General features: G+C 61.5%; 50 protein-coding genes and 2 pseudogenes (2 of these 52 only partly in view). 22 read left to right on the forward strand and 30 right to left on the reverse strand.

What is annotated here, in order from left to right:
- The 5 genes from CH295_RS25915 to CH295_RS25935 all read right to left on the reverse strand — a co-directional run.
- On the reverse strand, positions 1-160 hold the start of the coding sequence (locus CH295_RS25915; RefSeq protein ID WP_094742326.1) for a hydantoinase B/oxoprolinase family protein. It extends 2,234 nt beyond the left edge of the window; 160 of the gene's 2,394 nt are visible here — the first part of the coding sequence; it begins with the start codon at positions 158-160; its stop codon lies off the left edge, out of view.
- A gap of 110 nt (positions 161-270) precedes the next feature.
- Positions 271-1,110 carry an SDR family NAD(P)-dependent oxidoreductase gene (locus CH295_RS25920; RefSeq protein ID WP_094742327.1) on the reverse strand — a complete coding sequence of 280 codons (840 nt, stop codon included), beginning with the start codon at positions 1,108-1,110 and terminating at the stop codon, positions 271-273.
- Entirely contained in the window at positions 1,107-1,805 is a 699-nt protein-coding gene (locus CH295_RS25925) for a cyclase family protein (protein WP_094742328.1), read from the reverse strand. Before CH295_RS25925 ends, CH295_RS25920 begins: the two co-directional genes overlap by 4 nt.
- On the reverse strand, positions 1,802-2,596 hold the full coding sequence (locus CH295_RS25930) for an SDR family NAD(P)-dependent oxidoreductase (RefSeq protein WP_094742329.1): 795 nt from the start codon (positions 2,594-2,596) through the stop codon (positions 1,802-1,804). The genes CH295_RS25925 and CH295_RS25930 overlap by 4 nt, the downstream gene beginning before the upstream one ends.
- A complete protein-coding gene (locus CH295_RS25935; RefSeq protein WP_094742330.1) occupies positions 2,593-3,795 on the reverse strand; it encodes a serine hydrolase domain-containing protein in 1,203 nt (400 codons plus the stop codon). Before CH295_RS25935 ends, CH295_RS25930 begins: the two co-directional genes overlap by 4 nt.
- Positions 3,796-3,940: 145 nt before the next feature.
- Here CH295_RS25935 and CH295_RS25940 point away from each other — a divergent pair, with 145 nt between their 5' ends.
- Positions 3,941-4,630: a GntR family transcriptional regulator gene (locus tag CH295_RS25940; RefSeq protein ID WP_141217089.1), complete on the forward strand. Its 690-nt coding sequence runs from the start codon at positions 3,941-3,943 to the stop codon at positions 4,628-4,630.
- A 56-nt stretch (positions 4,631-4,686) separates the two neighbouring features.
- On the opposite strand, the gene CH295_RS25945 is transcribed toward CH295_RS25940, so the two are convergent.
- The gene (locus CH295_RS25945) at positions 4,687-6,198 is read right to left on the reverse strand and encodes an ABC transporter substrate-binding protein (RefSeq protein ID WP_170946085.1); all 1,512 of its coding nucleotides are present in this window, start codon (positions 6,196-6,198) and stop codon (positions 4,687-4,689) included.
- 128 nt (positions 6,199-6,326) lie between these two features.
- Here CH295_RS25945 and CH295_RS25950 point away from each other — a divergent pair, with 128 nt between their 5' ends.
- Both CH295_RS25950 and CH295_RS25955 read left to right on the forward strand, forming a co-directional pair.
- Positions 6,327-7,532, forward strand: coding sequence for a CaiB/BaiF CoA transferase family protein (locus tag CH295_RS25950; protein ID WP_094742333.1), 1,206 nt, complete (start codon positions 6,327-6,329; stop codon positions 7,530-7,532).
- Positions 7,525-8,394: an amidohydrolase family protein gene (locus tag CH295_RS25955; protein ID WP_094742334.1), complete on the forward strand. Its 870-nt coding sequence runs from the start codon at positions 7,525-7,527 to the stop codon at positions 8,392-8,394. The genes CH295_RS25950 and CH295_RS25955 overlap by 8 nt, the downstream gene beginning before the upstream one ends.
- Positions 8,395-8,454: 60 nt before the next feature.
- Here CH295_RS25955 and CH295_RS25960 read toward each other — a convergent pair whose 3' ends face one another.
- Complete coding sequence (locus tag CH295_RS25960) at positions 8,455-9,744, reverse strand: aminomethyltransferase family protein (RefSeq protein WP_212556218.1); 1,290 nt, start codon at positions 9,742-9,744, stop codon at positions 8,455-8,457.
- A gap of 199 nt (positions 9,745-9,943) precedes the next feature.
- Here CH295_RS25960 and CH295_RS25965 point away from each other — a divergent pair, with 199 nt between their 5' ends.
- From CH295_RS25965 to CH295_RS28540, 4 genes are read left to right on the forward strand one after another with little or no spacing between them, the layout of a single operon-like run.
- Complete coding sequence (locus CH295_RS25965) at positions 9,944-10,885, forward strand: ABC transporter permease (RefSeq protein ID WP_094742335.1); 942 nt, start codon at positions 9,944-9,946, stop codon at positions 10,883-10,885.
- Positions 10,885-12,627 (forward strand): dipeptide/oligopeptide/nickel ABC transporter permease/ATP-binding protein, encoded by a 1,743-nt coding sequence (locus tag CH295_RS25970; protein WP_094742336.1) that lies wholly within the window; start codon positions 10,885-10,887, stop codon positions 12,625-12,627. Before CH295_RS25965 ends, CH295_RS25970 begins: the two co-directional genes overlap by 1 nt.
- Positions 12,624-13,463 carry an ABC transporter ATP-binding protein gene (locus CH295_RS25975; protein WP_094742337.1) on the forward strand — a complete coding sequence of 280 codons (840 nt, stop codon included), beginning with the start codon at positions 12,624-12,626 and terminating at the stop codon, positions 13,461-13,463. The genes CH295_RS25970 and CH295_RS25975 overlap by 4 nt, the downstream gene beginning before the upstream one ends.
- Positions 13,463-13,789: a YciI family protein gene (locus CH295_RS28540; protein WP_094742338.1), complete on the forward strand. Its 327-nt coding sequence runs from the start codon at positions 13,463-13,465 to the stop codon at positions 13,787-13,789. The genes CH295_RS25975 and CH295_RS28540 overlap by 1 nt, the downstream gene beginning before the upstream one ends.
- Positions 13,790-13,833: 44 nt before the next feature.
- Here CH295_RS28540 and purU read toward each other — a convergent pair whose 3' ends face one another.
- From purU to CH295_RS26000, 4 genes are read right to left on the reverse strand one after another with little or no spacing between them, the layout of a single operon-like run.
- A complete protein-coding gene (gene purU / locus CH295_RS25985) occupies positions 13,834-14,733 on the reverse strand; it encodes a formyltetrahydrofolate deformylase (RefSeq protein WP_094742339.1) in 900 nt (299 codons plus the stop codon).
- A 25-nt stretch (positions 14,734-14,758) separates the two neighbouring features.
- A complete protein-coding gene (locus CH295_RS25990; RefSeq protein WP_252342193.1) occupies positions 14,759-15,679 on the reverse strand; it encodes a PDR/VanB family oxidoreductase in 921 nt (306 codons plus the stop codon).
- 53 nt (positions 15,680-15,732) lie between these two features.
- Positions 15,733-16,569, reverse strand: coding sequence for an SDR family NAD(P)-dependent oxidoreductase (locus tag CH295_RS25995; protein ID WP_094742341.1), 837 nt, complete (start codon positions 16,567-16,569; stop codon positions 15,733-15,735).
- 44 nt (positions 16,570-16,613) lie between these two features.
- Positions 16,614-17,801: a cytochrome P450 gene (locus tag CH295_RS26000; RefSeq protein ID WP_170946086.1), complete on the reverse strand. Its 1,188-nt coding sequence runs from the start codon at positions 17,799-17,801 to the stop codon at positions 16,614-16,616.
- Between the two features lie 577 nt (positions 17,802-18,378).
- Between CH295_RS26000 and CH295_RS28545 the strand changes: the two genes are divergently transcribed.
- Entirely contained in the window at positions 18,379-18,762 is a 384-nt protein-coding gene (locus CH295_RS28545; protein WP_353955499.1) for an alpha-L-rhamnosidase-related protein, read from the forward strand.
- A 36-nt stretch (positions 18,763-18,798) separates the two neighbouring features.
- Here the strand turns inward: CH295_RS28545 and CH295_RS26010 are convergent.
- From CH295_RS26010 to CH295_RS26035, 6 genes and pseudogenes are all read right to left on the reverse strand, one after another.
- A pseudogene (locus tag CH295_RS26010) lies at positions 18,799-19,236 on the reverse strand (NAD(P)-binding protein); the annotation flags it as partial.
- Positions 19,233-19,580, reverse strand: a pseudogene (locus tag CH295_RS26015) (ferritin-like domain-containing protein); the annotation flags it as partial. The pseudogenes CH295_RS26010 and CH295_RS26015, both read right to left, overlap by 4 nt.
- Positions 19,581-19,981: 401 nt before the next feature.
- Positions 19,982-20,464 carry a response regulator transcription factor gene (locus CH295_RS26020; protein WP_170946087.1) on the reverse strand — a complete coding sequence of 161 codons (483 nt, stop codon included), beginning with the start codon at positions 20,462-20,464 and terminating at the stop codon, positions 19,982-19,984.
- A 284-nt stretch (positions 20,465-20,748) separates the two neighbouring features.
- Positions 20,749-22,167 carry an amidase gene (locus tag CH295_RS26025; protein WP_094742346.1) on the reverse strand — a complete coding sequence of 473 codons (1,419 nt, stop codon included), beginning with the start codon at positions 22,165-22,167 and terminating at the stop codon, positions 20,749-20,751.
- Between the two features lie 117 nt (positions 22,168-22,284).
- Positions 22,285-23,037 (reverse strand): IclR family transcriptional regulator, encoded by a 753-nt coding sequence (locus tag CH295_RS26030; protein ID WP_094742347.1) that lies wholly within the window; start codon positions 23,035-23,037, stop codon positions 22,285-22,287.
- Positions 23,034-24,491: an APC family permease gene (locus CH295_RS26035; protein WP_252342195.1), complete on the reverse strand. Its 1,458-nt coding sequence runs from the start codon at positions 24,489-24,491 to the stop codon at positions 23,034-23,036. Before CH295_RS26035 ends, CH295_RS26030 begins: the two co-directional genes overlap by 4 nt.
- Before the next feature lie 374 nt (positions 24,492-24,865).
- Between CH295_RS26035 and CH295_RS26040 the strand changes: the two genes are divergently transcribed.
- The 4 genes from CH295_RS26040 to CH295_RS26055 all read left to right on the forward strand — a co-directional run bounded on the left by CH295_RS26040 (position 24,866) and on the right by CH295_RS26055 (position 30,353).
- The gene (locus tag CH295_RS26040; RefSeq protein WP_094742349.1) at positions 24,866-26,371 is read left to right on the forward strand and encodes an aldehyde dehydrogenase family protein; all 1,506 of its coding nucleotides are present in this window, start codon (positions 24,866-24,868) and stop codon (positions 26,369-26,371) included.
- 169 nt (positions 26,372-26,540) lie between these two features.
- Positions 26,541-28,001, forward strand: a complete 1,461-nt coding sequence (locus CH295_RS26045) for an APC family permease (protein ID WP_094742350.1) — start codon at positions 26,541-26,543, stop codon at positions 27,999-28,001.
- Positions 27,998-29,935, forward strand: a complete 1,938-nt coding sequence (locus CH295_RS26050) for a primary-amine oxidase (protein ID WP_094742351.1) — start codon at positions 27,998-28,000, stop codon at positions 29,933-29,935. Before CH295_RS26045 ends, CH295_RS26050 begins: the two co-directional genes overlap by 4 nt.
- 1 nt (position 29,936) lies before the next feature.
- Positions 29,937-30,353: a hypothetical protein gene (locus tag CH295_RS26055; protein WP_094742352.1), complete on the forward strand. Its 417-nt coding sequence runs from the start codon at positions 29,937-29,939 to the stop codon at positions 30,351-30,353.
- A 182-nt stretch (positions 30,354-30,535) separates the two neighbouring features.
- Here the strand turns inward: CH295_RS26055 and CH295_RS26060 are convergent, their stop codons facing one another.
- Genes CH295_RS26060 through CH295_RS26070 form a run of 3 tightly spaced genes read right to left on the reverse strand, consistent with a single transcriptional unit; the run spans position 30,536 to position 34,506 of the window.
- Entirely contained in the window at positions 30,536-30,979 is a 444-nt protein-coding gene (locus CH295_RS26060; protein ID WP_141217090.1) for a transposase, read from the reverse strand.
- A gap of 42 nt (positions 30,980-31,021) precedes the next feature.
- The gene (locus tag CH295_RS26065; protein WP_094742353.1) at positions 31,022-32,755 is read right to left on the reverse strand and encodes an ABC transporter ATP-binding protein; all 1,734 of its coding nucleotides are present in this window, start codon (positions 32,753-32,755) and stop codon (positions 31,022-31,024) included.
- Positions 32,752-34,506, reverse strand: a complete 1,755-nt coding sequence (locus CH295_RS26070) for an ABC transporter ATP-binding protein (RefSeq protein ID WP_252342196.1) — start codon at positions 34,504-34,506, stop codon at positions 32,752-32,754. The genes CH295_RS26065 and CH295_RS26070 overlap by 4 nt, the downstream gene beginning before the upstream one ends.
- Positions 34,507-34,622: 116 nt before the next feature.
- Here CH295_RS26070 and CH295_RS26075 point away from each other — a divergent pair, with 116 nt between their 5' ends.
- Together CH295_RS26075 and CH295_RS26080 are read left to right on the forward strand one after the other, a co-directional pair.
- The gene (locus CH295_RS26075) at positions 34,623-35,237 is read left to right on the forward strand and encodes a TetR/AcrR family transcriptional regulator (protein ID WP_094742354.1); all 615 of its coding nucleotides are present in this window, start codon (positions 34,623-34,625) and stop codon (positions 35,235-35,237) included.
- A 72-nt stretch (positions 35,238-35,309) separates the two neighbouring features.
- Positions 35,310-36,281: an ABC transporter substrate-binding protein gene (locus CH295_RS26080; RefSeq protein WP_094742355.1), complete on the forward strand. Its 972-nt coding sequence runs from the start codon at positions 35,310-35,312 to the stop codon at positions 36,279-36,281.
- Positions 36,282-36,791: 510 nt separating this feature from the next.
- On the opposite strand, the gene CH295_RS26085 is transcribed toward CH295_RS26080, so the two are convergent.
- Entirely contained in the window at positions 36,792-37,448 is a 657-nt protein-coding gene (locus tag CH295_RS26085; RefSeq protein ID WP_094742356.1) for an O-methyltransferase, read from the reverse strand.
- 366 nt (positions 37,449-37,814) lie between these two features.
- Between CH295_RS26085 and CH295_RS26090 the strand changes: the two genes are divergently transcribed.
- The 3 genes from CH295_RS26090 to CH295_RS26100 all read left to right on the forward strand — a co-directional run bounded on the left by CH295_RS26090 (position 37,815) and on the right by CH295_RS26100 (position 41,934).
- On the forward strand, positions 37,815-38,924 hold the full coding sequence (locus CH295_RS26090; RefSeq protein ID WP_252342197.1) for a CdaR family transcriptional regulator: 1,110 nt from the start codon (positions 37,815-37,817) through the stop codon (positions 38,922-38,924).
- Positions 38,925-39,019: 95 nt separating this feature from the next.
- Entirely contained in the window at positions 39,020-40,204 is a 1,185-nt protein-coding gene (locus tag CH295_RS26095; RefSeq protein WP_094742357.1) for a glycerate kinase, read from the forward strand.
- Positions 40,205-40,230: 26 nt separating this feature from the next.
- Positions 40,231-41,934: an L-lactate permease gene (locus tag CH295_RS26100; protein ID WP_094742358.1), complete on the forward strand. Its 1,704-nt coding sequence runs from the start codon at positions 40,231-40,233 to the stop codon at positions 41,932-41,934.
- A 127-nt stretch (positions 41,935-42,061) separates the two neighbouring features.
- Here the strand turns inward: CH295_RS26100 and CH295_RS26105 are convergent, their stop codons facing one another.
- From CH295_RS26105 to CH295_RS26125, 5 genes are read right to left on the reverse strand one after another with little or no spacing between them, the layout of a single operon-like run.
- The gene (locus CH295_RS26105; RefSeq protein WP_094742359.1) at positions 42,062-42,814 is read right to left on the reverse strand and encodes a MerR family transcriptional regulator; all 753 of its coding nucleotides are present in this window, start codon (positions 42,812-42,814) and stop codon (positions 42,062-42,064) included.
- Positions 42,815-42,860: 46 nt separating this feature from the next.
- On the reverse strand, positions 42,861-44,369 hold the full coding sequence (locus CH295_RS26110) for a flavin-containing monooxygenase (protein WP_094742360.1): 1,509 nt from the start codon (positions 44,367-44,369) through the stop codon (positions 42,861-42,863).
- Complete coding sequence (locus CH295_RS26115; RefSeq protein ID WP_094742361.1) at positions 44,366-45,292, reverse strand: reductase; 927 nt, start codon at positions 45,290-45,292, stop codon at positions 44,366-44,368. The genes CH295_RS26110 and CH295_RS26115 overlap by 4 nt, the downstream gene beginning before the upstream one ends.
- A gap of 2 nt (positions 45,293-45,294) precedes the next feature.
- The gene (locus CH295_RS26120; RefSeq protein ID WP_094742362.1) at positions 45,295-46,167 is read right to left on the reverse strand and encodes an SDR family NAD(P)-dependent oxidoreductase; all 873 of its coding nucleotides are present in this window, start codon (positions 46,165-46,167) and stop codon (positions 45,295-45,297) included.
- Complete coding sequence (locus tag CH295_RS26125; protein ID WP_252342198.1) at positions 46,155-46,919, reverse strand: alpha/beta hydrolase; 765 nt, start codon at positions 46,917-46,919, stop codon at positions 46,155-46,157. The genes CH295_RS26120 and CH295_RS26125 overlap by 13 nt, the downstream gene beginning before the upstream one ends.
- 377 nt (positions 46,920-47,296) lie before the next feature.
- Here CH295_RS26125 and CH295_RS26130 point away from each other — a divergent pair, with 377 nt between their 5' ends.
- From CH295_RS26130 to CH295_RS26140, 3 genes are all read left to right on the forward strand, one after another.
- Entirely contained in the window at positions 47,297-48,361 is a 1,065-nt protein-coding gene (locus tag CH295_RS26130) for a ferredoxin--NADP reductase (protein WP_094742364.1), read from the forward strand.
- Positions 48,362-48,439: 78 nt separating this feature from the next.
- Positions 48,440-49,906, forward strand: coding sequence for a glycosyltransferase (locus CH295_RS26135; RefSeq protein ID WP_141217091.1), 1,467 nt, complete (start codon positions 48,440-48,442; stop codon positions 49,904-49,906).
- On the forward strand, positions 49,903-50,565 hold the full coding sequence (locus CH295_RS26140; RefSeq protein ID WP_094742366.1) for a TetR/AcrR family transcriptional regulator: 663 nt from the start codon (positions 49,903-49,905) through the stop codon (positions 50,563-50,565). The genes CH295_RS26135 and CH295_RS26140 overlap by 4 nt, the downstream gene beginning before the upstream one ends.
- 291 nt (positions 50,566-50,856) lie before the next feature.
- On the opposite strand, the gene CH295_RS26145 is transcribed toward CH295_RS26140, so the two are convergent.
- From CH295_RS26145 to CH295_RS26155, 4 genes are read right to left on the reverse strand one after another with little or no spacing between them, the layout of a single operon-like run.
- Entirely contained in the window at positions 50,857-52,173 is a 1,317-nt protein-coding gene (locus tag CH295_RS26145) for a hypothetical protein (RefSeq protein WP_094742367.1), read from the reverse strand.
- Positions 52,170-52,589 (reverse strand): hypothetical protein, encoded by a 420-nt coding sequence (locus tag CH295_RS26150; protein ID WP_094742368.1) that lies wholly within the window; start codon positions 52,587-52,589, stop codon positions 52,170-52,172. Before CH295_RS26150 ends, CH295_RS26145 begins: the two co-directional genes overlap by 4 nt.
- Position 52,590: 1 nt before the next feature.
- The gene (locus tag CH295_RS28000) at positions 52,591-52,755 is read right to left on the reverse strand and encodes a hypothetical protein (protein ID WP_170946088.1); all 165 of its coding nucleotides are present in this window, start codon (positions 52,753-52,755) and stop codon (positions 52,591-52,593) included.
- Entirely contained in the window at positions 52,752-54,635 is a 1,884-nt protein-coding gene (locus tag CH295_RS26155) for a hypothetical protein (RefSeq protein ID WP_094742369.1), read from the reverse strand. The genes CH295_RS28000 and CH295_RS26155 overlap by 4 nt, the downstream gene beginning before the upstream one ends.
- 633 nt (positions 54,636-55,268) lie before the next feature.
- Here CH295_RS26155 and CH295_RS26160 point away from each other — a divergent pair.
- Positions 55,269-55,823, forward strand: a complete 555-nt coding sequence (locus CH295_RS26160) for a ferritin (protein WP_032381166.1) — start codon at positions 55,269-55,271, stop codon at positions 55,821-55,823.
- Positions 55,824-56,527: 704 nt separating this feature from the next.
- Positions 56,528-57,671, forward strand: the 5' portion of a protein-coding gene (locus CH295_RS26165) for a DDE-type integrase/transposase/recombinase (RefSeq protein WP_252342199.1). 56 nt of this gene lie beyond the right edge of the window; only the first 1,144 of its 1,200 coding nucleotides appear in the window; the start codon lies at positions 56,528-56,530; the stop codon falls past the right edge of the window.

The following is a 57,671-nucleotide window of genomic DNA, read 5'->3' on the forward strand; positions in this document are numbered from 1 at the left end:
CGGCCTCATCGTGAAGGTTCAGGCTCGCCGAGATCGCCAGTTCTGGACGCGGAATGTAAGAGGCGTGGATACCGTCCAATCGAACCCCGTCATATGCAACGAAGTCGATTTGAGGATTGCGGACGACTCCGTCGTCGGTTGCGTAGTGGAAAGATGTCATCGGGTGACCACCATTTCTTCGCTGTTCTCGGCGCAGGTGTTGGGGAGGAACCGAGACCGGAGGACAGTCTCGACGGAACGAAAGTTGGCGCAGTCGCGGTTGTTCGGTGTTCAGAACGTGCGAACTGGAGGTGGCGTGTTTTCGACCATCCACGCGCGGCGCTGTTCGAGGTGGTGTAGAGCCTGTTCGGGATGGGTGAGCACGTAGAATTGGTTATCTTTGACTGCGCTCAATACTTGCTCGGCGACCTCCGACGGCTCCAAGCCCAGCTCGTTGACCTTCTGCGCCGTGCCGGCGAGCAGCGATGTGCGAAAGTCGAGGCTGCCGCTCGGCGGGACATCCGAGGGGCGGTTACGGTCCGATTCCGCCATGCGGGTTCGGATCGGGCCTGGAACGAGGAGAGACACCCCAATGTGTTCGGAGTGTGAGCGCAATTCGATCTCCAGGCACTCCGAGAGAGCGAGTACCGCGAACTTTGAGACGCAATAGGGCGTCATCGTCGGTGCACCGGTACCGAAGGCCGACAACGACGCGGTATTGACGATGTGTCCCTCCTCCTGCTCACGAAGGAGGGGCAGAAAGACTCGACAACCGTTCAACACACCAGCGAAGTTCACCCCCATCACCCAATCCCACACTTTCGGATCGATGTCGCTGAACCATCCACCGCCTTCGACCCCGGCGTTGTTGCATACCAAATGCACTCCGCCGAATTTGTCGACCGCTGCGGCGGCGAGTGCTTCGACCGAAGAAAGGTCGGACACGTCGGTCCGAACACCCAAGACCTCACCGACGGCGTCCAATTGCGCAATGGCCGAGTCGATGGCGGACTGTTCGATGTCGGCAATCACCACTTTCATACCGGCACGCAGGAAGCGCTCCGCGAGTGCGTAGCCGATACCACTGGCCCCGCCGGTAACGACTGCCACACGATCCGTGAACGACTTCATTGTCGAGCTCCTTGTGTTTGTGCACTGGTGATGCTCCGCACCAACGGAACAACCGGCGACCCGTCGCCCCCTCGGATGGGGAGCGGCGTCATTATGATTTCCACGCGCTGCCTGGCGAACGAGCCCAGCTGTGGTCCGAGGTTCTCTACGATCAACACGTCGTTGCCGAGCAGCTCCACATGAACGGGAAAACCGAACCCGTCCGGTCGAAGCGCCACCGGCATGTCTGGTGTGACGACATCGAACCCGACCAACGAAGCACCGCGCTCGACGAAGTAACGAGCGGCTTCCAGCGAAAGGTAGGGATGAAGCCCGTACTCGGGTGTCCCGAACTTCTCGGCGTAGCCGAAACTGATCAACGCCATCTCTCCTGGTCGGAGGCCAGGGTCGGCAGCGCGCACCGCCTCGACACCGATCTCGACCGGTCCGTCGGCAAGCAGCGAAAACACGACCGCGGTGCCGAGAAAGCGCTCTGGTGGATAGTCGTCGAGCGTTTGTGCATTGGGAAACAGGTGAATGGGAACATCCAGGTGGGTGCCGATGTGGCTTGTCATGGCAATCTCCGTGATGCGCCCCACCACCCCGTCTGTTACTGGAGTGTCGTGAGGGGTGAAGCTGCACGGCCAGCTTGCGCGGGCGCGGGGTAACCCATCTTCGAGGGGATGAGCCAGCGATACCCAGCGTGTTTCGGTCATGGTCGCCCTCCGCGTCGGTTGAAGTATGTCTCGATGTCGTACCAGGCCAACAGCGAACCACCATCGACGTCGAGAGCCTCCCCGGTGATCATCACCGATCCCGGTGAGCTCAGGAACAAGACCGCCTCAGCGATGTCTGACGGTAGGGCGAGGCGACCTAGCGGCACCGAGGCTTTTCGCGCTGCGACCACTTCCGGGTCGAGATCGGCCATTAGTGGCGTCTCGGTGGGACCCGGACACACCGCATTGACCCTGACTTGATCGACGGCTGCCTCGAATGCCAGGTGCCGTGTCAGGCCGAGGACTCCCGCTTTCGCGGCGGTGTATGCAACTCCCCCGTTGTAACTGATTCGTTTGGCTGCTATCGAAGCGATCGTGACGACCGCGCCGCCGCCCACCTGGCGCATGACAGGCAGCACGGCGCGGCTGGCCAGGAATGTTCCGGTGAGGTTCGTGGCGAGTACGCGGTTCCAAGTGTCCAAAGACAGCCGTTCCGCGATGTCGGAGTCGGCGATGCCTGCTGCATTGACCAGGGTGTCGATGCGGCCCCATCGGCTCGTGATGTCGGCGATCCCTGAGAGTACGGAGCGTTCGTCTGTTACATCGAAATGCACTGCTGTTGCGCGAGAGCCTGTCGGATCGAGGGTACGGGCCACCGCGGCAGCGGACTCGATGTCGATGTCGGCGATCGCCACTCGATCACCGCGAGCTGAAAGGGCGTGGGCGACGGCTGCCCCGATGCCACTTCCGCCGCCGGTGACCACCGCCACCGCGGCGTCAGTGGTGTTCATGCGAGATCCCGTCGAAGTGCCGCTACCAGCGATCCGGCCCGGGGCCCGTTCTCAGGGCGGGTGTGGACGCGATTCATTGCGTAGCCGAAACCGATTTCTCCTTCGGTGTCTCCGAAGCCAAGCGAGCCACCGATACCGTGGTGACCGAAGGCCGTCGCGCTGCCCCCGTATGTCACGGTGGGGAGGGAATCGAGAAGAAAGCCGAGGGCCTGGTGGTAGCGACGGCCCAGTACTTCCTCGACGAGGTTGTGCTGTTCGGTGATGGCTCGATCGCGGGTGGCGGCGGTGGTGAGTCGGGCCGAGGCAAATGCGGAGTAGATTGCCGCGGTTCCGAGTGCTGTGCCGTGGCCGTTCCCCGATGGGCATTCACCGGTGCGCCAGCCGACGGTGTTCTGGAAAGCGGTGTCGTCGGTGCTCCCGCTCCAGGAATCGGCGAAGAAGCCGGGCGGGATATCGCTGACGCGAGGGAAAACGCCGTCTGGCAACAGCCATTGTGCTGTCCGTCGCGCTTCGCTCAGTGGGATACCGAGATGGAAGTCGGCGCCCAGGGGGCCCGCGATCTCTTCTTCGAGGAAGCGACCCATCGTGCGGCCGTCAGTTCGGCGAACTAGTTCGTTGAGCAGGTAGCCCTGTGTCAGCACGTGGTAACCGGCTCGGGTTCCCGGTGGCCACGACGTTGGAATGGCGGCAAGTACCGCCACCATTCGTTCGTGAGAATATATGTCGCCGGGACTTGCTCCGACGGCACCGGGAAGGCCGGCTGTCATGTCCAGGACATGCCGTACGAGTACATCGTGCTTGCCTTCGGCAGCGAACTCAGGCCAGTAGGCGGCTACAGGTTGATCAAGATCGAGCAAACCGCGATCGACGAGTACATGGATGCAGATCGCGGCGATGCCCTTCGTGACCGACATTTGGTTGACAGCCGTTGCGAACTCCCACTGGCGAGTGCGTCCAGGATCCTGCCAACCGCCGACCAGTTCGACGACTGTCCGCCCGCCGATGACAACGCCCACCGTCGAACCGACTTCAGGCTCCTCGGCCCCGTTGTCGTAGAGCGCGAGAAACGCGTCACGGGTCTGTTTGAAAGCTGGGTCGTACCAACCCCGCACGGGTGCCCCGTCGATGTGTGTTGAGATCCATTCGAGGTCACCGCCGGTCGCGGCGGGCAGTTTGACGGACAGTTGTTCGAGTTCCATGCTTCTCCTTTCGGTGCTGTTGCCCGTGTGCTCGGACACAACACCGGTTCTCGTTCACTTTGCACGCTAACATAGCTAGAAGCTAGGTCCTAGCTTTTGGCAAAAGAGGTGCTAGCTTTGATCAATCGACTCTATTGGAGGAACCGTGTCCAACCCGATGCAAGCGGTCGAAGACGAATCAAGCCTCACGGTGTCTCGGCACCGGCCGATCAGAGATCAGGTGGCCGACAATCTGCGGTCCGCGATTGTCAATATGCGTTTCACGCCGGGGCAGAGACTTGTGGAGCAGGAGCTGTGCGAGCTGACCGGAGCTTCCCGCGCATCGTTGCGGCAGGCACTTCGCGTACTGGAGGCCGAGGGCTTGATCGAAACCAAAAACGGGCTTGGCACCACCGTCGCCGTTCCTACCCGGGACCAAATCAAGGAGCTGTACGTGGTGCGCAGCCACCTCGAAGGGCTCGCGGTGCGATTGGCCACCGAACAGGCCGGAACCGAGACCGATCGCCGACTCACCGCCTGTCTAGCAGCAATGGAGGGTGCCCTACGCGCCGATGAACTCAACACAACTCTCCTCAAGGCGAAAGACGACTTTTACCGAATAGTGTTCGAGACCATTCGCAACACCACCCTCGAGCAGTACCTCGGCATGATCCACCGCCGCATTCCGCAGATGCGCGCAACGTCGATTCGTCGAGAAGGGCGCGGTGCGCAGGCGTACGCCGAGATGTGCGAGGTGGTCGACTCGATGCTTGCCCGTGATTCCGCTCGCGCTGAGCACTTCATCACGCTGCACGTCGACAACGCTGGCCGTGCAGCTCTGGGCGATGTTCCCTGAACGCGCCTCGATGATCGAGGGCGGCGAAGAAAGGATCGACATCGCCGAGCTTGCCGTCATCCTGCTGGCTGCATCAGTCGCAAGCTTGGCATGATGTATCCGGGCGGCGCGTAGATTCCCGCGATCGCGGGAGAGGAGAAGTAGTAGAACGTCTCCTCCTCGACAGGCACGAACCAAGCCTGCTCCTGCACGATTCGTGTGATGTTCTGAAACGATTGCTGCCGCTGGACTGCCTCCTGCGCGACGGCTTGTTCCCAGAGTTCCACGACGCGGTCGATTGAGTTCGCAAATGGATTTCGTCCTCCGTCGGGAAACGTCGTCGCTTGTATATCGACGGCTGCAGACTGCGATGTCGCGCGTCCTAGAATCATCGGCAAGTTTCCAGCCACCAGAGCATTGACGTACTCCTGAAGCGGGAGGGTCTCGATTCCCAGTTCGATTCCCACCTCCGCAAAGTATGCGGCGACCGCGCTTGCCACGTCGGCAAGGTCGGGAGTTGCAGTCAATGTGAGAGCAAGGCCGTCGGCGTATCCCGCAGCGGCGAGCAACGAGCGAGCCTTGTCCGGATCGAAACCGTAGACTCCCTCGAGGCGCGAATCGTATGCTTCGGTCTGCGAGCTGTACGGGACGCTCGTCGGGCGACCGGGTAGGACCGACGAGGCGATCGCCTCACGATCGATCGCAAAGTTCATGGCCTGACGCACCCGAAGGTCACCCAATGCGGGATTCGTCGTACCCGCAGAGTCCAGAACGGCCAGAAGCAAAGGGACGCCGGGTAGTTCATTGACCGTGAGGTCTGACGCTATTGCAGTTTCTACGTTTTCTGCTACCCCCCACACGAGGTCGAGCTGACCCGCTTGAAGTGCATTGAACGAAGCTTGACGGTCCGCCTGAATGTCGATGACGAGTGACTCGAAACCGACGGTATCGGCATTCCAGTAGTCGGGGTTTTTCTGGAAGGCGTAACGGACGTCGGTCGTGGATTGAGACGCGTCCAGCGTGTAGGGGCCAATGCCCGCCGGCGCTCCGACGAGAATCGAGGGATCGGCGATGGCTGCTGGACTGACCATCAAACCCGGTGCCTGACTGAGCAGACGCTCCAAGTCCGGCTGTGGCGTATCCAGAGTGAAGCTCACGCCGAGGTCGCCATCGGTTTCGATCCCGGTGATCGACGCCAACCTAGGTGCAAACCTATTGGAGGAGCTCTGGAAGCGCTCGATGTTTGCTTTGACGACATCGGCGTCGAGTTCCGCCCCGTCGGCAAATTTCACATTCGGCCGCACCGAGAGATTGAACTTCAAAGGGCCCTCCCATCCCCAACTTTCCGCTAGGCCCGGTACGTAACCCTCGGTACCTGATTGAAGGAGGCTGTCGTACGCGGCCTCCTCCAGCACGGTGTAACCGTCCCACGTCCATCCCACCGGATCCCACCCGCCCAATGGGCCGACGGTGATTGCAACGCGAAGTTCACCGTCGGCCGATCGACCGGACGCGCCCCCACACGCGGTGAGACCCGCGAGCATCACGATCGCAGCTGTACCCGCGATTGCTCTGACCAAATTTGTCATCGATTCCATCCCAACGTAGCGCGGAACCAGAACGCTAGCACCTAGCACCTAGGTGCTGCTACAGTAATTTCACGGGCCGGGACGTCGGACGTCTTCGCCTCGCTGGCGAGAGCCCGGAGGGGAGAAAAATGGACTCACTGTTGCGCGGTTTGAAGGTTCTGGATCTGACCCAATACTTGTCGGGACCGTTCGGGACACAGATCCTCGGTGACCTCGGCGCGGAAGTGTTCAAGGTGGAACCGCCCGTGGGAGATCTGTCACGGACAGTTCCTCCATACGAGGTGGCCGGCGTGAGCACTTACTACCTGGCTGTGAATCGAAACAAACTGGGTATGGTTCTCGATCTGAAGACCGAAGCAGGACGCGAAGCCATCCACAGCCTCGTCCCGCACGTCGACGTCGTGGTCGAGAATTTTCGGCCGGGGATTGCTGACCGGCTCGGCGTAGGTTGGGACGAGCTGCGCGCGCTCAATCCGCAGCTTGTGATGTGCTCGGTGAGTGGTTTTGGGCAAACCGGTCCGCTTCGCGATCTGCCAGCTTTCGACATGGTCGTACAGGGACTGGCCGGCGTCATGAGCCTCACAGGACACCCCGGCGAGCGGCCCGCTCGCACCGGAGTACCGATCGGCGACCTCGCAGCCGGCATGTACGGCGCGATCGGCCTGCTCGCCGGGGTTGTCAACGCGCGCACCACCGGTGTCGGCTCCCATGTCGATGTTGCAATGCTCGATTCCCAGATAGCAATGCTGTCCTACCTCGCCAGCGGCTACCTCGCGTCCGGCGAGATACCCGGGCGGCAGGGATCGGCGCATCAGAGCGTTCCCACGTACCGCACCTTTACCTGCGCCGACGGTGTAGATGTTGTGGTAACAGCGAACACCGATGGCATGTGGGTCAGTCTGTGCCTCGCCCTCGACCTAGGTGACATGGCAGCCGACCCACGGTTCGACACCCACGCGCAGCGGCTCGCGAATCGATCGACGCTTGAGCCGTTACTGGAGAAAGCCTTCGCGGGTATTCCCTCGAAAACGATCGTCGAGCGTCTTCTGGGCCGCGTCCCCGTCGCTCCGATAAACGACGTTGCGCATGCATTGGAAGATCCGCAGGCCGTTCATCGCGGCATGGTCGTAGACCTCGTCAGTGATGACGGCACCGTGGCCCGAAGCGTGGGCAACCCAGTCAAGGTCGGGGGGATCACCGATCCGGTTGCTTACCCTCCGGGACTCGGCGAACATACCGAGGACATCTTGCATCGCATCGCCGGGCTGGGCGCTGAGCGCATCCGCGAGCTCGCACAGGCGGGAGCTTTCGGGAAGGTGACGACAGATGTCTGAAATCGACTTGAACGCTATTGAAGCCATCGATGTGCACGTGCACGTACTGGCAGGCAGAGACGGCATTCCTCCTGTGTCTCGATTGAACAAGGATCAGAACCGTCGTTGGGAGTCATCGACCCGGATGACGGTCGATGCACTTGCCGCGCAATACCGCATGTGGAACATGGCTGCGGTCGTGTTTTCGGTCGATACTGAGGCACTGACGGGCGAGACACCTCTGGACAATCTCGAGATCATCGAGGACGCGCAGCGCCACGCGGATGTCCTGATTCCTTTCGCCAGCATCGATCCAGCACGCGGCCAGGCGGCTGTACGGTCCGCACGCTCGGCGATCGCGGCTGGGGCGAAAGGGTTCAAGTTTCATCCGAGCCTTCAATGCTTCTACCCGAACGACCGCGCCGCGTACCCGTTGTACGATGCGATCGCCGAGGCAGGACTGCCGAGCGTATTCCATTCCGGTCAAACCGGAGCCGGACGCACTCTGCCAGGTGGGGGTGGTGTGCGATTGAAGTACTCGCAGCCGTTGCATCTGGACGATGTGGCGGCAGACTTTCCGGATATGCCGATCATCATCGCGCATCCGTCGTTTCCCTGGCAGCAGGAGGCGCTTGCAGTGGCGCATCACAAGGAAAAGGTCTTCATCGACCTTTCTGGTTGGTCGCCGAAGTATTTCCCCGAGCAGCTCGTTCACTATGCGAACTCGCTGCTGAAGGACAAGGTACTTTTCGGCTCCGACTTCCCAGTGCTCACCCCACACCGCTGGATCTCGGATTACGACCAACGCGGCTTCAAACCCGAACTACGGCAGCGACATCTCAAGGACAATGCGGCTCGGTTACTGGGTATCGGGTCACCGTAGTTCTGGCACGGATGAGGGGTTCTGCGGTGGCGAAGAACCCCTCATCCGTGCTAGGTAAGGTCAGATCGCTTGGTGCAGATCCAGGTGGTTGCTGTTGTTTTTGTAGGGTGCCGGAGCCACTGTGGCGCGGATACGCTTTTCGGGATCACCGGGGTTTCCCCACGCCACTGTTACTTCCGTACCAATCTCGGACTGCGCCAGATCGATTGGACACAGAGACATCATACGGCGGTACCAGTACGAATATCCGCGAGAAGTGCTGACACCCACCGTGCGGCCGTCGATCTCGACCCTGTCTGCCCACATGAAGCCCTTCTGGTCACGTGGCATATCCATGAAGGTGTAGTTGTCCTCTCCCGGACGCAGAAGCGACGCGTAGACGTCGGCTACGTCTTCTCCATTCCACACAAGCGTGCGCAGTACACGTCGCGGCGTGGACTTCTCGGTGTACACCGCTTTCTCTCCAAGGAATCCGGAGCCGAGAACGACCTTTCCCCAACCGAGTTCGACTGGGCTGCGGTAGTACTCACTGATCTCTTCACCACGGAAGCTTCCCGCCACATAGGATGGGAGTGTGTTCGGGGGCATCGATGAGAGAAAGAAATCGAGGTATTCCTCGGTCTCGGGCTCGAAGATTGCAGGGATGTAGTCGGTAGCGATGGTCGGGTACGAGGCCTCGAGGTGGTTGATCAGTGCGACCCGTCCTCCCAGCTTGCGAATGCCGAATTCCTGTCCAGCATCGACAACCGCGTCGTAGATGTCTTGGCGAATCGAGGATGGTCCCTGCAGTTCGAATCCGACCTCGCCCGCCATGCCTTGGCGGAGCGCGTGAATGGTGTGGCCCGCGATCGTAATCGGAGCCACGCGCATGTACTTCGTCGCCAGGTATCCCTGCGACGGGTCGAGTTTTTGCAGCACTTTGACAGCATTCGGCCCTGAGACCTGGTAGATGAACCAGTCATCTTGCTCGACCGTCACGCGCAGCCCGGCACGCTCGGACTGAAAGCGCATCCAGAAACCGCCGCGACCGTGCAGCATGAACTCCTCGTCACCGAAGCGGGTCAGAATGCCCTCGTGAATGACCCTCCCATGCTGATCGGTGTGGATGACGTGCTTGGACTGACCGATATCGAAACGGGTGAAGTCGTTGACGGAGTATTTCGCGAACAGCGCGAGCACATCGGGTCCGCGGAACCAGTGCTGCCACAGAAACGACCAGTCGCCGATGTAACACGTCTGCTTCCACGAAACATTCTCATCCAGCCACGAGGTGTACTCCTGTTGGCCGAATCGACTCCAGGCGTATACCTCTGGGCCCGTGCGCATTGTGTCGACGGTGAACTTCGACATTCGAGATCCTCTCTTTGGCGTCCGGTGCGCAAACTGCGTTCGACCGGCGGCGTGCACACTGTCGGCCCGCCTTGCATCGAAACCCTACACGCAACCTAGGTGCTAGGTGCTAGGGTCGATCGTCAAGGCTGCGGTTGCCGGACCGGGCAATCCTTCGACGACGAGAGGCTTCGATGTCAACCCCCACACGAGGACCACAATGATCCGGGTCATCGCGCACCGGCTGTTCATCGCGGTGCCAATCTTGTTCATCGTGGCCAGCTTGACGTTTCTGCTGATTCAGTTCATTCCCGGCGACCCGGCGATCACTTTGCTCGGCCCAGATGCATCGGCGGCAGACTACGCGCGAGTTCGTACTCAACTCGGTCTCGATCAACCGATATTCACCCAGTACACCGCTTGGCTCGCCGACGCCGTCAGAGGAGATTTCGGTGAATCGCTACAAGCTCGTCAACCCGTAGCGGGTCTGATCGCCGACCGTCTACCGATCACTGTTTCTCTGGCAGTGCTGTCGATCGCGGTTACCACTGTGGTCGGCGTCGGCCTCGGGACAGCCGCAGCCCTCGTGCGAGGTCGATGGGCCCGCACAATCCAGATAGTTACTGTTATCGGCGCGTCGATCCCGAGCTTTTGGCTCGCGATCGTCCTTGTCGGAGTGGTGAGTGTGGGGTGGGGTCTTCTCCCCGCCGCGGGATATGTTGCTCCCGAACGCTCGGTCTCAGGATGGGCTACATCGCTGGTACTTCCGGTCGCTGCAATTGCCATCGCCGGAATCGCTGCCGTCGCGCGGCAAACGCGCGGTGCCGTCATCGACGTGCTCGGACGCGATTATGTTCGCACGATCCTTGCCACCGGCGCTTCTCCGGGCACGGTGTTGTTCAAGCACGTGCTCCGAAACGCCGCCATCCCGGTCACGACAACGCTTGGCTTTCAGTTCGTTCTGGTACTGAGTGGGGCAATAGTCATCGAACGCGTCTTCGCTCTCCCCGGAATCGGACAACTCATGATCTCGGCCATCGGCTCGCGAGACGTCGCGGTGGCTCAAGGAATAGTCGTTGTCACCGCCGGCCTGGTGGTCCTCGTGAATCTGGCTGTGGATCTTCTCAATGCACTTCTCAACCCCAAGATGAGGATCAGCTGATGGCCAAGCGAATCGACATCCCACCTACCGACTCTGCCTGGGCACCACTGATTCAGCTCGTACGCACCCCCGTCGGCGTACTGAGCCTCGCATGGCTGACCGTCGTCATCGTGCTAGCTCTTCTCGCACCGATTCTGCCGCTGGCTGACCCCCTTCAACAAGACCTGAGCCGCACCCTCCAACTCCCCAGTACGGCAAATCTTCTCGGCACCGACGCCCTCGGCCGCGACGTACTCGCACGCATCGTATTTGGAGCCAGGCCGGCTCTGTCCGGGGCCGCGACGGCAACGCTTATCGCACTCGCGCTCGGTGGCACCATCGGGGTTCTTACGGGATGGGCCGGCGGCCGCTGGGCGGCAACGGGAAGCAGGCTGGCAGACCTGCTTTTCGCTTTGCCCGCAATTGTCATCCTGCTCGCCTTTGCGGCGATTCTCGGACGCGATGTCTCCGTGTCGATGATCGTCTACGGAATCCTCGCCTCCGCCTTCTTCGTTCGCCTCGCGCAGTCGGCAACCACCGCCGTCCGTCACGAGCTCTTCGTGGACGCGGCACGCGTGTCCGGCGTGCCGCGATCGCGAATCCTCATTTCCGAGATCCTGCCCAACGTCGCGGGACCACTCATCATCCAGACAAGTCTCACGTTCGGCGCGGCTCTGCTCATCATGGCGAGCCTGGGATTTCTCGGCCTCGGGGCACCGCCACCTGCCCCTGATTGGGGATCGATGATCGCCGACGCGACAAAGCAGATCTTCGTCAATCCCTGGTTCCTGTTACCTACAGGGGTTGTCCTTGCTCTGACAATTATCGCGGCCAATGTGCTCGGTGACATCGTCCGTGATGGAGACGAGCGAAGCCGTCCTGTAAACCACCTCTTCCGAGCGCGTGACACCGCTCCCCTGCCCTCCACAAGAGAAGGCTCTGATGCGCTACTGACCGTCGATGATCTTCATGTCAACTTCCCCGACACAGGTGACGTGGTACGCGGGGTGTCCTTCCACGTAGGCCGCGGAGAGGTAGTGGGTCTGGTCGGAGAATCCGGATCCGGAAAGACAATGACTGCCCTATCGATCATCGGTCTGCTTCCAGATCCAGGACACATCTCGGACGGTGGACTGTCGTTCGACGGCACCGAATTGGTGGGCATGAGCGAGAAACAGCGTCGAGCGATAACGGGGTCCGACATTGCGGTGATCTCACAAGAGCCGATGTCCGCACTCGATCCGAGTTATACGGTCCGCTCGCACCTGATTCCGGCGATTCGGCGCCACCGCAACGTATCCCGAAAAGACGCAGTCGACATTGCCCGTCAGCTTCTGGCAGACGTGGGCTTGCCCGACCCCGATGCGGTTCTCCGCCGGTACCCGTTCGAACTATCGGGTGGGATGGCCCAGCGGGTAGCTATTGCACTCGCACTCACCGGTTCTCCGCAGCTTCTCATCGCCGACGAACCCACCACTGCCCTCGACGTGACCGTACAGGCAGGCGTTCTCGACCTCCTGCGCTCACTGCAGATCGAACGGGGAATGTCGATCCTCTTCGTCACACACGACCTCGGTGTCGTGGCGGATATCTGCGAACGGGTCTACGTCATGAAGGGCGGAGAGATCGTCGAATCGGGCGTGGTCACCGAGATCTTTACACGCCCGCGGGCCGAATACACGCAAGCTCTCATCGCCGCAACACCGGATCTACAAAAAGACATCTCGATGCCCCCCACCACCATGCAGGAAGCAATCACATGAAAGAAGTCCTCAGCGTCGACGACATCGGGGTGACCTACCCTGCACGCGGATGGCGACGACCGCCCAACATCGCTGTCGAGGCAGTAAATCTCGAGGTCAGCCACGGCGAAACCCTGGCCTTGGTCGGCGAATCCGGATCGGGCAAATCGACAATCGGCCGAGCTGTACTCGGACTCACGCCACTGTCCAAAGGCCGAATAGTTCTCGACGGGGTAGACGTCTCGCATCGTCGAGACCGCCAAAAATCGGCGCGGAGCGTGCAGGCAATTTTTCAGGACCCCTACGGTTCCCTGAACCCACGCCGCCAAATCGGCCACACCTTGTTAGGCCCCCTCCATGCCGCCGGCGAACTCGACCACGCCGCCGCTGTCCACCGCGTTCTGGCCTTACTTGCACAGGTCGGTCTGCCCGCCGACACGATGACTCGTTATCCCGCGCAGTTCTCGGGGGGACAGCGACAACGAATTGCCATTGCACGCGCGCTCAGTGTCCGCCCGAAACTCATTGTCTGCGACGAGCCGACCAGTGCGCTGGACGTGTCTACCCAGGCCGTCGTGCTGCAGCTACTCTCACAGCTCCAGCGCGAGACCAACGTTGGATATCTGTTCATCACCCACGACCTGGCGGTGGTACGGCAGTTTGCAGACCGCGTGATCGTGCTGCGTCGCGGCCAGATCGTCGAGCAGGGACCACCGTCGCGGATATGTGATGATCCCCAGCATCCCTACACCCGGGCCCTCGTCGCCGCCGCGCCTGTACCCGACCCTGCCCGCCAGCGCATACGACGTGAAGCTCGTGCCGAGCTGATCAGCTCGGCAACACAGAAAGGAATCTGATGCTACAGCTCGCCGAGGTCACGTTTGTAACATCGTTCGATCCAGACACCCGGCCCGGCCACAGAGAATGGATCACCCAACAGGTGACAGATGGCCGAATACTATTCTCCGGTGTGCTTCCGGCCAGTGACGGCGGCTCACCCGTCGGACTGTTGCTTCTGGCAACAGGGTCGATCGACGCTGCGCGGACCCTCCTTGAGTCCGATCCGATGGTCGCATCGGGGCAAGTCGAGATGCGCATCGTCGATTTCGAACCCCACGTGTGCTCGGCAAACCTCAGGACACTGCTCGGCCAAGATGTGGCCAGCCTTCCCACGCGCTGTTGACCGTCTGATCTCGGGCCCGACGGAATTTGCGGGCCCGAGACCAGTCAGAAGACCACAGTGCTGTTGGCGTGGCGAATGACCCGATCCTCGCAGTGCCACGCCACCGCCCGGGACAGAACCTGCCGTTCGATATCAGCACCTCGACGCGTGAGCGTCGCGGTGGTATCTGCGTGCGTAGCCCGTGCGACATCCTGTTCGATGATCGGCCCCTCATCGAGATCCTGCGTTACGTAATGGGCAGTTGCCCCAACAAGCTTGACTCCACGCGCCTTTGCTTTCGCATATGGCCCGGCGCCGATGAACGCGGGCAAAAACGAATGATGGATGTTGATGACAGGAACGCCGACGCTCGCGAGAAATGATCCCGAGATGATCTGCATGTAGCGCGCCAGCACAATCAAGTCGACCTGGCCTTTGAGCAGTTCCAGGTGTCGATCCTCGACGCGTCGTTTGTCACCGTCGATCACCGGTACGTAGTGGAAGGGAATTCCGAAAGCATGTACATCGTCCGCAAGTACCGGATGGTTCGAGATCACCATCGGAACGTCCATCGGAATTTCGTCACGTCGCTGACGCCACAATAGATCGAGAAGGCAATGGTCGGTTGTGGATGCCAGAATTGCGACCCGTTTGCGGCGCGCGGCAGCCGAGAGCGACCAGGTCGCATCGTAGCGAGCCGCAACGACGCCGATCGCCTCCCGAACCTCGTCCTCCCGCTGTCCGAGACCCGGCAAGTCGAATTCGGTACGTTGGAAGAAGGTGCCCCCTCGCGGATCGGTCGTGTGCTGAGCCAATCCGACAATATTTGCCGAAAGTTCGCTCAGAGCACCAGAAATCGCTGCGACGATCCCCGGTCCGTCCGGGCTTGTGACGAGCAACCTCGCCCGATCGGCGACAGGAGACGCCGAAGCCCGGGTCCGCGTGTAGGCCTCAGTGGTGGTCATCCGGGTTCCTTAAAGTTGGGCGCGGTCACAGTTCGATGACGAGACGAGGAGTGTTGGAGCGGGAAACGCAAATCATCAGGTAGTCGTTTGCATCTCGCTCCTCGGTGGTGAGGATGGAATCGCGATGATCAGCGATTCCATCGACAATGCGGGTCTCACATGTTCCGCACGTGCCTTCGCGGCAGGAGTACGGGGCCGGCACTCCAGCTTTTTCGGCGACATCGAGGATGGATTCACCCGATGGCACGGTCAGCCGCAAACCGGAAACGGTGAGCTCGACCTCGAAGGGTGCACCTGCTTCATCCAGAGCATTTCGATCTCTAGGGGCAAACCGCTCGACGTGCAACGAGACCCGGGCACCGTCGGCGACCGCTGACTCCAAGCCCTCGAGGAGGCTCTCGGGCCCGCACGCGTAAACATAGGTGCCGGGTGCATCGTGACCGAGGAGTTCGGCTAGATCGCGGCGCTCCGTTTCATCGGAGGCCAATATTTCTACCCGGTCACCGGTTTCGTCGAGCGTGGCCAGCTCGTCCAGATAGGCCATCGTTTTGCGCGAACGGCCTAGATAGGTCAGCCGCCAACCTGCCCCCGCTGATTGCAAATGCGAAGCCATCGCCAGTATCGGCGTAATCCCGACCCCACCGGCGACAAGATGATACGCAGGTGCCGACTCGGCGAGACCGAAGTTGTTGCGTGGCCCATTGACCACGAGCTCGTCGCCCCTGTGCACTCGGTCGTGCAGCCATTCCGAGCCACCACGTCCGTCGGGCTCGCGTAGGACAGCAAACCGGTAGGTCCTTGGTTCGGTGGGGTTACCGCACAACGAATACTGCCTTTCGGAACCGTCGGGAATGTGCACGTCGATGTGCGCACCCGGATCCCAACTCGGCAACGATTCGCCTGATGCGCTCTCCACTACGAATTCCGCCACCGTTGCCGACACCATACGACGCGAAACTACTCGCACACGATACGACGAAGCCGTTGCTGTGCCCTCGGTCATCCGTGCGCCGCCAACCGTGCAGCCTCTGCCAGTATCGGCGATGCGTGCGCCTGGACCACGTATTCGGTGACCGTCGGATGCGTGACGATGTACAGGCGTTCGTCATGCAGCGCATCGACTACTACCGACGCCACTGCCTCCGGAGAAATCGCGTCGTCCCTGCGATCGCGGATAGCCGCCATTACTTCGTCACGAAGAGGATTGGCGACGGTACCCGGAATATCGCTGGGACGGTTGCGTTCAGCCTCATCCATTCGAGTTCGAACCGATCCGGGCACGAGCACCGACACTCGGACGTCGCTTCCCTCAGCGCGCAGCTCGGCGTCCAAGGTTTCACTGAGGGTAATGATGGCACCCTTCGACACTGCGTACGGGGCCATCGCTGGGGATGCACCCATCAGACCCGACAACGACGAGGTATTCACGATATGGCCACCGCCGCTTCGGCGCAGAATCGGTAGAAAGGTCGTGCAACCGTTCAATACGCCGCCGAAGTTGACTCCAAGCACCCAACGCCACGTTGCCGGTGAGATGTCCTCGATTCGGCCCCCGCTCTCCACCCCGGCGTTGTTGCACAGAACATGTACCGAGCCGAAGCGCTGCACAGCCGCGATGGCAAGCGCCTGCACCGATTCTGGGTCCGAAACGTCGCACCGCTCAGCCGATACCGCGTCACCGCCGTCGAGAAGTGCCACCGCCTGCTCCAGTGCGCCGATCTCGATATCGGCGATCACGACTTTCATGCCCTCGTCGAGAAATGCCCGCGCAAGGGCCAAGCCGATTCCGCTGGCACCTCCGGTCACGACTGCCACTTTGCCGCTTAGTTCTACCATTGTGTCCTGTTCCTTGTTCTGCGTGCGTGCTCGGGCTCAGCGACTTAGACGAGCGCGATATCCAGCCTTTCGACCTCGTTGCCGTGCGGGTATGAAGTGATTTTCAGGTCGTGTCGAAGGTGAGCGTTGGGATACCGGGTTACCAGAGCACGGACGGTTTCTTGCATCTCCAGACGGGCAAGATGCTGGCCAAGGCAGTTGAAATTTCCTCCACCGAACTGAAGCGCGCGGTATCCCTTACGGTCCAAACGAAATTCGTCCGGGGCTTCCAGGACTGCTGGGTCGCGCTGGGCTGAGGCGATGGATACGAAGACAATTTTGCCCGCGTCGAGCACGTGGCCTTCGACTTCGACGTCCTCTGCTGTCATCCGCAGCAAGGTGTTAAGACGAGGAGCTAAGCGGATTGCCTCTTCGACTGCCGCTGGAATCAGCGATGGATCAGCGACGAGCTGCTGCCAGACGTCACGTCGCTGCAACAGCGTTCCAATCGCAATACCCATTTGATGAACGGTGTTGTCAATACTTGCCAAGAGCAAGCCGACCGCATTGAGCAACATCTCACGCTCCGTCAGCTTGCCGTCGATTTCCTGCCGGATCATGTGAGATGTGAAGTCGTCGCCCAGGTTCTCTCGACGTTTCGATATGTGCTCTTCAACAAGTGCATACGTCTCGTACAGTGCGTCGATCGCCTCCTGTCGACGAGACGTATCGCGCGTCATGAGCGGACCCTGAGTGCTTTCCGATAGTCGCGCCGCCGTGGGCGCGAGACTGTACGGTGCCGAAACCAGATCGCAGTACATACGTGAAGGGATCCTCCACACGATCTCTTCCATGGCATCAACGCTTTGCCGGTCGCCAAGTTCGTCGAACACACCAGCAACAAGGCCGCGTACTCGATCGCCGAAGCGGGCAACCTGCGCTGGCCTCATCATCCCCGCGTACATGACCCGAAGTCGCGTACGCAACTGTCCGTCCGTCGCGGGCATCAGCACTTCCCAGTCGGAGCGGGAAGGTGATCCCTCGGTAATGCCGATATCGTCGAGACGGGCCTTGAACGTCGAAGCCTTGTCGAACTTGTCACTGTTGAGCGCCAAGTGAGCGGCTTCGTAACCCAGGATCTCGTAGCCGCGGTCACTGATCGCGAGTGGGCTGCTGCGCCCCAGAGCTTTCACATCGTCGATCGAGGTCGTATAGCCCTCGATCCGAGGCAACGGTGTGCTCGTATGTGTCATGTGAAGACTCCTTGTTCTAGGTGGGCGGTTCGATTCGAGCTTGCGAGCACCGGAATCGCGGATGTCAATGTGCCCAATTTCTGCACGACTACTCGAACGGGAGGATCTCGCCTTGAAGCAAAGTCTGCGAACTACTGTCCGTCCTGGGTTGTCTCGCATTTGTAATTTAAACGTACGCGATGTCGACCAGGCTAGCACCTAGGTGCTAGCATGTCTATCACTCATTCATAGGTCTGTCGTCGGCAGCTCGAACTACGTCGCGGACCGAGCGCATGATGCAGCTGTGCTGGCGACGGAATGGACACCGCCGAGACAGATTGCAGCGGCGAGTCATCGATCAGTTCGATGTCGTCGCCTCTTACACGGCTGGTTGCATGACCTACGTGCCGAGACCGACGAGACCGGCGGGGTGTGCGTCGCCGATGCTGCTTCGAGGGCATGTGCACCAATGGCTCCGGGATACGTACCACCCGTCACTCCTGACCTGCTCAAGCTGGCCGAGAACGCCGGCGACGAGGTCCCCCTCTAGGTTGCGGCCGCAGGACCGAAGGCGGTCTGGGGTGACGCCGCGGTGTGGGTGCCCGAGGCGCTCTGGTGGGCCTACGGCGACCTCGACCGCCTGGCCGATCACTATCGGGCCATGGCCGCCCATCTGACCTCGATCGAACCGCTGCTCTCCGACGCCGGAACCTGGGACGACAGCCCCCAACTCGGAGACTGGCTCGACCCGACAGCTCCCCCGGAGGACCCGATGGCCGCCGCCGCAGACCCCAGTGCGCTCGCGAGGCCCACGAATTCGACCGTCCGGTCCAACACGTTGTGTGTCGTCACTACGTCGCCGTTGAGCACCGTCACCAGGTCCGCGGCCCCAATTCCCCGAAAGTCACTCTCGCGCAGGCCACTTTGTGCGCATTCGTTTCGGTCGTCACGATCCGTGGCACGAATCGCAGCGGTGAGATGAAGCGCAGAGATGGCGAATGATGGACCGAATCGACGACGGCAGAATGACATTCGCGAGGGGGCCTGATGCCATGACGACGCTGCGAGCGAACACCGGTTCGCGGTCGTCGATCGTGATCTCCCACAGCGATGAATCCTCGTGCCAGGTCAGATCCGCAACGTTGTGCCCGAAGCGGAAGTAGCCCGTCAACTCGAACCTGTCGATCATCGAGTCGACGTACCCGAGGATCTCTTCACTGCCGGAGTAGGTGTGCGACCAGTCCGGATTCGGCGCGAAACTGTAGGAGTAGAGCCGCGATGGGATGTCGCACGCTGCACCGGGATACGTGTTGTCGCGCCACGTTCCGCCGGGCCTGGTGCCTCGTTCGAGAATGACGAAGTCGCGAATACTTCGCTGGGTCAACCGGACAGCGGCACCGATACCAGCGAACCCGCCGCCGATCACCGCGACGGAGACCACGTCACGCCCGCTCATGCGACGGGCTCGTAGGTCAGTTCCTTCGACCAGGTGGGCTGAGCCCGGAGCAGGCGTTTGGGGTACTTGGCTGTCATGACGACCATTGCGTCTGCAAGGCGGTGGTACCGATGGGCGCGATCGATGACGACCGATCCGTGCCAGCTGATGAAGCGGTACATGGGTAGGCGTTTGGGGAAGGGTGTGCGCTCACCGACCTTCTTGAATCGCTTCATGGCGGTGTAGAGACGTTCCTCGTCCACGCCCATCTCGACGATGTTGTCGCGCATCTTGTTCAGCAGCGGAATGTAGCGCAGAGTGCCGATGATCAACGACGGATACGCCCACGCGCCGAGCCTACTCACCGGGGTGAAAGCCCGAGGCTAGTCGGGATCGAACCGACTCTGTGCGGATTTCGAGCCCTAGAAGTGGATTAACGTGAACGTCTTTGAACTCGATAATTGTTTATTTGCAACGCCTTCCGTGCATCGCCGTCCGGTCCAGTCCATGCACGATCGTATCGACCTGTGACACTCTCGTGACACCGAGCTTCGCCTGGTCCGGTTTGACCGGACGGGCGTGAACCGTGCACGCAGCGACGGATCTTCACGGACCGAGTGCGCCGTCGTGCGCGCTGACGATCTGCGGATTCAATGGCACCAGAAAGTTTCGGTATGAAAACCAGATCGAACTAGACCAGCCGAGTTGGCCATGGAACTGATTGCCCGCGGGCATCACCCAAGGGTGCGGAGACGAACGCGCTCCCTCAAATCGCCAACGGTGCGTTTTCCAATAAGCCCGCCTTGTATGCCAACACCACGGCAGAAAGTCTTTTTTTCGCGCCGAGTTTGTGCAGAATGTGCTCCATGTGGGTATTGACCGTGCTCCTGGACAGATGCAGGGCCGCGCCGATTTCGGCGTTCGTCTGACCTTCGGTGAGGCAACGCAGAATGTCTACCTCCCGCGGTGTCAGATGCATTCTCGAACGCAACTCGAGGGCACACACTGTGGAAACTGCAACTTGCGCGATCTCTGCGACGAAGCTTTTGAGCCACGGCAAGAAAGTCTGTTCAACGATGCTGATGTGCAGTACTGCAACAGTCCGACCGCTGTTGTTCGTAAGCGCTACGGATGCACCTTCGTGAAAGCCTGCCGGAACCAGTACCCGTTCGGCGGAGAATGTACTCCGATATGCCGGTATGTCGGCCCACGTGAGCAGCTGGCCGGGATGCTCGTAGACGATTTGCATGCCCGGGTCCTCGCACGCGAACTGTCCGAGCAGGTAGTCCATCGTCGACTGTTGGTAGCCGGCGGACGCAACCATCCGATGGTCGCGTCCGACGTCTACCAATACCACTGCCACAGCGCATGATTCGACTTCGTTCGCAACGTACCGAATCAGACCGTCGAGCCTCCCGGCGGGATCCGCACTGGTCAGCGCCGAGAGCGTGTCGGCACCGTGGAACGTCATCAACTAAGGATATACGCCGTGTTCCCCTGGGGGTCAGCTTTGTGTTACAGGTGCGGTAACAACTACAGCGTGGGGTGTCGGTCGGCCCACGGTCGTACCTTCTCGAAGTTGGCGGCTGCCCGCAGCACAGCTGCATCGGCGTGCAGTCGGCCCGAGATCTGTAGACCCACCGGACGCCCATCCGACGTGAAGCCGGCGGGAACGGTGATCGCCGGAGTTGTGATCATGTTGAACGGGTATGTCAGTAGCCATCCGAGAAGTTGCGAGCGGAGCGAGGCACCGTCGAGGAATGTAGGAGCGAATTGCTCGAGTGTGAATGTTGCCTCGCTCAGTGTCGGTGACACGAGCAAGTCGTAATCTTGCATGAACGCCGAGAACGTGTCCCACATTGCGCCGCGGAAAAGGTCGGCACGACCGACGTCGACGCCCGTCAATCGCTCACCCTCGCGCATCAACTCGATCAAGTTGTCGTCGACTTGCCCCTGCCATTCGTCCCAGTCGATGAGATCGTGCTCGGCAGCGAAGCCTGGAACCCAAATGCCGTTCCACATCGCTTCCTCCGGATTACCCCAGGCCGGAGTGGCTTCCTCTACGTGGGCACCGAGTTCCTCGAAAGCCTGGACTGCAGTACGACAGATCGAGAGCACTTCTGGATCGACCGTGGCGAATCCGAGATCGGGTGACCAGGCGATACGCCAGCCCTCGATTCCCTTGCGGGTTTCGGCGAGGTAGTTGGTGGTCGAGTCAGGCAGAGAGAGCGGATCGGACTCGTCCGGTCCTGCTACGACATCGAGCATGAGTGCGTTGTCGGCCACGGTACGAGTGATCGGGCCGTGATAAGCCCAGTGATAGTAGCGGCCGGCGAGAATCGTCTGGGGGATTCGGCCGGTCGACGGCTTCAGGCCGACAACGCCGCACAATGCTGCAGGAATGCGCACCGATCCGGCTCCATCGCTGCCCTCGGCGAGCGGACCGAGTCCCGCTGCGACGGCTGCCGCCGCGCCACCGCTCGACCCGCCCGCGCTGAAACCGTGCTTCCACGGGTTGTGCGTGGGGCCGTACAGGTGGTTGTCCGTTCCGCCGTAGTACCCGCTTTCCGGAGTGTTGGTCTTACCCAGGAAGAGGCCGCCGGCGTCACGCATCCGCTGGACAATCGCAGCGTCGTGGTCGGAAATGTTGTCCTTCAGCGGGATCATGCCGAATGTCAGGGCACGTCCCTTGACTGCTGTGAGGTCCTTGATCGTGAACGGGACGCCGTGCAACGGGCCGACTTCGCGAGATCGGGTCGAGGCGTCGACGAGAGCTCGCGCATCGGACATCACTTGGTCTGCGTCGAAATCCACGATTGCGTTCACGGCCGGATTCACATCTTCGACCCTCTTGACGAAGTATTCGGCAACCTCGACAGGCGACAGCTCACCCGAGCGTGTCTGTTCTGCCATCTTTTCAGCTGTGAGCCAGGACAATTCGTGATCTGCCATCAGTTCTCCTAGTGCGTCGACACGGGCTTCGTGTCGAAAACACTACGAGGCAATCGAACTCAGGGATATCGGTGAACTTACCGATATGACGGGCTGTTCGGCGGTCCCGGAACCCTGTCAGACCAGCAGCGGGGCCAACTGCCTGGCTGCCTCGATCATCGTCGGAACGCACCGGCGAAGCGCGGGCTCGTGCACCGCACTGCCTGATAGTGCGAGGCCGGCAAACAACGAACCTGTGGCGCTCCGTAACGGTACTGCGACACAGGCTGTATCGGAGGTGATCTCACCCGTTTGATGTGAGGAGCCGTCCGCGCGGACTGCACTGAGCGATGCTACCAACTCACTGCGGGACACGATCGTCTCCCGTGTGAGGGCGGTCAGGCCGGTTGCCGGCACCAAGGACATCGGGTCGTCCTTCTCAGCGAGGAGCAGCTTGCCGAGAGCACTTGCGTGCAGGTGCCGATTGAGGAACGACTCGTCGTGCTGCAGTGGATACTCCGGATCTTCGTTCGCAATACGAATCGTCGAATTCGTGTAATAGGCCAGGTGGACGCCGAACCGGACGGTGAGTCTGAATTCCGCAAGAAGCTCTCTGGCTGCCGTGCACACCGTCGGAGCGACGGCCGCATCGATCAGCACTCCGATCTTGTGGCCGAGTGCAAATCCGGAAAGGTCCGGCAGACGCACGACGTAGCCCTCCCCGGCGAGTATGTTGAGCAGTCGATAGGTTGTAGCCGAGGGTAAGTCGAGCTGTGCAGCAACAGTTTTGGCTGTGATACCGGCACCGCCTCTGGCCACTACCTCGAGCACCCGCAATGCGCTCTGCACCGCCTTCGGTTGACGACCGGAGAACGAACTGTCGCCACTCATTTCCGTACCTCCCAGGGGCGGTACCGAGAGACGATGTCTTCGGCGATGGTCTCGTCGTACACCCCGACTCGGTCGAGCACGCCACGCTCGACACGGGACCGCAGAAAGACGACGCAGAAGCCGACAGCCATCAGAGCCAGGTACACAACGGAGCCGCCGCCCGCGGAGTAACTCGGCGACGCAGTCGCCCACACCACCACCACTCCCATCGACGCCGCAACCCCTACCGAAACGAGGATCGGTACGAGCGTCAATTCGCCGATTCTGCGCAGGAAGCACGGTGCCGCCACACACACCAATATGTAGGCAACGACATAGCCATGTGCAGAGACCGTCAACAATCCCAGCATGACATCCCTCGTCGACGCCGCGAACAGTTGATACACCACCGGCACCGCGACAATGACCGGCATGACCACGATCAGAGCGACATGGGGGGTATGAAAACGAGGGTGCGTGCGTCCTAAACGCGCGGGTGCAACGCCTTCGCGTCCCATCGCGAACAGTATTCGCGACAAGGCTGTCGTCGATCCCAGAACGCAAGCAAACCACGAGGCCGTGATCCCGAGTTCCATGACCACAGACAGGAACCCTGCCGCGCTTCCGGACGAATCCGGCAGTGTCAGGACGATTGCCAACATCTCGTTCTGCTGTACAGGTGCCGAGAGTTGGGCACCTGCCGCCCCCACATACAGAACCCCGAGCGCAACGGGCGTCCACTTGATCGCACGCGGCACCGCAGTGAGGGGATTGCGAGCTTCCCGGGCCACCGTTCCCGCACTCTCGAAACCCACGAACGATGTGATTGCAAGCAATACGACGAAACCGATACGTGATACCCCGCCGTCGCCTGGCTGCGACTCTGCAGTGGCCGGCGGCACACCGAGTGTCTGGACGAAGACCACGGCGAGAACCACCGTCGCAACCACAATTGCGAACACTTCTACAGCGAGTGTGATCCGGGTCGAGAACCGAACGCCTCGGACCATCAGAATCAACGCTAGTGATCCGACCACAACCGCCAGGACCGCCACCGTCGCAGCGCCTTTCGGTAGGCCGATCCGTGCCAGAAGCACAGTCGCGTAGCTCGCTGCTCCGATAACGCTTGCCATGGCTGCTGCGGCATAGCCGATAGCAGACGACACTCCCGCTCCGAAGCCTGGTACAGCTCCGAGTCCCTTCGCGACATAGCTGTACAGCCCGCTCACCGCGACCATGCGTTGGGCGAACTGTCCGACGCAGTACCCCACCATGGTCATGAGCAGGGCAGCCGCGACGAAGACCGCAATCGTTGCTCCGCCCGCGTCAGGAATGACCAGCGCCGGGAGGGTCACCATCACCGCTGACGGTGCGACCGCCGACACCGATTGCGCTAGCACCTGGGCAAACGTCAGGCGAGCGCGACCGAGACCGGCGACCGGCGAACTGGTCCGCACAGGCGGTGGTTCGGTCACTCTGCACCTCATTCCGGATCGGATTCGACGGTACTTTCGATGCTGCACGATAGCCCTCCAGCCGTCGCCGAACGTGCAAACTGGGTGAACGCTGAGTTCACCCGAATGGGAATACGTCATTGTTCGAGCGAGCGGTCCGGGCAGGCTATCGCCCAGAATTATCGGCTGACGTGCCCATTGTGTGCACATCGAAATGAGAATGCGCACGAAAGTCGAATGAGAATCTGCTCCGCGGCAAATACTCACTACGAATTTTCCGTGACCCGCGCCACAGCCTGTCCTACTCTCGAATCCGGGACGCCTCTCGAGCCACGCCAGTACACCTCAAGGGCGCACGGCCCCAGCATCATTCGCAATCGATGGCAAGGACATTCATGACTGCAGTAATCAGCTCGCCAACCGAGCTCCGCTCGGACGTGCAGAACTTCATCGCAACGCCCAAGCAGATGTTCATCGACGGACAATGGGTCGACGCCGCGTCGGGCCAGACGTTCGAGACGATCAATCCTGCTACCGGACAGGTCATTACGACGGTTCCACATGGCCGAACCGAGGATGTCGATCGCGCCGTCTTAGCAGCTCGCCGCGCGTTCGACTCCGGTGAGTGGCGGCGGGTCACACCCGCGCAGCGTCAGCGGTTGCTGTGGAAGATCGGCCAGGGCATCCTGGATCGGGCCGAGCAGTTCGCTCAGCTCGAATCGATCGACAACGGTAAGTCCGTCGCGGTCGCTCAGGCAGTCGATGTCACGTGGGCGGCCGAAATCTTCTTCTATTACGCCGGGTGGGCGACGAAGATCGAGGGGCGCACAATTCCGGTGTCCGTCCCCTGGGCACCGGGCGGCCGGTTCCATGCTTACACCCTTCGCGAGCCGATCGGGGTGTGCGCGCAGATCGTTCCCTGGAACTTCCCATTGGTCATGGCCGCCTTCAAGGTTGCGCCCGGTTTGACATGCGGAAACACACTCGTACTCAAGCCTGCAGAACAGACGCCGCTGAGCGCGCTTCTTCTGGCCGAGGTCATCGCGGAAGTCGGTCTACCCGACGGCGTATTCAATGTCGTCACCGGTTTCGGCGACGCCGGAGCCGCGCTGTCCCACCACCAAGACGTGGACAAGGTCGCCTTCACGGGCTCGACAGAGGTCGGCAAGAAGATTGTTCAGGCCGCATCGGGAAACCTGAAGAAGGTCTCGTTGGAGTTGGGGGGAAAGAGCCCTCAGGTCATCTTCGCCGACGCGGATCTGGAAGCAGCCATTCCCGGAGTGGCCAGCGGATTCTTGTTCAACCACGGGCAGGCCTGCACCGCTGGAACGCGCCTGCTGATCGAGGACCGAATCTTCGACGAGTTCACCGAGGGCATTGCCGATTTCGCCCGATCGCAGAAGATCGGTCCAGGGATGGACCCGACCAACGACATCGGCCCACTCATCTCGGAGGAACAACTCGGGAAGGTCACCGGTTACATCGACGCAGGTCTTGCCGACGGCGCTCGAGCGCTCACCGGCGGAAAAAGGTACGGCGATCAAGGCTTCTACGTCGAGCCCACATTATTGGTGGACGTGACAAGCGATTTCAGCGTGTACCAGGAAGAGATCTTCGGACCGGTTGCCGTCGCAGTTCCGTTCTCGCCCAGCGAGGGTGTGCGGGCCGCAGCGAACGACACTCCGTACGGGTTGGCGGCGAGTGTGTGGACACGCGATGTGTCCAAGGCACACGATGTAGCCGCAGAGATCAAAGCCGGAACGGTGTGGATCAACTGCCACAACGCCTTCGACACCGCGCTGCCCTTCGGCGGGTACAAGCAGTCCGGCTGGGGCCGTGAACTCGGCGAGGGCGCGATCGGCGAATACACCCAGGGCAAGTCGGTGAATATCGCGCTCTGAGACGGTGCGCGTGGGTGACGTTACGGACGCCTCTCTACGAATGAGAATTCGTCACCCACCGCTCCCGTTCGCTGTCGAGTAACTGTGACGCGTCGGCAACTGCTGCGACCAATCTGCCGTCCACTCTTGCTGTATACGCCCACCTCTCCTCGAAAGTTGCGAGAACACCATGACAACAACATCTTCCGCCGCAGGGCGCACCACCCCGGACGGTGGCAAGCCGACGTTGAGCGGCACACTCGGACCAGGTGCCATCGTCTTCATGGTCGTGGCCGCCGCCGCCCCGTTGACCGTCATCGCCGGCACCGTGCCGTTGGGCATTGCGGTCGGAAACGGTGCAGCGTACCCGGCGTCGTACGTCGTGTGCACGGTCATCCTTCTGCTGTTCGCCGTCGGTTTCACGACGATGGCGAAGCACGTGTCGGGCGCAGGAGCGTTCTACACCTACATCACCCAGGGGCTCGGTCGTCACACCGGTTTGGGCTCTGCATTCCTCGCACTTCTCTCCTACACGGCAGTGCAGGGCGCGGTGTACGGCTACATGGGTGCGGCGATCAACGACTTCGTCACCACGCACGGCGGACCCGAGATCCCCTGGTACGCCTACGCCATTACCGTCATGGCAATTGTGGCCACCCTCGGCTACCGCCATATCGACCTGTCGGGCAAAATTCTCGGCGTTCTGTTGATCTGCGAGGTCGGCGTCGTGCTGGTCATCGACGCTGCCGTCATAGCTCGTGGTGGCGGCGACACCGGACTGTCGACAGCCGCCCTGAGCCCGAGCCAATTCTTCTCCGGCGCACCGGGAATTGCCTTGATATTCGCCATCGCCGGCTACATCGGATTCGAGGCGACGGCCGTCTTCCGCGACGAAGCCCGTGACCCCGCTCGCACGATCCCGAGGGCCACCTACATGGCGCTGATCATCATCGGTGTGTTCTACGCCGTCTCGAGTTGGGCGATGGTCAGCGCCTGGGGCGACGATGGGGCCGTCGCGATTGCCGGCGAAAACCCCGAGGGAATGATCACCGAAACTGCCACTCTCTACATCGGCGCAGTGGGAGGTGACCTCGTTCAGATCTTTCTCATCTCCAGCCTGTTCGCCGCGCTGCTCGCATTCCACAACGTGCTCAGTCGCTACATCTTCTCTCTGGCGAACAGCTCCGCTTTACCCGCTCGATGCGGACGTGCCCACGTCAAGCACTCCTCCCCCTACATCGCATCCGTCGTGCAGACCGTGTCCGCTCTCGTCCTCGTAATTGCCTCCGCGCTCGCCGGGCTCGACCCCGTCACCGAAGTGTTCGCCTGGTTCGCAGGCGTGTCCTCGGTAGGGATCGTAGCTCTGATGACAATCACCTCCGTCGCAGTTCTCGTCTATTTCCGCCGCACCCACGTCGACACACGCCCATGGAACACCCTCGTCGCCCCCTTACTGGGTCTCGTCGGACTCGCCGCTCTTCTGTTCATGACCGTTGTCAACCTGCCGCTGCTGGTCGGCGGCTCCACCACACTCGCTGCCCTCATAGGCGTGCTTCTCGTCGGAGTGTTCCTCGGCGGCATCGCCGTCGCGGTTCTTCGTCCGCACGCTGCATCTACCCATAACACCGAAGAGAAGGAAGCCTCACGATGACATTGCTCGATTCCGGGACCGTTCGACGAACTGTCACGCATCCCCTGAGCGCTCTGACCGCCGACGAAATCACCACTGCACGAGCTATTTTGGTAGAGGCGGGATTGGTGAATCCGAGTACTCAGTTCGTGTATCTTGCTCTCGATGACCCAGAAAAGTCCGTGGTTCATGCGTTCGAGGCCGGGTCCGACATCGAAAGGCGTGTCCGGGCGTTGCTTCTCGATCGCGCCACCGGAATCGGAACCGACAACATCGTCTCGGTCACCACCGGTGAGATCGTCACGACCACCAGACTCGATGCCGCGAAAGACGGGCACGTACCCATTCTCGATGCCGAGTTCGAGGACATAGAGTCGTTCATGCTCGACAGCGCCGAGTGGCTCGCTGCGATGAACACGCGATCGCTCGATCCGTCGAAGGTCCGCGCTGTCCCCCTCTCGGCCGGCGTGTTCGGTCACGAGGACGAAGTCGGCCATCGCATCGTCCGGGTATTGGCCTTCTATCAAGGAGACGAGGCCGACCTGCCCTGGGCGCACCCCATCGACGGCGTCGTGGCCTACGTCGACCTGACCGAACGCAAGGTGGTCAAGGTAGTCGACGATGTTGTACTACCGGTTCCGGCCGAACGCGGTGAGTGGAACGCAGAGCCGCACGCTTCCCCCACCCGCACCGACCTCAAGCCGATCGAAATCACCCAACCCGAGGGCGCGAGCTTCTCCGTCGTCGGTAACGAAATCACCTGGGCAGACTGGAAGTTCAAGTTCGGTTTCGACGTGCGGGAAGGGTTGACGCTGCATCAGCTCTCGTTCAACGATGGCGGCACCGAGCGCCCCGTGATCTACCGTGCCTCCATCGCCGAGATGGTCGTTCCCTACGCCGATCCCTCTCCGGTGCGATACTGGCAGAACTACTTCGATCAGGGTGAATACCTGTTCGGCCGCTACACCAACGCACTGGAATTGGGGTGTGACTGCCTCGGCGAGATCCAGTACTTCGATGTCACCGTTGCCGACGAATCCGGGCATCCCAAGGTCATGAAGAACGCCATCTGTTTGCACGAGGAAGACTACGGAATCCTCTGGAAGCACACCGACCTTTTCAACGGCATGGCCGAGACGAGACGCTCACGCAGACTTGTCATCTCGTTCTTTCTGACCATCGGCAACTACGACTACGGCTTCTACTGGTACCTCTACCTCGACGGCACCATCGAACTCGAAGCCAAGGCCACCGGAATCGTCTTCACCTCCGCCTATCGCGGTGAGGACGGGTTCTCGACCGAGATGGCGCCCGGACTCGGCGCACCGTTCCACCAGCATCTGTTCTCGGCGAGACTGGACATGGAGGTCGACGGGCAGTCAAACACCGTCACCGAGGTCGATGCCGTGCCGATTGCCATGGGCCCGAACAATCCATGGGGCAACGCATTCCGCGCGCAGAAGACGAAGATCACCAGCGAGAGCAACGGGCAGCGCATGGCCGACAATTCGAAGGCCCGCGTCTGGCACATCACCAACCCGGAGAAACAGAACAGACTCGGCCAGGACGTCGGATACGCACTGCATCCGGAAGGCCAACCGGTCATGCTCGCCGATGCATCCAGCTCCATCGCATCTCGCGCCGCGTTCGCAACCAAACACCTGTGGGTGACCCAGTACGACAAGAAGGAACGCTATCCCGCAGGCGATTTCGTCAATCAGCATCCAGGAAACAGCGGCTTGCCCGCCTACGTGGCGGGCGACCGAGACGTAGAAGGCAAAGACGTGGTGCTCTGGCACACCTTCGGTCTTACGCACTTTCCGCGTCCGGAAGACTGGCCGGTCATGCCGGTCGACTACGCCGGCTTCAAGCTCAAGCCGGTCGGCTTCTTCGACCGGAATCCAACCCTGAACGCGCCGGCCTCGGCGTCGAAGCACTGCTGCTCCGACGACTGACATGACCATCACGATGCCCACCCGCTTCGCCCTCTGGATGGGGCGGGCGGGTGCGTTCCTCGCACTACTGTCAGCGACCGTTCACGTGGCAGGGATGATCGGGCATAGCACCCTGCACGTGGTGGTCACTCTGATCATGGCAGCGGGATGCGTCTACTGCGCATCACACCTGTGGTCGCGGCCCAGCCCACGTGACTGGGCTGCGGTCGCTGCGATGAGCGTCGCCATGATTGCTCTACATCAGAATGTGGGTGTTGCTGGCTCACACGCGGGACACCAAGGACCGATTGTGCCGATGGAGATGTCGATGTCCGTGAATGCACCTGCTAGTACGGCAGCGCTGGCGCTGGCAGTAGCGGAGGCCGTGTTGGCCACGACGGTGCTGTTCGTGACGACCAGATCGAGGCAGATCGTGTAGCGCAGTTCAAGCAGTGAGTGCGGCAACAAGAGCACCGTGAAGGACTGGTCCGCCAACTCGTATCTCAAGAATTCCTTGATCGTCGGGAAGCCGGCGTTCTCATCCATATCGCCAGTTCGGCGTATACCGACGCTGGAAAATCCCTCCGGAACTGTAGAACTGGGCCGCGCCGAATGACTGGATCATGTATCTTGCCTGATACGACTCGGTAAGAACCTTCCGCGCCGGGGGACGAGCGTGGTGAATCGCGCGCCTTCCAGTCGGTTGAACGCCTCAACTGTAGGGTGCGCGACAGTTGCCCCGTATAGGTCATGGAAGTGACCGGACACCTCGTCGATCGTCAAACCCCTTGCCGCCAACGACATACGATCTCGTCGATACCCGTCAGGCGTCGTTGCCGCTTCTTGACTATCTACGGCGCGAACGAGGACTCGGTATCGCGTGGAACGTCGATCTCTACCCGCCCGATCTCGGTGAGCGACCGTCTTCGAGCGGGTGCTGTTGCGGGAGTTGCCGCGGCCGGCGACGTCGTGTTTGCCGTAGCCGAGGTGCCCAGCCATCTCCGCTTCCAACGCGGTCTCGAGGACATTCTTGGCAAGTTGCTTCAACAGCCCATTTGGGCCCATCGACTTGATTCCTTACTCCTCGGCCTGACCCGGGCGATGCTGTCAGCTGCTGCTGAGTTTCCATCCTCCTGCGTTCGTTCGGCTGTTCCAGAAGTCTTGGTAGCGGCCTCCTTGCGCGAGAAGAGAATGGTGTGTTCCTTGTTCAACGATTGTCCCGTTGGATCCGAGGACGATGATCTGGTCCGCTGCGACCACGGTGGTTAGCTTGTGCGCGATGACGATGACTGTGCTGGTCTGAGCGAGGTGCCCGATGGATTGTTGGACGAACTGTTCGTTCTGGGGGTCCAGGGCGGCGGTCGCCTCGTCGAGAAGCACGATCGGGGCCTTCTTGATCAACGCCCGTGCAATGGAGATCCGTTGCCGCTCCCCGCCGGACAATGCGGTGCCACCTTCGCCGACGCGGGTGTCCCAGCCTGCCGGAAGCCGAGCGACGATCTCGTCCACGCCGGCCAAACGCGCCACCTCGGCCACCTCGTCGTCGGTCGCATGTTCACGCCCGACCAAAATGTTGGCCCTCAACGTGTCATCGAACAGGTACACGTCCTGGAAGACCACGGCGATCTGGCTCATGAGCTGCTCGGTGGTGTGGTCCCGGACGTCGACGCCACCGACTTTCACCGAGCCGTTGTCGATGTCCCAGAATCGTGCGATGAGCCTGGTGACGGTGGTCTTACCGGAGCCCGATGGCCCGACGATGGCCGTCATCGAACGCGCAGGGACGCCGAAGGTCAACCCGTTCACTACCGGTGTGTCTGTATACCCGAAGTGGACGTCGTCGAAGTCGACCCTGCCCGGTTCTAGAATGTCCGCCGGCTGTTCGGAGTCGAGAAGGGGGGCCTTGTCGAGAACGGCGGTCATACGCCCGATCTCGTTGCGGGCCATGCGAAGTGCGCCGGCAAACTCGCCTACCTCGTTGATCGGCTGTATGAACCGAGCGATCAATCCGAGCAACGCGATCAGCGTCACCGCGTCGAGACTCCCCCCGACAGCGAGATATGCACCGAACGAGATCAGCATCGAGAAACACAGCTGGATGGCGAATCCGGACACAACCATTCCGAAGATGCTGTATGCCATACCTTTACGGCCGGCCATCCGCTGGCTCTCGATGGCGTCGTCGAGCGGGGCGTACGTGCCGCTCGTGCGTCCGAACGCGCGAAGGACCGGCTGGCATCGAGCGTACTCGAGGACTCGGTTGGTGGCGACGATCGCTGCATCGTGCGCGAGCTCGTCTCCTTTCGAGATCATGACTGCCGCACACCGGGACGCCGCCGCTATAACCGGGACCGCAAGTAGCAGCGCAATCGCAAGCCGCCAGTCGAAGATCAGTACGGCCGCTACTATCGCTGCGGGCGAAGCGATTCCGGTGATGACAGGGGTGAGCAGATGCGCCGCGGCACCGCCGACCGACAGGGTTCCCTTGCTTGCCATCTGCGATGTCGTCGCAACAGTCTCGGGCCCGAACCAACCGAGAGGAAGCGTCACGAGATGGTCGCCGATGCGCAGATGCATCGTCCGCAACGCGGTCAACGCGACGCCGAATCCTTTCATGGCCTGCACGTAATGAGCTACGGCGCAAGCCAGTACAACCACTGCCATGGCGGCGATCCATCGAAGTGCCGAGGGGTAATCGCTCTCGAACAGCGCGCGCGTGATGGGAACGAGGAAGGACACAGCGGCACCTTGAAGAACGCCGTATGCGATGGCCCAGAACAGGAATGCACGAACAGGTTTGCGGTGCTGGGGGCCGAGGATGCGAATGAGGTCACGGATCATCGTGCTGCTGCCTCTCGGACGTCGGTAGCGTCGGACCGGCGGTGAGCGGCCCACATTCGCGAATAGTGACCGGTCGCGGCGACCAGTTCGTCGTGCGTTCCCTGCTCGACGATCTCGCCTCGGTCGAGGACGAGAATTCGATCGGCGTCCATGATCGACTCGAGGCGATGAGCGATCACAAGGATCGTGCGACCTCGCGCCAGCGTCGACAGGGCTCGCTGAATCTCTGCCTCGGATTCCGGGTCCGCGAAGGCGGTGGCTTCGTCGAGTACCAGGATCGGCGTGTCAGCAAGGATCGCCCGCGCGATCGACACCCGTTGAGCCTCTCCGCCCGAGAGCACTGCGTCGTCGCCGATCACCGAGTCGTAGCCGCGGGGCAGGGCAAGGATTCGTTCGTCGATCTGTGCCGCTCGCGCAGCCTCGCGCACGGTGTCGAGATCGGCCTCGGAACGGCCCAGCCGGATGTTGTCGAGAACCGATTCGTTGAGCAGCTGTACGTCCTGCAGCACGAACCCGACGTGGCGGTACAGCTCTGTTGTTGCAATATTGCGGACGTCCGCTCCCCCGATCGTCACCGACCCGTCCGTGACATCGTGAAATCGCAGTACCAGCGTCGCGAGGGTCGATTTCCCCGATCCGGACGCGCCGACCAGCGCTGTAACCGATCCGGTCGGCATCGCGAAGCTGACGTCTCGCAGGACCTCCGTCGTACCGTCATAGGAGAACCTGACGTTGTCGAAGCCGACTTCACTGCTGTCAGGGCTCACAGGTTCGACGGGTTCTGGGAGCGCCGGCGTCTCGAACAGTTCGACCAGTCGGCCGGCTGCTGCGCTTGCCTCACGTCTGGCCTGCATGCCGAAGCTGACAGCCATGATCGAAACGGGCAGCGCCATCGCGATGAGAGCGGCCGCGATGACGTCGAGCGGGGTGACCCAGCCCGCGGACACGAACCACACTCCGCCGAGCAGATTGACCAGAAGCACGACCGGTGCGCTCAGCGAGATGGAGGACAGGGCATCGGTTCGCAGCATCGGACCGACCCAGCCGCCGTAAGCATCGCCAAAAGCAATTGCTGCCGAACGGTATCGAGAGTGCGCCTTGCCTGTCCGGCCGAATGCCTTGACGACCGAAATGCCGGCGACGAACTCAACGATCGTCGAACTGATGGCTTCGATACCTTTGTTCATCTCGGCCATCTTCACGTCCATATCCCTGGTCATGACGGCATACGCTGCAATGTAGACAGGCAGGGTGGCCACGGCGACCAAAGCGAGGCGCCAATCGAGGAATACGATGTAGCCGACACCGAAGACGGGAGTTGCGACGGCACCCACAGTTTCGACGGCCTGGTGTGCAACCAGATAATGCAGGTCTGCGATGTCGTTCTGTGTCTTCTTACGAACCGACCCTGATGTGTTCTTGCCGAACCAGCCCAGTGGCAGGGTCCCGAGAGTGGCGACGATTTTCCGTCGCAGGATCGCCTGCATCGTCACATCGGCGTAGTGGGTGACCAGTAGAGCTCCGCTGCCGAAGGCCGCCCGCGCACCGAGGCCGGCGACGACGATCCACACCACCGGCAGCACGTCGCCGAATGTGTCGGCATCACCGCTCAACAGCATCCTGCCGAGTTCGACGACGGCGACATACGGGACGATCGTCGCTGCCGATGCGATGACCTGCATCGCCATGGCGATACGTATACGGCTCTGGACCGGCGCGAGGGTGTCGCCCAGTGCGGTGCTTTTCTCCACGAAGGCTCCTGCGTTATAAGATTGGATCAGTGATCTAATTTCAGCTGAAAGGTACAACACACGTGAGTGACGGTAAAGAGCTACGTTTGCGCCGGCGGCGGTCTTACCGGACCGGAATGACGCGGGAAGTTCTCATCGACGCTGCGGTATCACTCACGGAGGAACGTGGCCTGAGCGACTGGACGACACGAGAGCTTGCTGCGTCGTTGGACACGTCGTTGTCCGTCGTCGCCCATCACGTCGGCGACCGCTCAGAGCTGTCGGCCGCAGTGGTCGATCGAGTATCCCAACGCATAGCTGTTCCGCCCCAAATCGATTCGTGGCAGGAGTGGTTGAGGGAGTTACTGATCGAGATCCGCAGCGTCTTCGTGCAGTACCCCGGTGTCGCGCAATGGGCGCTGGTGCACGGACCTGTCACCCCAGCCATCGCGCCCATACTGGAACGAGCGGTGTCGGTTTTGCTCGATGCAGGTTTCGGCGACAACGCCGCCCGCGCGTACACCGTGGTGTTCACCACCTGCATGTCCCACATCGCGATAGGAGATTCACGATCTGCCGTAGGCAGGGACCACCGCTCGATTCGTCAGCAGATGCCTGCCGATCGCGGACCTGGACTCGACGCGGTAGCCGACTTGATCGACTCCATGTCCGAACCTGGCGGCATTACGCGCCACTACATCTACGCGCTCGACTGCCTTCTCGGGGGAATCGACGCCACCCGATCTCGATGAGCACCACCGCATGTGGACGACGCACCCGAGTCGTCCGATAGATCGAATCCTATGCGCCGAAGGAGAACTCACATGAAGCACACGATCAGACTCTCCACCATTGCCCTGACCCTGGCATTCGCCGCTGGGTGCGCAGCTTCACCCGCCGACGAAGTGCCGAACGAGACTCGAACCCGGACTGTCACACACGAATTGGGCGTCACCGAAGTACCGGTCGACCCAGAACGCATCGTGGCCACCGACGAGTACGCGGCAATGTCGCTGCTGGCAGTCGGGATCGTTCCCGACGTGGTGTTCACCGGATTCGGTTCCGCAATCGGCGGGACGGTCCTTCGCAACGCAGGCGCGCAGGTCATCGACGTGCCACCGGTCGGGGCACCTCCCACCGAGGAGATTCTGGCTGAGCAACCCGATCTCGTCGTCGGTAGCGATTACGGCGATCCTACTGTGTATGAGGCCATTTCGGACACCGTCGCGATGGTACCGATGCCCTACGCGAGTCCGTGGAAGGAATCGTTGGAATTCACCGCCACCATGTTCGACCGACACGATGAAGCCGCCCGTCTCCGAACAATGCTCGACACCGAGATCGATTCACTACGAAGCACAGTGACCACCGACCCAACCTCATTGTCGGTGTTGATGTACTCCTCGGACATACTTGCTGTTGCCACGGGGATCTCGCCGTCCTCATCCATGGCCGCGCGTGTCGGGATAACCGCGCCGACGCTGCAGACTGCCGCGTCGGCGGCACCGTGGACGGCACTGTCGCCGGAGTTGTTACCAGAGCAGGCAGCGGACGTAGTCGTCGTGTTCGACGAGGGGGTGTATTCCGCCGACCGAGTCCGGGGCGTAACCGAATCCGCTGGCATCACCGGCAACGCCGTGAACGTCAACGGCGAGATGTGGTTCGCCAACCACCCCTTCGCCACCTACTGGCTGGTTCGTGACCTCCGTGCCCTCATTGCCGGTGATACGTCGGACATAGGCACCGAGGACACCGCCGCCGATCGATACACGGATTTTCAGGCCGAACTCCGGTAGACGATTCAACTCGAGATGGGTGGAGTTCATGCCCTCGACGGGGCGCGGCCTCTATTACTCCGGTCAATGCATCGTAATGGTTAGGCCGCATCACCTAGAAGGGTAATGTGCTGCGACCACAGAAAACCGCGTGTAGAAGCGCACCCACCCGGTACGTCAACGCCAGTTTGCCGTACTTGAGTGGCAAGTCCTCGCCACTGTTCGACACCATTGAGAGAGCGTCTACTACATTGCGGCCTTGATTTCTGCACATCGAACTTCGGAGGCCGACCACCACTTCTGTCCCGATTACCCCGATGGCCGTGCTGATCTCGTGGTTCCGAAATCACCGCCTCGAGCCGCCGCGACCGCAGCAGCACGCCGGGAATACTCCTTGACGCCGAGCGCCGCATCCGGGCGAGGACGCGCTAGTACCCACCCCTCCCGCTCGATCTGCAAGTGTGAGAACGAAATCGGGAACATCGGATTGTCACCCGCTTGTCCGGCACCGATGAGAACTCGAGCCCACCTTCACACCTTCACGCTCAGTTCCATGCTGTCGTCGCGCTTGGATGGGAAGTTGAAGGTCACGTAACCGTGTGCCGGGTTCCGCACGTACTCGAGGTACGGGCCAGCGTCGGAATGACTGGCGTTGTCAGCGGCGATCAACGTCCCGACCGGCAGTCTCGCTTCCAGTACCTTCAATACTGGTTCGTATAATTCTTTCCACCCGTCGAGTAACACGAATTCGACCGTTCCGTCCAACGCGTCCAACGTCTTGACTGCGTCGCCATTGAGGACCGTCACCAGATCCGAGACCCCTACTTCCTCGAAAGTCGCACTCGCCGCGGCGACCTTGTGCGCGTTCATTTCGGTCGTCACGACCCGCCCGAATCCGTTGTCACGAACAGCAGCGGCGAGATGGAGCGTCGAGATGCCGAATGATGTGCCGAATTCGACGACGGTGGCCGGCCGGGTCGCCCTGATCAGTGAGTACAACAATCTTCCAGCTTCGCGGTCGATCGGCATATACGCGTCGGCCGCACCGTCGGCGCGTTGCTGAGCTGTCAGTCGCTCGGCCGAGTCGCGTTTGCGTCTGTGGCCGGGACCGCTGCGCTGCGCTTCCGCTGCGGCATACAGATCTTGCAACGTTGATGCGATGGGCCCGGAATCGAGTGAAGTAGGCATGCGGCCAGGGTAATCCACGAGTCTGACGGATCGGTGTCCGTCGCCTGTGAACATGCTGGGAACCGCTGCGCGGTGTAAGAGGACCGGGCCGGCTTTGCGGCGGCGATGGTTTGAATCCTACCGTTTCCCACGCAGCATCTGGCGTCCACCGTAATCGTGGTATTCGACTACCGTTGCGAGTCAACCTCAACCAACGCCGTTGGACCGAGTTGTGGGAAACAACGGAGCTCTTCGATCTCAACCATGGTCGGGCCGACCGCTCGCCCACACACACCACGCTGATGCAGCAGTCGCTGGCGCAGAGAACGCCGAATGAACGCTCTCAGGACTAGCTCGATCTACGATGCGCAGAGCTAGGATTGTTCGATGCACGAGGTCACAGCCAGCGAGCACCGATCGTTGCTGACTGCGGAGCTTGCGCAGCGGGTTGTCGATCAGGTGCGCCCCGTGGTGACCTACAACGTTAACATCATGGACGACCGTGGGTTCATCATCGCGTCGGTCGACCCATCGCGTCTTGGACGTTTACACCACGGCGCAGTTCACGCTCTCGAACGCCGAGACACAGTCCACATCGATGCTCGCAGTGCCGAACCAGACACCCGTGCCGGAGTCAACGTCCCGCTCTTCATCGACGACATCCCGGTTGGGGTCGTCGGGGTAACCGGCACGCCATCCACCGTCGAACCTGTTGCGCGCGTGCTTGTTCTGACAGTCTCGCTACTAATTCGACAGGAACAGCACCTCGACGATTCACGATGGCGGGAATCGGCCCTCAGAGACTTGCTGAATGCGCTGATAGTCGAGTCGACGGTCTCGGAGGGCCGGATGATGTCGAAGCTCCGCGACGTCGGCAAACCCCTGCGGCCACCGTGGACGGTGCTCGTCGCGCGCAGCGGTTCGAGCAGGCCCACGCAGGTATCGAGGCACCGCAACAGCGTGGTGGGAATCGAAAACGCCGTCGCGGTCGAGCGAGACGGGACGCTGTGGTTTCTTGTCGGATCGTCGAGCACGAGCACGCGCGCAGTGGTAATCGATCGATTGGCGGCGGCCGGTGCCTCAGTAGTAGCCGGGCGTGCGGGAGCGACGATGGCAGAACTGATCGTCGACGTGCAGAAACTGGATGTGTTGGTCCGCAACTACGTATCCGACAGCCGGGTACACGAGCTGTCGGAGTTCGACGTCGAAGTCCTGATCGGACGGCAACCCGATTTCATCACCATCGATTCGGTCCGCCGAATCGTTGAGCCTCTCACGAACACACTGCGTGAGACAGCCGGTGTGTTGATCGCCAACAATCTGTCGGTCGTCGCCTCTGCATCGCTTCTTCACACTCACCGGAACACCGTCGTGCAACGGCTCGGAAGGATCAAGGAACTGACGGGTTTGGACCTTCGGCTCTTCGAGGATGCAGTCGCGATGAAACTGGCACTCGCGTCGGCGAGGCAGCTCACCACCGGTGACGTCGACGACTGACTGGGCGCAACGCACAGAATAGCCCGCACATCGCGCCCTTTTTATGTATCGAATGGACATATATTACCGCCTTCGATGTGACCTAGCCTACATTCATGGATCAGAGCAGAAGCAGGATCGTGGTCGCACCGGACTCCTTCAAAGGAACCAGGTCGGCTACCGAGATAGCAGCCGCCATGGCTGCGGGCGTTCGCGATGCGCTCGGCTCGGCGGTGACAGTCATCGAATGCCCGCTGGCCGACGGCGGTGAAGGCACTCTGGACGCGCTTGCCGCGTCACTGGATGCCGAGGTCATCGAAGTTCGTACGCTCGACGCGATCGGACGGCCGCGCCGGGCACGAGTGGCAAAGTCCTCCGACGGAAAGATCGGGATCATCGAAGCCGCCGAAGCCAACGGCCTCCCACACGTATGCGACGTCGACCTGCAACCGATGCGCGCCGACAGTTACGGCGTCGGGTTGCTCGCACGATATCTTCTCGACGACGGCGTCTCGGAAATCCTTTTGTGCATCGGAGGAAGCGCGAGCAACGACGGCGGCACCGGGTTCCTGTCCGCCCTCGGCGCGCGGTTCCTGGACGCGGAGAACAACGAGGTTGCCCTCGGCGCGGCCGGGCTGGCCGACATCGATTCGGTGGACTTATCGGCGCTCCACCCTCGCGTCGCGGAGGTCACCATCGTCGTCGCACTCGACGTCGACAACCCGCTCCTCGGCCCCGAGGGCGCTGCTGCGGTGTTCGGCCCACAGAAGGGCGCAGGCGCAGAAGAGGTCGCAGCGATCGATGCCGGGATCGAGCACCTCGCTGCAATTCTGCACGCCGAGACCGGCACCGATGTGACGGCGATCCCCGGTGCCGGGGCGGCGGGTGGCCTACCCGCCTGCCTCGTCCCCCTTCTCGGCGCAGTACTGATGCCGGGTTCCGACATGGTCATGCGTGCAATAGGATTCGCCGACCTGTGTTCGGACGCCGTCCTCGTCCTGACAGGGGAAGGTTCCTTCGATTCGCAATCGTTACGAGGAAAAGTGGTCGCAGGCGTGCGGCGGGCAACCCCCGCAGACTGCCCGGTGGTCGTCATAGCCGGACGAGTCGCGCTCAGTCCGCAGCAGACCCGCGAGGCTGGAATTTCCGCAGCTCTGTCCATTGCGCCAGGACCCGCTCGATTCGATGAACTCTCCATCAGCACAACCGAACTCGTCCGCAACACCGCAGCTCATGTCGCGAGCATGTACGCCGCGTTCGCCGGGGTGCCCACCACCTCTGCTACGCAGATCGCCTCCTGAATTCACAGACCTCGAAAAGAGAACCGATGTTTCAACAAATCAGCGCACCCATCGTGGGATCACTGGCGCTGTCCGCGCTCTGCGCCGCCATCCCACTGGCCCTGCTGTTCGTTCTTCTCGGAGCATTCCGGGTCAAAGCCCACAAGTCCGCCCTCGCTGGCCTCGCCAGCGCCTTGGTACTGGCCGTTACCGTCTGGAAAATGCCGGTGGGACAGGCGTTGAGCTCCGCGGCAGCCGGCGTCGTCTACGGGTTGATACCGATCCTGTGGATTCTCGTCACAGCCTTGTGGATCTACCGAATCACTGTAGCGACACCGTGGTTCGGCATACTGGGAACCACCATTCGGTCGGTATCGAGCGATCTGCGAATCCTCGCCATCCTGATTGCCTTCTGCTTCGGCGCGCTACTCGAATCACTCGCAGGTTTCGGTGCGCCGGTTGCCATCACCGCAGCAATGATGATGGCCGCAGGAATGAAGCCGATGAAGGCAGCGGTGGTGTGCCTGCTGGCGAACACGGCACCGGTTGCATTCGGTTCCATGGGCACGCCGGTCATCGCACTCAACGGAGTCACGGGAATCCCGCTGCAGGAGCTTTCCAGCATGGCCGGACGCCAGACCCCACTCATCGCGCTCATCGTGCCCCTCCTACTCGTCTTGCTGGTGGACGGACGCCGCGGACTCTCACAGACATGGCCCGTCGCACTCATGGCGGGATTCGTCTTCGGTCTCATGCAATTTCTCACCTCGAACTACATCGCAGTAGAGCTCACCGACGTGACCGCGTCGGTCGCGACAGTCGCTGCTGTACTGGTGATGCTCCGCTTCTGGAAACCCCGCGAGATCATCTCGGGTGACACGTCCGCCGACCCCGCCGACCCCGCAGACACGACGCCCGCGCACGAAGACGATGTGACATCGAGAGCGGAGGCGGGTCCCACCGTCGTCACCCAGCCCACACGAGATATTGCCGCCGGGACACGCCCGCCGCTGCCACAGGTGTCGATGTCGATAGCTCCGTATCTGGTGGTGATGGCTGTCTTCTCGCTTGCTCAGATCCCGTCGATCAAGACCTGGCTCGGTGAAATCGGCAGCATCACCTTCCAATGGCCGGGACTGAACGTCACGGATGCCGACGGCACACCGGTCGCGGCGCAGAAGTTCAAACTCGACCACCTCAAGGCAACAGGAACACTGCTTCTGCTGTCCGGAATGATCACAATGGCGATCTATCGAATGAAACCGCTTGCGGGGCTGCGAATCTTCGCCGGCACCGTCGTCCAGTTGAAATGGACAATCGTCACCGTGACCTCGGTGTTGGCCCTGTCCTTCGTGATGAACTTGTCCGGGCTCACCACGACACTCGGCCTCGCGTTGGCTTCGACAGGAGTGCTCTTCGCAGTATTGTCCCCTGTCATCGGATGGATCGGCGTTGCGCTGACCGGATCCGACACGTCGTCGAACTCACTGTTCGGACACCTGCAGGTCACAGCAGCCGAACAGACCGGCCTGTCGCCGACCTTGATGGCGGCCTCCAACTCCTCCGCAGGCGTCATGGGCAAGATGCTCTCGCTTCAGAACCTCGCCGTTGCATCTGCAGCGGTAGGAATTGACGGAGCCGAGAGCAACCTGTTCCGAAAGCTACTTCCATGGAGCCTCGGGTTGCTCGCACTCATCACCGTCCTCATCGTCCTCCAAGCGACACCGGTTCTGGGCTGGATGGTCCCCTAGATCCTCGTCAGGGCCGTGCGTCGAAGGACGCACGGCCCTCCCCCTCCACACACCGACGTCTCATGGAGAGCAGTCGGGACCCAAATTCCTTACAATTACCCATAGGGCCTCATCTGGACATCGAAGATCAGGCCGATGTGCGGTCCGATCTCGGTGTCTTGTCGATCGCCGCCTCCAGGTACTCACCGAGCTGCTCGCGCAAATTTGCGTCCAGGGTGCGCTCGAGGGTCGCGTGCACGGACTCGACGCTCAGGGCGCGCATGATCTCGAGCATGTGGATCGTTTTCCCCACGTCCTGCCCCTGCGGGATCCATCCCTCGCCGTGCCGGTCGACAATATGACTCTTGACAGCGGCAATCATCGTCTTTGCAATGGTGTTCACCGCTGAATGGACATGCTCGTGGATGTCGAGGAGTGCGGCGATATCGAAGCCGTATTCGGATAGGGAGGCGAATCCCCTCAGCAGTTTCGGATCGGTGAAAGTGCATTCGTCGCCTTCGACCCGCGCAAGCCCGAATTCCACCAGACGCTGCAGCTGGGCCGAACTTCCGATCGTCGATTCGGCCTCGGTGAACGAAATAGTGACCGTATCGTCCGGGGCCGACCACGGCTCGGTGAGGGCACGTTGCAAACCCAGCACGTCGGTGAGGTCCTTGCCGCTCTCCCATCCATCGATGAAATCTGCGATGTGGGCTGTGGTGAAGCCGCGCTGAAGAAGTACGCCGATCAGGCGCAGGCGGGTCAGATGAGAATCGTCGTAGATCACGACCCGCCCCCGCTTCTGCGGGGGCGGGAGCAGTCCTCGGTCGCGGTAGACCCTCACGTTGCGTGCGGTCGTCTTTGCAGCGTGGGCGAGTTCGTCGATCCGATACTCCGCCATCGGTCCACTCCCTTCGCCTGCCGTTGCCCCAACCCTAATGCTTCGATCAAACCGAATCGGTCACCAGACTGATATGGGATCCTGTTGGCACGTTGGCAGCGGTCACCGAATAGTCCGGCAGTTCGACCGTATCGAGCTGTTTGATGTACTGCGTCGCGAAGCCGGGATACATGGTGGCGTTGAACCCGTCCTCGGTGAGATACCAGCTTGAACAGCCGGAGTTCCATGTCGTCTTGGTCAGCCGCTTCTGTAGCTCGACGTTGTAGTCCGCCTGCACTTGTGCTCGAACATCGAGCACGAAGTTCTGATTGACCGCCGTGGCGATGGCGTCGACGATGTAGTCGATTTGCGCCTCCATGTAGACCAGTGCCGAGCTGTGGCCGGGGCCGGAGTTCGGACCGAACGTGAAGTACATGTTCGGATACCCCGAGACCGCCACCGACTTGTAGGCATACGCGCCCTTGCTCCATTCCTCTGCCAGAACGCGTCCGTCACGGCCGGTGATGGGAATAGGGGTGCCCGCCTTGGAGACGTCGAATCCGGTCGCGAACACGATTGCGTCGAATTGGTGCTCGATTCCCTCGACCGTACGGATCCCCTTCTGCGAGATGCGTGCGATGGGCCACGTGACCAGAGTGCAGTTGTCTTTCTGCAACGCTGGGTAGTACGCACTGGTCATGAGCAGTCTCTTGCATCCGGCTCTGAACTCGGGTGTGAGCTGACGACGCAACCACGGGTCCTTGACTTGTGCGCGTAGGTGCAATTTGGATACGCCTTCGACCACGCGGGTCAGCGGCGATTTCCACACCACGCCGAGTGCGACTGACTCGTGCCCCCAGAACCAGGCTTTGCGGGCCAGTGACTGTGTGAACGGTAGACGCCGGTACATCTCACGAGTTGCGTTGCGTGTGCTGAAATTGGTTCGCGGAAGCACCCACCCTGGTGTGCGCTGGAAGACCTTCACCGAGTCCGCTACTTTCACCAACTCGGGCACGATCTGCACTCCGCTCGCGCCGGTCCCGACGACCGCCACCTTTTTCCCGGCGAAGTCGTAGTCGTGGTTCCAGCGGGCGCTGTGAATCTTTTCGCCCTCGAACGACTCGATACCGGGGATTTTCGGCAGACTGACATTCGCGAGGGGGCCTGATGCCATGACGACGCTGCGAGCGAACACCGGTTCGCGGTCGTCGATCGTGATCTCCCACAGCGATGAATCCTCGTGCCAGGTCAGATCCGCAACGTTGTGCCCGAAGCGGAAGTAGCCCGTCAACTCGAACCTGTCGATCATCGAGTCGACGTACCCGAGGATCTCTTCACTGCCGGAGTAGGTGTGCGACCAGTCCGGATTCGGCGCGAAACTGTAGGAGTAGAGCCGCGATGGGATGTCGCACGCTGCACCGGGATACGTGTTGTCGCGCCACGTTCCGCCGGGCCTGGTGCCTCGTTCGAGAATGACGAAGTCGCGAATACTTCGCTGGGTCAACCGGACAGCGGCACCGATACCAGCGAACCCGCCGCCGATCACCGCGACGGAGACCACGTCACGCCCGCTCATGCGACGGGCTCGTAGGTCAGTTCCTTCGACCAGGTGGGCTGAGCCCGGAGCAGGCGTTTGGGGTACTTGGCTGTCATGACGACCATTGCGTCTGCAAGGCGGTGGTACGGATGGGCGCGATCGATGACGACCGATCCGTGCCAGCTGATGAAGCGGTACATGGGTAGGCGTTTGGGGAAGGGTGTGCGCTCACCGACCTTCTTGAATCGCTTCATGGCGGTGTAGAGACGTTCCTCGTCCACGCCCATCTCGACGATGTTGTCGCGCATCTTGTTCAGCAGCGGAATGTAGCGCAGAGTGCCGATGATCAACGACGGGCGCGCCCACGCGCCGACGGTTTCGACGATGATTTTACGCATTTTGGCGTGGCCGAGAAGTTCGATGACCTCGAAATCGACTGCAAGATGCCGCGATTCGTCGGCGTTGATGTGTTTGAAGACCTCCTGACAGACCGGGTCGTGGATCTCGTCCATGATGAACTTGACCAATGCACCGTCGAGGGCGACCTCGAGCATCGGAATGACAGTACCCAGCACCGCGAGGGGGGTCTGGTCGGCGTACTTGTCCAGCCAGTCGATGATGAGCTTGACGTTGACGTTCGGCTGTGGAATTTCGTCGTTCTCGAGCATCCCCCATCGCCGCATCAGAGCAAGTTCGGCGTTCGCGTGCTTCTGCTCCTCCGCGTGGAAATGACGGTAGATGTCACGGAGCGTCTCGGTGGGTGCCTTACGTGCCATCGCGGCGAATCCGCGGGCACCGACGTTCTCGATCCACATCAGGTCGGACATGAACGGCTTGAGCTTGGCGTGCAGCTCGGGACTGATCGAATCGGCACCCGGTGCATCCCAGGCAATGTCGGCGAGAGCCCACTGCCGGTCCTTGATCTTGGTCAACATCGCCTCGAAGTCGAAATTTTCGGTCATTGTCACTTTCCTGTCGTCGTAGAAGAGTCGGTGAGGGGCCGATCCGATGATTCGCTCGGAATGAGCCGGTTGAGCAGTCCTGCGCCGCGGGTGTAGAGGGTCGGGGTCAGTCGCTTGGCAAGCCACACAGCTTTGGCGTCGAGTTGCGGGACGACATAGAGGCGACCTTTGTCGAAGGCATCGAGTGTTCCGGCGGCGACACGGTCGGGTGAGAACCCGGTCCAACGCATGAGTTTTTCTGCAAGCTCGGACGATTGAGCGGTGATGCGGCCATCGATTGCGACGTTGGTCTTGACGAATGTCGGGCAGAGCACGCTCACACGGACGCCTGTTCCCGACAGTTCTGCTGCCAAGGTTTCCGACAGTGACATGACACCGGCCTTGCCGACGTTGTACGGGCCCATGGTCGGTGCGGCCGCGAAACCGGCGGCCGACGCGACGTTGATGATCCCGCCGCGACCCGCAGCGCGCAGTTGCGGAACGAACGTCTCGCATCCATGGATGACGCCCCACAGGTTGATGCCCAGGGCCCAGTTCCAGTCGTCCAAACCGACGCTCCCGATGGGCTGGCCGCCGATACCGACGCCTGCGTTGTTGATCACCAGGGTGGGTGCACCGCCGAATTCGAGCTCTGCGAACAGTGCAAGATCCTCCACCTCGGATCGGACTGCGACATCACATCGCACCGCGTAACCGCGACCGTCGAGGAGACGGACGGTTTCCTCGGCGCGCTCGAGCGAGATGTCTGCGCACACGACGCGGCCTCCGCGCCGAGCAAGTTCCAGTGCGAAGGCGCGGCCGATACCGCTACCGGCGCCGGTGACCACGGCATCTGCGCCGAGGGACGGCGATGGGGTCGACTTCAGTCCGAACATGGGGTCTCGATTCGTGTAGGAGGAAGTGCTGCATCGGCGGGAAGACGATCGAGCTCCGTGCGGATGAACCGCGCTGCGTGCCCCAGCGCTGGGCCCGCTTCTGGGGATATTCGAGGGAGCGCTTGGAAGACGTGCATCTGGTCGGGCCAGATTTCGAGCGCGCAGGTACCGGCGTTGGCTTCGACGATCCCGCGTAGATACTCGGCGTCTGCGACCAGCATCTCGGCACCGCCTGCCTGCACCAGGAACGGTGGCAGCGATGTCCCTGACTCGACCGCTAGTCTCAGCCGCGGGATATCGGGCTTCTGGCCGCTGGTGTAGAGCATGGTGAGCGCCCGCGCACCCGCCGCGGAAATCATCGGATCGCGTCGCAGGCGTTCTCGGTCTTCGGCAAGATCGAAGGTCAGGTCGATCAGTGGGGAGAACAGCACTACCGCGGCGGGCTGCGGAGCGCGGCGTCGGGCATTGTCGATGATCAGGTCGAGCGCAAGGTGCCCGCCAGCGGAATCCCCAGCGACGGCGATCCTGCCGGGCTCATAACCCTGTTCGAGCAGCCACCGGTAGGCACGCTCGACATCGTTTGCGGCTGCCGGGAACGGGTGCTCCGGTGCCAGCCGGTAGTCCACGACGAACACTGGCACACCCGATTCGCGAGAAAGCCGTGACGCCAGACCACGGTGAGTGCGGGCCGAGCAAATTGCGTATGCACTGCCGTGTAAATACAGCACTGCCGCCGAATCGGTACGTGGCATGTTTTCGTCAACGCCGTTCACCCCCGCGGCGTCGACCCACTCGCCGACGACTCCGTTATCGTCGACTGCAGTGACAGTCGTACCGCGCGCGACACTGCCGAACAAGCGCATCGCGACCTCGACCAGGACACGCGCTATGTGCACGCCGCCCCGGTCGTAAGGTAGCCGAGACGCAATCGGCCGCAGTGTGCGAGCTGTCGTCCAGGCAGCGCAGCGCGCTCGTCGAGATCCTCGCACCTGTGGGCCGGCCACTGCCCGGGTCGCTGTCATAACGACAGCATCATCGACAATAGCGCCATTTGTCAATGGTCTATTCTCTGATGACATAGTTCGATCGGGCTCTGGATTTCCAGCCCGAGTACCGAGAGGGAGCAATCATGACGATCGAGTCGATTGCGGCAGCTGAGACCGACCCGCGCAGGCTTCGCCTGCGGGTGGAGAACGTCATCGAAGAGACGTCCGACGCCCTCACTCTCGTGTTTGCCGACCCAGGCACCGACGGCACCACGGCATTCCGCTACCGCCCCGGGCAATTCGTGACACTCGAGATCCCCCACGCACAGCACACGTCCGTCGCGCGTTGCTACTCACTGTCGAGTAGCCCGGACTGCGACGAGCGCCCGGCAATCTCGGTCAAACGAACCACGGGCGGCTACGCCTCGAACTGGTTGTGCGACAACGCCGTTGTCGGCCTCACCTTGTCCGCACTTCATCCTGCCGGCACCTTCGTGCCGCCCAGGTGGGACAAGCCGCTCATACTTTTCGCAGCCGGCAGCGGCATCACACCGATCATGTCCATTCTCAAGACCGCATTGGCAATTCACAACCAACGTGTCGAGTTGATCTACGCGAACCGGTCTCCGCAATCGGTCATGTTCGCCGATACCCTCAACGACTTGACTCAGCGCTACCCGACGCGCCTCGATGTACGCCACTGGTTCGAGTCCGAGCGCGGCCTTCCGACCCACACGGGCCTACGGGAGATCATCCCCTCGCACGCCGATTCCGACGCTTACCTGTGTGGTCCAGCCTCATTCATGGACATCGCTTGCGCAGCACTCGACTCCGCGGGGCTCCCCCCCGATGCCATCCATCGTGAAGCCTTCGCGTCCATCGAGACCAACCCATTCCTCTACACGGCACCCCGTGCTTCGACCGCAATGCACGGTGGCACCCCTGTGACTGCGGAGGTCGAAGGCGAGGACTATTCGTTCTTCTGCCCACCCGACACAGTGCTTCTCGACGCAATGCTCGCGCAGGGTATCGACGCACCGTTCGTGTGTCGGGAAGGAACCTGCGGGGCATGCGCATTCACGCTCACAGCGGGCGAGGTCGAGATGCGTGTCAACGAGACTCTGGACGACTACGAGATAAAGAAGGGCATGCGCCTCGCATGCCAATCCGTGCCGGTCTCGGACAGCGTCGCCATCGTCATCGACTAGGGCGCACGCGCGTTCCTACTGTGCGTGATCGATCCGAATAACTGTGGGGACCAATTACCGATACCGGAGGTAATAGCTGTGAAAATCGCCGTGTTGACACTGGGAACACGCGGTGACGTCCAACCGTTCGTCCAGATTGCCGACAGCCTGATCGGACAGGGCCACGAGGTAACGTTCGCCAGCCCACCTGGAATGTCGTCTCTGACGAAGGCGCTTCCCGTATCGACGGTCGAGTTCGGCCCCGACGTCAGTGCGTTCCTGAACTCCCCGAGGGGACAACGCATCATCCTTTCGGGCCGAACGTCGACACTGCTCCGAGAACTGTTCTTGTTGAACAACAAACACAGCGAAGAAATCGACGACGTCTTTCGTGAACTCTCCGCCGGTGCCGATCTCCTGATCGGTGGGTCATTGGCCGAGGAGAAAGCGGCTGCAGCCGCGTTGGCCCACTCCATACCGATGACCAGTGTGCACTTCTCCCCCTTCGTCAAGACCTCGCTCGTCCCGCATTCGCTGTTCGACATCGGCAACCTCGGCCCGTACACGAACCGTCGCACCTACGACCTGTTCACCGCGCTCCGTAGCATCGCCGCTCTGCGCGACACCGCAAGAATTCCCGAGGTGCCTTTTTCGCAACGCATTTCACACCGAATCATCGAACGTGCAGGTGCGACCGTGGTCGATGCGTACAGTCGACACCTCCTCCCTTCAACGGAGTCGATCGGAGATCCGGACTCATCGAGTCGGTTGGACCCGACCGGATTCATCCACATGACACCCCACCTGCGTAGTCGCGTGTTCCGTAGTGTCAGCGAGGCCGACTCCGAGGGCATCGAACAGTGGATAGCCTCGGGCTCAGGCGAAGTCGTCTACTTCGGGTTCGGGAGCATGCCAGTGGGAGATCCCACGCGGTTGCTCGCGCTCATCGCCGAGGTCTGCCGCGCGCTCGGTACACGCGCTGTGTGGTGCACCGGCTGGTCGCCCACCCACACCATCCCCGTCGACAGCCGGATCCGCGTAGTCGACGAGGTCGATCATGACCGCATAATCCCGTTGTGCGTCACAGTGGTTCACCACGGTGGCGCCGGAACCACCGCAATGGCCCTGCGACACGGCCGCCCCCAAGTGATCACCTCGTTCTTCTGGGATCAACAGTTCTGGGGAAGAATGGTCGCGAACAAGAACTTAGGAATTCATCTTCGCTACCGGACCGCCCGTGCAGAAGACCTCATGATCGCAATCCGATATGCCATGTCGCCTCCGGTCCGGATTCGAGCCGAACTGCTCGCGCGTGCTGCAGCCGTCGAGGGCGGGCTCGGGAACACATTGTCGAAGATTGATGCTGCGGTGCGCATCAGCGCAGTGTCAACCCGCCCCGACAGTAACTTCTTGGTCGACACCGCTGCAGCACAAAATTGTCCGCGACACGTCCCCCAGTTCCCCGACACCAGGGCTGACGAAGGCCCTTCGAGTCACCCCTCGAGTTGTCGAGCAGGCGACGTGCTCGATGCGGCGAACGACCGGCAGGAGTCGGACATCAGATGAACGAAGTGGGGAAGGTCGACGGACGTGAACTGAGGTGGCGCGCGCACAACACTGCGCGCAGACTGGCACTGCTGGACGGGACAATCTCTGCTGTACGCATACACGGCCGGGCAACCGGCCTAAGCGAGATCGCATCGGCAAACGGTGTTTCCACGTCGGTCCTCTACAAATACTTCTCGAGCAAGGACCAGCTTTTCAAGACGGCTGTGAGACATTACTTCGAAACTGCCCTGATCCCGCAGATGCATGCAGCAACTTCTACAGAACCGGACGACTACCGTTGTGCGCGTGCGATGATCACGACATATGTCGACGCAGTCGAGTGTGATCGCCAATTCTACGAATTTGTCCTGACCAACAACGACGGCAATCGTGACTTGGTCGCCGAATCCGAACAGTTGATCGCAGAACTGCTCGGTACCGTCATCGAGGAGCGTCTACGCGCGCTCGGCATGGACACCGGTGGCGCAGCACCGCTGGCATTTGGAATCGTAGGTGCGGTTCGGATGACAGTGCATTGGTGGGTCATCGAACGATCCATATCGAAGGATTCACTTGTCGAGTATCTCGCAATTATGCTGTGGGGTGGTATCTCCGGCATTGCTGAATCCGAGGGGTCTCCCTCGAAGTTCGAGTCCCGACCAACCCCCGCAAGCTGAGCTCCTGGAGGGTAGGCCGGCAGCTACCGGCGCTCCCTCTCGCACGAAGGCCGACGCAGCCACACGCCCATTAGTATTATGGCAGACCCCGAGGAACCTGCATCGAAAACTAGCGAATCTCGCCCGAAGTACACCCAGTTACCGATGTAGTCTTCGTCAGACAGTGCTATTGCAGCTACTGCGCACTGTCGTGACATTCACCGCCGTAGTACTCGGAATGCCGAACCTCCTCGGGGATGGATCAAGTCGCATCCAGATGGATTCCAGCAGGTGTCGCCACCGCCCTGCCGTTCACGCTCCGAACAGCAGGAACAATCCACCGAATGTGTAGAGCACCATGACGACCATCATGGCGAGCTGTCCGGTGGCCGCATGTTCTTTCGGCAGTGTTCGCAGCGACGCGTCGTGGGCGAGGGTGATACCCACCAGGTGCCCCACCACGACCGCCAGGACGGCGATGCCGGCGACGACCGACGGGTGGTTGGACAGGACGTAGGAAACCGATGCATCCTGCAGCCCCAGTACATTCGCTCCGTTGCCCAATGGATCCGATAGCGAAATGATTGTCTGCTGGCCCTTTTCGACGAAGTACGTGAGGTAGTGAGCCGTCATGTAACCCACCACGATCGGGATCAGGGAATGGGCGAGCAGGCCGGGTAGCGCGGCACGGCGAACACGCGACACTCCCCCGGTGGCACGGGCCGCAGACCAGAACGCCGCTCCGACAACGCAGATGACGGCAATCAACCCGAGAGTTCTGGTCGGCACCGATCCGAGAGCGGATTCGTCGACCAACGAGCGCCATGCCGGTATCTGCCCGATGCTGTCGAAGGCGGTGGACCCGAGCAGAACGGCAAGCACGGCCACTGATCCCCGCTGCACCGGCAGGCTCACCGCACCGTCGAGCGGAGACCGCAGCGCCAGCACGCCGGACGCGGCATCTCGGGTGAGTGGAGACAACCGAGATACCGTGTCGCTGTACACCTCGAAAGGGTCTGCACGAGAGAACCATTCGTTGCCGAAGATCGCCGCACCGACCGCCATCGACACGACGTATACCGCGCACCACAGACGAACGGCCGACACCGAGCCCGAGTCGGGTGAGGCCAGTTCGAGCCAGACGAACGCGAAGAGTCCGACAACTGCTGGTACACAACCCCATTCGCGTCGATACGGGACGATTGCCGCCGACGTCGAACGACGCAACAGTCCGCACACGACCCGGTGTAGTGCCCGCATCGGAGACACGATTCGCCAGAACGGCCCGAACAATAGTGACGCCGGAACGATGCCCACCCACACCAAAACGTAGAAGGTGCCGAGCAACGCGTTGCTGGAATCCTGTGGCCCCCACACCGATGCTGCGGCGACAGTGCCCGCCAGCAGCACCGACAAGGTCCCGACGAGACCCCGGACGAGCGCCGAATCGGCCACCACCGTCGTCCGCGGCAACGCCACGACGACACGCGTGGGGTCGAGCCTGGGGCGACGCCACGCGAACAGCAGCAGCACGAACGACGCCGCCAACGCCCACGCCCCTCCGATCAGGGCGTAGGTTACCGGGATCGGCAGATCGGTCGACCCGCCGAGGCCGTGGGCGAGAATCACGGACGAACGACGAGCGTGGCGACAGTGCGATCGCTGTGGTGCAGTTCGATATCGACCTGTCCGGGCACATCGACGGTGAACGTGAACAGCTGATCTTTACCCGGCTCGATCTCGAAGGTGTGCTCGGGAACCGAATGCACGTGCAGTTCGTCGGCGACATCACTGGTGATCGACATCGAAATCGATTGCCCCACAGACGCGTCGAGGCGTTGATTGGTCGGTTCGACCGTCCCGCCGTCGATCGACAGATTCATCTGCAGGGTATCGGGCTGCGCGGAGACCGACGGGGTGGAGTCGGTGCTGGGCACCGGTTCTGCCGCGGTGGGCGAGGTACCGCCGGACGACGATCCGCAGCCGGCCACCAGCGCCACCGCTGCACATCCGATGATCGCTGCCCGCACTGGCGACGGTCCCATGTCAGTGCTCTCCTTCGTGTTCGAGTTTCTCTGCGCGCTCCGCCCGGCGGTCCTTCCTGACGACGTACAGCACCGCGGCCACGATGATCAACGCGGGCGCGACTGCCGGAATGGCCAGAACCACAGAGTGATCGGCGAGATAGACGACGTCTGATGCTGCCATCATACGGAGCTCGAATCCAGCGTCCTGCGTGACACCGATGCTCCCGGGGTCTCGGTACTGATGCGCACTGCGCCCCACGACAGAGCCCAGATCAATGCCAGAGTGCAGACGAGCACAACCAGTGATGCGGCACCGAACAGCCACGCCGGGTGATCGAAGCTCCGCTCACGCTGCAGCAGCGCGGTCTCGCTCTGCAGCTGCCGTGTGAACTGGGCGTCGGCCGAGACCTCGGATGCGCCGATGCCGGGATCGGCCGCCATGAAGATCGGCGTTCCGGTCAACGTTCGACCGTCCTGGATACGCAGGAACGTCTTCCACGTTCCGTGCGCCGGAACCGGACGGGTCGACTGATACATCCCGGGCCCGGTTCGTTCGAGACGATCGACGACCAGACCACGCAGAGTGTCACCGGCTCCCTGCCATGCCAGGATCGCCACCCATTCGGGGTCGTCGGACACCAGATCGGCTGGATCGAGACGGACCGTCGCCGTCACCATGCGGCCACCGTCCTGCGGCGCGGCATCGGCGAGAGTGACCGTCGCCGTTGCGTTTTCCGGTACATCGATCTTCAAACCGTTGGCTGTCGCGCCGCCGAGTACGAGTACCAACGCGACGACGATCGTGCGCCGGACAGCAGGTGCCGGCAGCCCGTCACCGCTGAGCAGTTGCGCGAACAGTCCCGCCGTCAGCCCACACATGACGCCGACGGGTATTGCCATCGCAAGGGCCTCGACCCACATCGACGTCGGCCACGGGTAGACGAATACCGCGTCGATCCACAATGATTCGAGCCACAGGCCCACGGTTGCGGCAGCGAATCCTGCGAGCATTCCGAATCGAAGTCTGTGCACCACGAGCGGAGTGAGACCGACGAGTTCGACCACCACCGCGATCCCGAGGAACAGCGCGAAGACGTTGTGTGGTTCACCCAGAACGGGACCGACGACGAATGCTGTCAGTTCGCGAATGACGGCGGCGAATGCGACGACGAAGAGGGTCGCGCCCCGTCCCACGACCAGTCGTGCGGCGACGAGTGCGAACGCTCCGGCACCGACGATGAGCATCGGCTGGAACACCAATCGGAACTGCTCGACTCCGAAGTCGAATTCGATCTGGAACACCGACAGTCCGATGAGCAGACCACCGAACGCGCTGGCTTTGAGGATCCACTTCAATACCGAGCGCTTGGGGCCCTGCGCGGTGTCGTCAACCTCGTCGGGGGACGTCTGCTGCGCTGCGGCGAGCGCCAATCTGCCTTCGTGCTCGAGCAGCAGGACTCCGATGAGAGACAGTCCGGCACCGCCGATCAGCATGAGGTGAGTCGGTCCCCACAGCGTGACGTCCTGGCCGAAGATGCGGTGCCAGATGTCGTCCAACGGAAAACCGATGAGCGCGTACAGACCACTGCCTGCGATCAGCAGACCACCCGTGGGCGCATACCAGGTGCGCGTGATCTTCACGGCCGCGCGGCCGGGCTTCTCGTCGAGCGGCAGGATGATCGCAAGAGCGCCCGCGATGAACAGGAAGAACAAGCCGACCAGGATGAAGTAATGGGCAGGGTTGGCCAGTGGTCCCTCGTCGCGCCCTCGTCCGATGTGCAGGCTGACATCCCAGATGAACCCCAAGAACGCCGTCAGAATGGTCGAGACGAACAAGACGAGAGGTAAGGCAGCCCAACCCGGCAAATTCAGCTTCGATCCGGCGTAGTCCGCCAGCTTCCCCAACCACGTTATCCGTCGGGTGCGGTGCATGAATGCCAGGTACAACAGGAACAGCGAGACCACAGCCGCCGCTGCCGTCATGCCGAACACCTGATCGAGAGCTGCACCCCCGCTCTCCGACTGAGCAATAACGTAACTCTTCGTCACACCTACTATGGCCATAGGAAAAGTATGACCCCAGATTGCTCCCATGGACACCCTTTGCCCGTATTCGCCCGAAAGGTCATCTGGGGGTTTTCAGACGCGATCTGCCTACCGAGAGAGATCGATGACATCCCGGCAGATCAGGAACCCGAAATCTGTTGTCGGCAGCTGGACAGACCACTCAATCGCACTCGGTTCCGCAGCCCGGCACGAGTAGGACGAAGGCCGGCGTGATCCTGCCCTGGTCAACCCCTCCAACGGCTGCAACGTTTCTCAGTCCCGACTCGCGCCTAAATGATAAAGTGTGAAGTCTCAGCGAAGCTCTGACTGCGCGGTTTTAACCATGGCGGTTGGCTGGTTCCTGAGCATCCGAGTAGCCTTCACCAACCGACGGATTCCCCGGTGGAGCGCCGAACACTCGAACCACCCTTGCGGAGCGCCGGCTGGGCGGAGGACCGCCCGGTGGTGTACCGGCCGCTACCCTCAGTTAATTCATTCGAATCAGCAAATCTATAGTCAAAAGTGGCGCGCCTAGCCGGTCGTGCGCCCTACTCAGAGCGGACATTTAGGATCCACTGCATTAGGGTACGTTCGCCTCAATAAGGTTCGACTTGGATGACAACGCCTCTGACCAGGCATATCGTCCTCGTCATGAGCGTAGATATCAAAGAAACCAGCCACACCAAGTTCCACGCACTTCTTCGCGACCAGATTCGCAACGAGTTCAACGCCTCGCAGCAGTACATCGCCACCGCTGTCTACTTCGCGAATGTCGACCTGCCGCAGCTGGCCAAGCACTTCTACGCGCAGTCGGTCGAAGAGCGCAACCACGCGATGATGATCGTGCAGTACTTCCTCGATCGCGACATCACGGTCGAGCTGACCGGCGTCGACGCCTCGAAGTCCGTCTTCACCGATCCTCGTGAGGCCATCGCCCTGGCGCTCGCGCAGGAAGAGACCGTCACCGACCAGATCATCGCCCTGGCGAGCACCGCACGCGAAGAGGGCGACTACCTCGGCGAGCAGTTCATGCAGTGGTTCCTCAAGGAGCAGGTCGAGGAAGTTGCCAGCATGAAGACCCTGCTCAACATCGCAGATCGCGCGGGCCACAACCTGTTCGACCTCGAGCAGTTCGTTGCCCGCGAGATGAACACCAGCGTGGTCGCCGACGCAGGCGCACCCACCGTTGCCGGCGGATCGCTGTAAATACCGCCGCATCTCCGGGTGAGGTTCGCGTTCGCACGGGTGGCCCGTGGAGCTATAGACCAAAACCTTCTGGTGCAGCCAACGCACAAACTCGGGTACGGTTCTCGGCAACGCGCGCTGGTGACCACTTGATAGTCTGGTCGCGAGAGAAGCTCTGATACCGACTGTGCGCCAGGTGGCCAACGGTTAAAGGATGGTCGACGTCCTTGAGCAACTCGACCTAGTGAAGGACTAGAAGTGGCCCGTCTTCGACCAGCATCCATCCATTGCCACCGGCGCGGCCACCCAAGCGTCTACCGATCGAGTGAGTGCTGCGCTCTCCGACAACAGTGTCCGCGTCCGCAGCACAGTGCACTGCTGCAGACCTGGCCGACGTCTCAGCGGTGTACACACCTCCTGTTCTCCGGTTCTACTTTCAACCGATAGGCACGCATAGCCCAAGACCCTCGTCGCCGAACCACCAGCCGAAGACCACCGTATGGCCGCGTCACGTCCACGCGTACTGGCTGCTCTCGACAATCCTTGACGCGAGGGTGAGGACATGATCGCGGAATTCGACTTGGATTCGGTGGGACCGTTTGTGGCACTGCCCGGCCCCGGAGTTGTTGAGTCCGGGGACATATGAGACAGGAGATGTCCACGGACATGTGACACACGGGCTGTGGTGATGCTGCGGGGCACTGTGACCGGCTATGGAGTAATCCATGGCCAGATCGGATGCCCGGATGAACCTGCTCGACGCCACCTTGACCGCATGGATCATCGAGGGAGCTGACGTCTTCGACGCCCGAGGCCTGTCAGGCTTCTGCGTCGATCACGGGCTCTCCCGCAGTACCGCCAACCGTCACGCCGTCCGGATTCGAGAACGGGGCCGGTGGGCGCTCGACTCCCGCCGGCCCCGTTCGAGCCTGGCACGCACCCCCGACACCGTCGAGGCCCACATCATCGCGCTACGGAGGAAACTGGGCCGCGACAACGGTGCCGACAACATCGGCTACGAGCTGACAAAGTTTGCCGCCGAACATGATTGGTCAGTCAAAGGCTGGAAGATCCCGGCCAGATCGACCATCAACAACATCCTCACCCGACACGGTCTGGTCATTCCGGAGCCGAAGAAGCGACCGAAGTCGTCCTACCGGCGATTCCAATACGCCCGACCCCGCGACTGCTATCAGATCGACGCCACCGAAGTCGTGCTCGCCGGCGGCGGCAAAGCCACTGTCTTCGAGGTTCTCGACGACTGCACCCGCACCCTCGTCGCGACGTACGTCTGCCACGCCGAGACCACCGCCGGTGCCATCGCCGCCATAGGTAAAGCGTTCGCCGACTATGGTGTTCCCGCAATCGTGTTGTCCGACAACGAAATGGCGTTCTCCGCAATGGCATCGAAGGGCCGCTCGAAGTTCGGCGCTTTCGTGATCTCGTCCGGTGCCCGGCTCATTCACTCGAGCCCGTACCACCCACAGACCAACGGCAAAGTCGAACGCCACCACCGCACCTTCAAAGAGTGGCTCACCGACCAACCCACCCGGCCGGGCACCACCGCTCAACTACAGACATCGTGCAACCGATACCAGAAGTTCTACAACACCGACCGCCGCCACAGTGCCGTGAACATGCCCCCTGAACAGGCCTGGAACCGAGCTGAAACGCTCGGCGGCCCGCAGCACCTACCCGCCCAGATCGATGCCTCCGTCGGCACCCACTTAGTCTCCGACTCCGGCGTGATCGCCGTCGGCGACCACAAGATCTCCGTCGGACGACCCCACGCCTACACCCGCGTGACCGTCCTACGCGACGGAAACCACATCACCGCCTACAAGGCCAGCGGAGAAGTCCTCGGCCACC

Source organism: Rhodococcus sp. 14-2483-1-2 (genome assembly GCF_002259405.1).
In the GTDB taxonomy this organism is placed as follows: Bacteria; Actinomycetota; Actinomycetes; order Mycobacteriales; family Mycobacteriaceae; genus Rhodococcoides.

Coding starts and splice junctions, on each gene's coding strand:
- CH295_RS26160 (WP_032381166.1), top strand. CDS start 55,269: ATGAGCGTAGATATCAAAGAAACCAGCCACACCAAGTTCCACGCACTT.
- CH295_RS26125 (WP_252342198.1), bottom strand. CDS start 46,919: ATGCCACGTACCGATTCGGCGGCAGTGCTGTATTTACACGGCAGTGCA.
- CH295_RS26095 (WP_094742357.1), top strand. CDS start 39,020: ATGGATCAGAGCAGAAGCAGGATCGTGGTCGCACCGGACTCCTTCAAA.
- CH295_RS25920 (WP_094742327.1), bottom strand. CDS start 1,110: ATGAAGTCGTTCACGGATCGTGTGGCAGTCGTTACCGGCGGGGCCAGT.
- CH295_RS25975 (WP_094742337.1), top strand. CDS start 12,624: ATGAAAGAAGTCCTCAGCGTCGACGACATCGGGGTGACCTACCCTGCA.
- CH295_RS26030 (WP_094742347.1), bottom strand. CDS start 23,037: ATGAGTGGCGACAGTTCGTTCTCCGGTCGTCAACCGAAGGCGGTGCAG.
- CH295_RS26000 (WP_170946086.1), bottom strand. CDS start 17,801: ATGACACATACGAGCACACCGTTGCCTCGGATCGAGGGCTATACGACC.
- CH295_RS25925 (WP_094742328.1), bottom strand. CDS start 1,805: ATGACCGAAACACGCTGGGTATCGCTGGCTCATCCCCTCGAAGATGGG.
- CH295_RS25945 (WP_170946085.1), bottom strand. CDS start 6,198: ATGACAAATTTGGTCAGAGCAATCGCGGGTACAGCTGCGATCGTGATG.
- CH295_RS26080 (WP_094742355.1), top strand. CDS start 35,310: ATGAAGCACACGATCAGACTCTCCACCATTGCCCTGACCCTGGCATTC.
- CH295_RS25930 (WP_094742329.1), bottom strand. CDS start 2,596: ATGAACACCACTGACGCCGCGGTGGCGGTGGTCACCGGCGGCGGAAGT.
- CH295_RS25970 (WP_094742336.1), top strand. CDS start 10,885: ATGGCCAAGCGAATCGACATCCCACCTACCGACTCTGCCTGGGCACCA.
- CH295_RS26075 (WP_094742354.1), top strand. CDS start 34,623: ATGACGCGGGAAGTTCTCATCGACGCTGCGGTATCACTCACGGAGGAA.
- CH295_RS26045 (WP_094742350.1), top strand. CDS start 26,541: ATGACAACAACATCTTCCGCCGCAGGGCGCACCACCCCGGACGGTGGC.
- CH295_RS26060 (WP_141217090.1), bottom strand. CDS start 30,979: ATGGGCCCAAATGGGCTGTTGAAGCAACTTGCCAAGAATGTCCTCGAG.
- CH295_RS25995 (WP_094742341.1), bottom strand. CDS start 16,569: ATGGTAGAACTAAGCGGCAAAGTGGCAGTCGTGACCGGAGGTGCCAGC.
- CH295_RS26055 (WP_094742352.1), top strand. CDS start 29,937: ATGACCATCACGATGCCCACCCGCTTCGCCCTCTGGATGGGGCGGGCG.
- CH295_RS26050 (WP_094742351.1), top strand. CDS start 27,998: ATGACATTGCTCGATTCCGGGACCGTTCGACGAACTGTCACGCATCCC.
- CH295_RS26020 (WP_170946087.1), bottom strand. CDS start 20,464: ATGCAAATCGTCTACGAGCATCCCGGCCAGCTGCTCACGTGGGCCGAC.
- CH295_RS26155 (WP_094742369.1), bottom strand. CDS start 54,635: ATGGCCATAGTAGGTGTGACGAAGAGTTACGTTATTGCTCAGTCGGAG.
- CH295_RS26025 (WP_094742346.1), bottom strand. CDS start 22,167: ATGGCAGATCACGAATTGTCCTGGCTCACAGCTGAAAAGATGGCAGAA.
- CH295_RS25960 (WP_212556218.1), bottom strand. CDS start 9,744: ATGTCGAAGTTCACCGTCGACACAATGCGCACGGGCCCAGAGGTATAC.
- CH295_RS26120 (WP_094742362.1), bottom strand. CDS start 46,167: ATGTTCGGACTGAAGTCGACCCCATCGCCGTCCCTCGGCGCAGATGCC.
- CH295_RS25965 (WP_094742335.1), top strand. CDS start 9,944: ATGATCCGGGTCATCGCGCACCGGCTGTTCATCGCGGTGCCAATCTTG.
- CH295_RS26065 (WP_094742353.1), bottom strand. CDS start 32,755: ATGATCCGTGACCTCATTCGCATCCTCGGCCCCCAGCACCGCAAACCT.
- CH295_RS26040 (WP_094742349.1), top strand. CDS start 24,866: ATGACTGCAGTAATCAGCTCGCCAACCGAGCTCCGCTCGGACGTGCAG.
- CH295_RS28000 (WP_170946088.1), bottom strand. CDS start 52,755: ATGATGGCAGCATCAGACGTCGTCTATCTCGCCGATCACTCTGTGGTT.
- CH295_RS26090 (WP_252342197.1), top strand. CDS start 37,815: ATGCACGAGGTCACAGCCAGCGAGCACCGATCGTTGCTGACTGCGGAG.
- CH295_RS26100 (WP_094742358.1), top strand. CDS start 40,231: ATGTTTCAACAAATCAGCGCACCCATCGTGGGATCACTGGCGCTGTCC.
- CH295_RS25990 (WP_252342193.1), bottom strand. CDS start 15,679: ATGGTGTCGGCAACGGTGGCGGAATTCGTAGTGGAGAGCGCATCAGGC.
- CH295_RS26150 (WP_094742368.1), bottom strand. CDS start 52,589: ATGGGACCGTCGCCAGTGCGGGCAGCGATCATCGGATGTGCAGCGGTG.
- CH295_RS26085 (WP_094742356.1), bottom strand. CDS start 37,448: ATGCCTACTTCACTCGATTCCGGGCCCATCGCATCAACGTTGCAAGAT.
- CH295_RS26115 (WP_094742361.1), bottom strand. CDS start 45,292: ATGACCGAAAATTTCGACTTCGAGGCGATGTTGACCAAGATCAAGGAC.
- CH295_RS28540 (WP_094742338.1), top strand. CDS start 13,463: ATGCTACAGCTCGCCGAGGTCACGTTTGTAACATCGTTCGATCCAGAC.
- CH295_RS25935 (WP_094742330.1), bottom strand. CDS start 3,795: ATGGAACTCGAACAACTGTCCGTCAAACTGCCCGCCGCGACCGGCGGT.
- CH295_RS25950 (WP_094742333.1), top strand. CDS start 6,327: ATGGACTCACTGTTGCGCGGTTTGAAGGTTCTGGATCTGACCCAATAC.
- CH295_RS26140 (WP_094742366.1), top strand. CDS start 49,903: ATGAACGAAGTGGGGAAGGTCGACGGACGTGAACTGAGGTGGCGCGCG.
- CH295_RS26110 (WP_094742360.1), bottom strand. CDS start 44,369: ATGAGCGGGCGTGACGTGGTCTCCGTCGCGGTGATCGGCGGCGGGTTC.
- CH295_RS26130 (WP_094742364.1), top strand. CDS start 47,297: ATGACGATCGAGTCGATTGCGGCAGCTGAGACCGACCCGCGCAGGCTT.
- purU (WP_094742339.1), bottom strand. CDS start 14,733: ATGACCACCACTGAGGCCTACACGCGGACCCGGGCTTCGGCGTCTCCT.
- CH295_RS25955 (WP_094742334.1), top strand. CDS start 7,525: ATGTCTGAAATCGACTTGAACGCTATTGAAGCCATCGATGTGCACGTG.
- CH295_RS26105 (WP_094742359.1), bottom strand. CDS start 42,814: ATGGCGGAGTATCGGATCGACGAACTCGCCCACGCTGCAAAGACGACC.